The organism is Pseudomonas gessardii (assembly GCF_001983165.1).
Taxonomy (GTDB): domain Bacteria; phylum Pseudomonadota; class Gammaproteobacteria; order Pseudomonadales; family Pseudomonadaceae; genus Aquipseudomonas; species Aquipseudomonas gessardii.
The window spans coordinates 1-56,797 of the sequence record NZ_MNPU01000014.1 but is presented as its reverse complement, the minus strand read 5'-3'; the positions used below and the strand labels follow the sequence as shown (position 1 = coordinate 56,797).

General features: G+C 60.6%; 51 protein-coding genes and 1 pseudogene. 30 read left to right on the top strand and 22 right to left on the bottom strand.

From position 1 onward, the window contains the following. Positions 1–226: 226 nt before the first annotated feature. Positions 227–1,513, bottom strand: a complete 1,287-nt coding sequence (locus tag BLL38_RS12145) for a serine/threonine transporter (protein ID WP_076962799.1) — start codon at positions 1,511–1,513, stop codon at positions 227–229. 59 nt (positions 1,514–1,572) lie between these two features. Beyond that, the gene (locus tag BLL38_RS12140; RefSeq protein WP_076962798.1) at positions 1,573–2,949 is read right to left on the bottom strand and encodes an L-serine ammonia-lyase; all 1,377 of its coding nucleotides are present in this window, start codon (positions 2,947–2,949) and stop codon (positions 1,573–1,575) included. A 137-nt stretch (positions 2,950–3,086) separates the two neighbouring features. Between BLL38_RS12140 and BLL38_RS12135 the strand changes: the two genes are divergently transcribed. Both BLL38_RS12135 and BLL38_RS12130 read left to right on the top strand, forming a co-directional pair. Then, positions 3,087–4,034 (top strand): LysR substrate-binding domain-containing protein, encoded by a 948-nt coding sequence (locus BLL38_RS12135; protein WP_076962797.1) that lies wholly within the window; start codon positions 3,087–3,089, stop codon positions 4,032–4,034. Between the two features lie 212 nt (positions 4,035–4,246). Then, the gene (locus BLL38_RS12130) at positions 4,247–4,654 is read left to right on the top strand and encodes an HPF/RaiA family ribosome-associated protein (protein ID WP_076962796.1); all 408 of its coding nucleotides are present in this window, start codon (positions 4,247–4,249) and stop codon (positions 4,652–4,654) included. 122 nt (positions 4,655–4,776) lie between these two features. Here the strand turns inward: BLL38_RS12130 and fecA are convergent, their stop codons facing one another. The 3 genes from fecA to BLL38_RS12115 form a co-directional block, all read right to left on the bottom strand. Beyond that, positions 4,777–7,122 (bottom strand): TonB-dependent Fe(3+) dicitrate receptor FecA, encoded by a 2,346-nt coding sequence (fecA, locus tag BLL38_RS12125; RefSeq protein ID WP_076962795.1) that lies wholly within the window; start codon positions 7,120–7,122, stop codon positions 4,777–4,779. Between the two features lie 91 nt (positions 7,123–7,213). Next, the gene (locus tag BLL38_RS12120) at positions 7,214–8,158 is read right to left on the bottom strand and encodes a FecR domain-containing protein (protein ID WP_076962794.1); all 945 of its coding nucleotides are present in this window, start codon (positions 8,156–8,158) and stop codon (positions 7,214–7,216) included. Then, positions 8,155–8,643, bottom strand: a complete 489-nt coding sequence (locus BLL38_RS12115; RefSeq protein ID WP_076962793.1) for a sigma-70 family RNA polymerase sigma factor — start codon at positions 8,641–8,643, stop codon at positions 8,155–8,157. The genes BLL38_RS12120 and BLL38_RS12115 overlap by 4 nt, the downstream gene beginning before the upstream one ends. Before the next feature lie 249 nt (positions 8,644–8,892). Between BLL38_RS12115 and BLL38_RS12110 the strand changes: the two genes are divergently transcribed. From BLL38_RS12110 to dacB, 4 genes are all read left to right on the top strand, one after another. Continuing rightward, on the top strand, positions 8,893–9,195 hold the full coding sequence (locus tag BLL38_RS12110) for a DUF3649 domain-containing protein (RefSeq protein WP_076962792.1): 303 nt from the start codon (positions 8,893–8,895) through the stop codon (positions 9,193–9,195). Then, positions 9,192–10,766, top strand: coding sequence for a PepSY-associated TM helix domain-containing protein (locus tag BLL38_RS12105; RefSeq protein ID WP_076962791.1), 1,575 nt, complete (start codon positions 9,192–9,194; stop codon positions 10,764–10,766). The genes BLL38_RS12110 and BLL38_RS12105 overlap by 4 nt, the downstream gene beginning before the upstream one ends. Next, positions 10,766–11,092 carry a DUF3325 domain-containing protein gene (locus BLL38_RS12100; protein ID WP_076962790.1) on the top strand — a complete coding sequence of 109 codons (327 nt, stop codon included), beginning with the start codon at positions 10,766–10,768 and terminating at the stop codon, positions 11,090–11,092. Before BLL38_RS12105 ends, BLL38_RS12100 begins: the two co-directional genes overlap by 1 nt. 146 nt (positions 11,093–11,238) lie before the next feature. Continuing rightward, positions 11,239–12,693, top strand: a complete 1,455-nt coding sequence (gene dacB / locus BLL38_RS12095) for a D-alanyl-D-alanine carboxypeptidase/D-alanyl-D-alanine endopeptidase (RefSeq protein WP_076962789.1) — start codon at positions 11,239–11,241, stop codon at positions 12,691–12,693. A 139-nt stretch (positions 12,694–12,832) separates the two neighbouring features. On the opposite strand, the gene BLL38_RS12090 is transcribed toward dacB, so the two are convergent. After that, positions 12,833–13,708, bottom strand: coding sequence for a helix-turn-helix domain-containing protein (locus BLL38_RS12090; protein ID WP_076962788.1), 876 nt, complete (start codon positions 13,706–13,708; stop codon positions 12,833–12,835). A 137-nt stretch (positions 13,709–13,845) separates the two neighbouring features. Here BLL38_RS12090 and BLL38_RS12085 point away from each other — a divergent pair, with 137 nt between their 5' ends. Then, positions 13,846–14,757, top strand: coding sequence for a DMT family transporter (locus BLL38_RS12085; RefSeq protein ID WP_076962787.1), 912 nt, complete (start codon positions 13,846–13,848; stop codon positions 14,755–14,757). A 118-nt stretch (positions 14,758–14,875) separates the two neighbouring features. On the opposite strand, the gene norR is transcribed toward BLL38_RS12085, so the two are convergent. Then, positions 14,876–16,417 (bottom strand): nitric oxide reductase transcriptional regulator NorR, encoded by a 1,542-nt coding sequence (norR, locus tag BLL38_RS12080; RefSeq protein ID WP_076962786.1) that lies wholly within the window; start codon positions 16,415–16,417, stop codon positions 14,876–14,878. A gap of 155 nt (positions 16,418–16,572) precedes the next feature. On the opposite strand from norR, the gene hmpA reads away from it, so the two are divergent. Next, entirely contained in the window at positions 16,573–17,754 is a 1,182-nt protein-coding gene (gene hmpA / locus BLL38_RS12075) for an NO-inducible flavohemoprotein (protein ID WP_076962785.1), read from the top strand. Between the two features lie 232 nt (positions 17,755–17,986). Further along, positions 17,987–18,493, top strand: a complete 507-nt coding sequence (locus tag BLL38_RS12070) for a disulfide bond formation protein B (RefSeq protein ID WP_076962784.1) — start codon at positions 17,987–17,989, stop codon at positions 18,491–18,493. A 553-nt stretch (positions 18,494–19,046) separates the two neighbouring features. Here BLL38_RS12070 and BLL38_RS31740 read toward each other — a convergent pair. Beyond that, positions 19,047–19,261, bottom strand: a pseudogene (locus tag BLL38_RS31740) (hypothetical protein). A gap of 27 nt (positions 19,262–19,288) precedes the next feature. Between BLL38_RS31740 and cyoA the strand changes: the two are divergent. Genes cyoA through cyoE form a run of 5 tightly spaced genes read left to right on the top strand, consistent with a single transcriptional unit; the run spans position 19,289 to position 24,110 of the window. After that, on the top strand, positions 19,289–20,227 hold the full coding sequence (cyoA, locus tag BLL38_RS12060; protein WP_076962783.1) for a ubiquinol oxidase subunit II: 939 nt from the start codon (positions 19,289–19,291) through the stop codon (positions 20,225–20,227). Between the two features lie 3 nt (positions 20,228–20,230). Continuing rightward, positions 20,231–22,249 carry a cytochrome o ubiquinol oxidase subunit I gene (cyoB, locus tag BLL38_RS12055; protein ID WP_076962782.1) on the top strand — a complete coding sequence of 673 codons (2,019 nt, stop codon included), beginning with the start codon at positions 20,231–20,233 and terminating at the stop codon, positions 22,247–22,249. Between the two features lie 3 nt (positions 22,250–22,252). Beyond that, complete coding sequence (gene cyoC, locus BLL38_RS12050; RefSeq protein WP_076962781.1) at positions 22,253–22,876, top strand: cytochrome o ubiquinol oxidase subunit III; 624 nt, start codon at positions 22,253–22,255, stop codon at positions 22,874–22,876. Further along, a complete protein-coding gene (cyoD, locus tag BLL38_RS12045) occupies positions 22,876–23,211 on the top strand; it encodes a cytochrome o ubiquinol oxidase subunit IV (RefSeq protein WP_076962780.1) in 336 nt (111 codons plus the stop codon). Before cyoC ends, cyoD begins: the two co-directional genes overlap by 1 nt. A gap of 11 nt (positions 23,212–23,222) precedes the next feature. Beyond that, complete coding sequence (gene cyoE / locus BLL38_RS12040; protein WP_029300217.1) at positions 23,223–24,110, top strand: heme o synthase; 888 nt, start codon at positions 23,223–23,225, stop codon at positions 24,108–24,110. Between the two features lie 186 nt (positions 24,111–24,296). Here cyoE and BLL38_RS12035 read toward each other — a convergent pair whose 3' ends face one another. From BLL38_RS12035 to BLL38_RS12000, 8 genes are all read right to left on the bottom strand, one after another. Further along, the gene (locus BLL38_RS12035) at positions 24,297–25,001 is read right to left on the bottom strand and encodes a hypothetical protein (RefSeq protein ID WP_076962779.1); all 705 of its coding nucleotides are present in this window, start codon (positions 24,999–25,001) and stop codon (positions 24,297–24,299) included. A gap of 108 nt (positions 25,002–25,109) precedes the next feature. Next, positions 25,110–26,027, bottom strand: coding sequence for a CobW family GTP-binding protein (locus BLL38_RS12030; RefSeq protein ID WP_076962778.1), 918 nt, complete (start codon positions 26,025–26,027; stop codon positions 25,110–25,112). Continuing rightward, entirely contained in the window at positions 26,024–27,760 is a 1,737-nt protein-coding gene (locus BLL38_RS12025; protein WP_076962777.1) for an amidohydrolase, read from the bottom strand. Before BLL38_RS12025 ends, BLL38_RS12030 begins: the two co-directional genes overlap by 4 nt. An 87-nt stretch (positions 27,761–27,847) precedes the next feature. Next, complete coding sequence (locus BLL38_RS12020; protein WP_076962776.1) at positions 27,848–29,029, bottom strand: pyridoxal phosphate-dependent aminotransferase; 1,182 nt, start codon at positions 29,027–29,029, stop codon at positions 27,848–27,850. Between the two features lie 21 nt (positions 29,030–29,050). Beyond that, positions 29,051–29,740 carry an ABC transporter permease gene (locus tag BLL38_RS12015; protein WP_076962775.1) on the bottom strand — a complete coding sequence of 230 codons (690 nt, stop codon included), beginning with the start codon at positions 29,738–29,740 and terminating at the stop codon, positions 29,051–29,053. A gap of 12 nt (positions 29,741–29,752) precedes the next feature. Then, entirely contained in the window at positions 29,753–30,466 is a 714-nt protein-coding gene (locus BLL38_RS12010; RefSeq protein WP_057437878.1) for an ABC transporter permease, read from the bottom strand. 18 nt (positions 30,467–30,484) lie between these two features. After that, a complete protein-coding gene (locus tag BLL38_RS12005) occupies positions 30,485–31,258 on the bottom strand; it encodes a transporter substrate-binding domain-containing protein (RefSeq protein ID WP_076962774.1) in 774 nt (257 codons plus the stop codon). 47 nt (positions 31,259–31,305) lie between these two features. Further along, positions 31,306–32,088: an ABC transporter ATP-binding protein gene (locus BLL38_RS12000; RefSeq protein ID WP_076962773.1), complete on the bottom strand. Its 783-nt coding sequence runs from the start codon at positions 32,086–32,088 to the stop codon at positions 31,306–31,308. A 234-nt stretch (positions 32,089–32,322) separates the two neighbouring features. Here BLL38_RS12000 and BLL38_RS11995 point away from each other — a divergent pair, with 234 nt between their 5' ends. The 3 genes from BLL38_RS11995 to BLL38_RS11985 all read left to right on the top strand — a co-directional run bounded on the left by BLL38_RS11995 (position 32,323) and on the right by BLL38_RS11985 (position 37,133). Then, positions 32,323–33,207 (top strand): LysR substrate-binding domain-containing protein, encoded by an 885-nt coding sequence (locus BLL38_RS11995; RefSeq protein ID WP_032857614.1) that lies wholly within the window; start codon positions 32,323–32,325, stop codon positions 33,205–33,207. Positions 33,208–33,325: 118 nt separating this feature from the next. Then, positions 33,326–34,933, top strand: a complete 1,608-nt coding sequence (locus BLL38_RS11990) for a 5-guanidino-2-oxopentanoate decarboxylase (protein WP_076962772.1) — start codon at positions 33,326–33,328, stop codon at positions 34,931–34,933. Between the two features lie 166 nt (positions 34,934–35,099). Further along, positions 35,100–37,133, top strand: a complete 2,034-nt coding sequence (locus BLL38_RS11985; RefSeq protein ID WP_076962771.1) for a c-type cytochrome — start codon at positions 35,100–35,102, stop codon at positions 37,131–37,133. Between the two features lie 248 nt (positions 37,134–37,381). Here BLL38_RS11985 and BLL38_RS11980 read toward each other — a convergent pair whose 3' ends face one another. From BLL38_RS11980 to BLL38_RS11955, 6 genes are all read right to left on the bottom strand, one after another. Further along, entirely contained in the window at positions 37,382–37,816 is a 435-nt protein-coding gene (locus BLL38_RS11980; protein WP_083743060.1) for a helix-turn-helix domain-containing protein, read from the bottom strand. A 233-nt stretch (positions 37,817–38,049) separates the two neighbouring features. Continuing rightward, positions 38,050–39,063, bottom strand: a complete 1,014-nt coding sequence (locus BLL38_RS11975) for a sensor domain-containing diguanylate cyclase (RefSeq protein ID WP_076962770.1) — start codon at positions 39,061–39,063, stop codon at positions 38,050–38,052. A gap of 133 nt (positions 39,064–39,196) precedes the next feature. Beyond that, on the bottom strand, positions 39,197–41,134 hold the full coding sequence (locus BLL38_RS11970; RefSeq protein ID WP_076962769.1) for an alkaline phosphatase D family protein: 1,938 nt from the start codon (positions 41,132–41,134) through the stop codon (positions 39,197–39,199). Positions 41,135–41,300: 166 nt separating this feature from the next. Next, complete coding sequence (locus BLL38_RS11965) at positions 41,301–43,541, bottom strand: ATP-binding protein (RefSeq protein WP_076962768.1); 2,241 nt, start codon at positions 43,539–43,541, stop codon at positions 41,301–41,303. Continuing rightward, positions 43,538–44,149 carry a biliverdin-producing heme oxygenase gene (locus BLL38_RS11960; protein WP_076962767.1) on the bottom strand — a complete coding sequence of 204 codons (612 nt, stop codon included), beginning with the start codon at positions 44,147–44,149 and terminating at the stop codon, positions 43,538–43,540. Before BLL38_RS11960 ends, BLL38_RS11965 begins: the two co-directional genes overlap by 4 nt. A 202-nt stretch (positions 44,150–44,351) precedes the next feature. Beyond that, positions 44,352–44,729, bottom strand: a complete 378-nt coding sequence (locus BLL38_RS11955) for a response regulator (protein WP_076962766.1) — start codon at positions 44,727–44,729, stop codon at positions 44,352–44,354. 191 nt (positions 44,730–44,920) lie between these two features. Between BLL38_RS11955 and BLL38_RS11950 the strand changes: the two genes are divergently transcribed. From BLL38_RS11950 to BLL38_RS11890, 13 genes are all read left to right on the top strand, one after another. Then, positions 44,921–45,853, top strand: a complete 933-nt coding sequence (locus BLL38_RS11950) for a hypothetical protein (protein ID WP_090412801.1) — start codon at positions 44,921–44,923, stop codon at positions 45,851–45,853. A gap of 204 nt (positions 45,854–46,057) precedes the next feature. Next, positions 46,058–46,618 (top strand): hypothetical protein, encoded by a 561-nt coding sequence (locus tag BLL38_RS11945; RefSeq protein ID WP_083743059.1) that lies wholly within the window; start codon positions 46,058–46,060, stop codon positions 46,616–46,618. Positions 46,619–46,658: 40 nt separating this feature from the next. Beyond that, positions 46,659–47,042 (top strand): c-type cytochrome, encoded by a 384-nt coding sequence (locus BLL38_RS11940; protein ID WP_076962764.1) that lies wholly within the window; start codon positions 46,659–46,661, stop codon positions 47,040–47,042. A gap of 396 nt (positions 47,043–47,438) precedes the next feature. Further along, positions 47,439–48,158, top strand: coding sequence for a helix-turn-helix transcriptional regulator (locus BLL38_RS11935; protein ID WP_076962763.1), 720 nt, complete (start codon positions 47,439–47,441; stop codon positions 48,156–48,158). Positions 48,159–48,313: 155 nt separating this feature from the next. Then, positions 48,314–48,916, top strand: coding sequence for an acyl-homoserine-lactone synthase (locus BLL38_RS11930; RefSeq protein ID WP_090412796.1), 603 nt, complete (start codon positions 48,314–48,316; stop codon positions 48,914–48,916). Between the two features lie 180 nt (positions 48,917–49,096). After that, on the top strand, positions 49,097–49,717 hold the full coding sequence (gene ribA / locus BLL38_RS11925; RefSeq protein ID WP_076962761.1) for a GTP cyclohydrolase II RibA: 621 nt from the start codon (positions 49,097–49,099) through the stop codon (positions 49,715–49,717). Beyond that, on the top strand, positions 49,714–51,396 hold the full coding sequence (locus BLL38_RS11920; protein WP_083743058.1) for a WD40 repeat domain-containing protein: 1,683 nt from the start codon (positions 49,714–49,716) through the stop codon (positions 51,394–51,396). Before ribA ends, BLL38_RS11920 begins: the two co-directional genes overlap by 4 nt. 149 nt (positions 51,397–51,545) lie before the next feature. Beyond that, positions 51,546–52,430: a formylglycine-generating enzyme family protein gene (locus BLL38_RS11915; protein ID WP_076962760.1), complete on the top strand. Its 885-nt coding sequence runs from the start codon at positions 51,546–51,548 to the stop codon at positions 52,428–52,430. Continuing rightward, positions 52,427–53,791, top strand: a complete 1,365-nt coding sequence (locus tag BLL38_RS11910) for an MATE family efflux transporter (protein WP_130898220.1) — start codon at positions 52,427–52,429, stop codon at positions 53,789–53,791. Before BLL38_RS11915 ends, BLL38_RS11910 begins: the two co-directional genes overlap by 4 nt. A 21-nt stretch (positions 53,792–53,812) precedes the next feature. After that, the gene (locus BLL38_RS11905; RefSeq protein WP_076962758.1) at positions 53,813–54,361 is read left to right on the top strand and encodes an NAD(P)H-dependent oxidoreductase; all 549 of its coding nucleotides are present in this window, start codon (positions 53,813–53,815) and stop codon (positions 54,359–54,361) included. Positions 54,362–54,382: 21 nt separating this feature from the next. After that, positions 54,383–55,330 (top strand): class I SAM-dependent methyltransferase, encoded by a 948-nt coding sequence (locus BLL38_RS11900; RefSeq protein WP_083743055.1) that lies wholly within the window; start codon positions 54,383–54,385, stop codon positions 55,328–55,330. Further along, entirely contained in the window at positions 55,327–55,983 is a 657-nt protein-coding gene (locus BLL38_RS11895) for a LicD family protein (protein ID WP_076962756.1), read from the top strand. Before BLL38_RS11900 ends, BLL38_RS11895 begins: the two co-directional genes overlap by 4 nt. 96 nt (positions 55,984–56,079) lie before the next feature. Further along, on the top strand, positions 56,080–56,691 hold the full coding sequence (locus BLL38_RS11890; RefSeq protein WP_076962755.1) for a phosphocholine cytidylyltransferase family protein: 612 nt from the start codon (positions 56,080–56,082) through the stop codon (positions 56,689–56,691). Positions 56,692–56,797 lie beyond the last annotated feature (106 nt).

The window sequence follows — 56,797 nt, the reverse complement described above, 5'->3', positions numbered from 1 at the left end:
TAGGGCGATTGGTTCGTGTTGCCTGACCACCGGTCACAAGCTCCGTTTTCCTTCAGAGGGTGTACAGCAAGGGGCGTGCCGTACAGGAATCTTTCAGACGACGAGCTACCCCTGTGGGAGCGGGCTTGCCCGCGATTGCGGTGGGTCAGTCAAATACTTATCAACTGACCCACTGCTATCGCGGGCAAGCCCGCTCCCACATTTGATCACCGCTGTGTGCGACGTTTCAGGGCACCAGCGAGAAAATGACCGCAGACAGCGCAATCAGCCCCACCAACACCACAAACACATTCGACACCTGGCCCGAATACTGGCGCAACGCGGGGACGCGGCGGATGGCGTACATCGGCATCAGGAACAGCAGGCACGCGATGATCGGCCCGCCGAGGGTTTCGATCATGCCCAGGATGCTGGGGTTGAACGTGGCGACGGCCCAGCAACTGAGGATCATGAATACGGCGGTGCAACGTTCCAGCCAGCGCGCCGACAGGGTGCGGTTGCGCCCGCGCAGGGACTTGACGAGCAGGCCCTGGAAGCCTTCGCTGGCGCCGATGTAGTGGCCGAGGAAGGATTTGGTGATGGCCACCAGCGCGATCAATGGCGCGGCATAGGCGATGACCGGGGTTTGGAAGTGGTTGGCCAGGTAGGACAGGATCGAGATGTTCTGTGCCTTGGCGGCGGCAAGGTCGGCGGGTGACAGCGCCAGTACGCAACTGAAGCAGAAGAACATCACGGTGAGCACCATCATGCCGTGGGCCATGGCCAGGATGCCGCTGCTCTTGCGTTCGGCTTGGGCGCCGTACACCCGTTTCTGGTCCACCGCAAAGGCCGAGATGATCGGCGAGTGGTTAAACGAAAACACCATCACCGGAATCGCCAGCCACAGGGTGTTGAAGAACACCGGCAGGGGCATGCCCTCGCTCGCCGAGGCGAAGAACGCGCCGTTCCAGTTGGGGATCAGGCTTAGCGCCAGTAACAGCAAGGCGGCGACGAAGGGGTAGACCAGCACGCTCATGGCCTTGACGATCACGCCCTGGCCGCACCGCACAATGGCCATCAGGCCGAGGATCAGCACCAGGGACAGGATCGCCCGTGGCGGTGGGGTCATGTGCAGTTGGTGTTCCATAAAGCTGCCGAGGGTGTTGGTCAGCGCGACGCTGTACACCAGCAGGATCGGGAAAATGGCGAAGAAGTACAGCAGGGTGATCAGCTTGCCGGCGCCGACGCCGAAATGTTCTTCCACCACGTCAGTGATGTCGCCGGATTTGCCCGACAGCACAAAGCGCGTCAGCCCACGGTGGGCGAAGAAGGTCATGGGGAAGGCCAGCAGCGCCAGCACGATCAGCGGCCAGAAGCCACCGACTCCGGCGTTGATCGGCAGGAACAGGGTGCCGGCACCGATGGCGGTGCCGTACAGGCCCAGCATCCAGGTGGTGTCGTGTTTGCTCCAGCCCGTTGTCACGGTGTGTTCTACAACAGGGTTTTCGGCAGCAGGTGTACGTACATCGGTCATCGTTATTGCCTCGTTATTATTTTTGCGCGGGCTCACGTAGGGGCCGGTAGCAGTGCTCCTCAGCACTCCACCCAGCTGACCGCCAGGCCGCCCCGTGAAGTTTCTTTGTATTTGTCATGCATATCGGCGCCGGTATCGCGCATGGTGCGGATCACCCGGTCGAGGGAGATAAAGTGCTTGCCGTCGCCGCGCAGGGCCATTTGCGTGGCGTTGATGGCTTTGACGGCGGCGATCGCGTTGCGCTCGATACAGGGCACCTGGACCAGGCCGCCGACCGGGTCGCAGGTCAGGCCGAGGTTATGTTCCAGGCCGATTTCGGCGGCGTTTTCCAGTTGCTCGGGGGTGGCGCCGAGGATATCCGCCAGGCCTGCGGCGGCCATGGCGCAGGCCGAACCGACTTCGCCCTGGCAGCCGACTTCGGCACCGGAGATCGAGGCGTTTTTCTTGCACAGGATGCCGACGGCGGCAGCCGCTAGGAAGAAATTCACCACATCATCATCAGACGCGTCGGCGTTGAATTTCATGTAGTAGTGCAACACCGCCGGGATGATCCCGGCCGCGCCGTTGGTGGGGGCGGTGACCATGCGCCCACCGGCGGCGTTTTCTTCGTTGACGGCCAGGGCGAACAGGTTGACCCATTCCATGGCCGACAGGGTCGAGGTGATCACATTCGGCTTGCCGATTTCCAGCAGGCTGCGGTGCAGCTTGGCGGCGCGGCGCGGCACATCCAAACCGCCGGGCAAGATGCCTTCATCGCGCAGGCCTTGTTCGACGCACTCGCGCATTACCGACCAGATATGCAGCAGGCCGCTGCGGATTTCTGCATCACTGCGCCAGGCGCGTTCGTTGGCCATCATCAGTTCGGAGACTCGCAGGCCATGCGTGTTGCACAGGGCCAGCAGTTCGACGGCGCTGGAAAAGTCGTAGGGCAGTTTTACATCGCTGGTGGGAGCAATACCCGACTCGGCTTCCGCAGCCTCGATAATGAAACCGCCGCCCACCGAGTAGTAGGTCTGTTCGCTGAGCAGGCCGTTTGCCCCGTAGGCATGCAGGGACATGGCGTTGGGGTGGTAGGGCAGGCTTTCCTCCAGCAGCAGGAGATCGTGCTGCCAGTTGAAGGAAATTTCTTGGGTGCCGCCAAGCAACAAGCGGCCTGATTCGCGCAACTGTTGGATGCGCGGGCCAATGGAGGTGGGGTCAACCCGATCTGGCCATTCGCCCATCAACCCCATCACACAGGCACGGTCGGTGGCATGGCCCACGCCGGTGGCGGACAGGGAACCGTACAGGCGCACTTCCACGCGCTGGGTTTGCGCGAGCAATTGTTGGTCGGCGAGGGCCTGGGCGAAGGTTGCCGCTGCCCGCATGGGGCCGACGGTATGGGAGCTGGACGGGCCGATGCCCACCTTGAATAGATCAAAAACGCTGATAGCCATGCTAAAGCCTTACAAGCAATGGAGTAGGAATCGCTGCCATGTTTTGTAGGACAAGCGGAGGTGGCGCGATACTGAGCCTCTGGATCGGCACTGACCAACGAATTATCCTAAGACACCCTTTAGCAGGACTAAACGCTATGGCTCGCCCGCTTCATGCCCAGACTTATGTCTGGCTGCACGTCTTTGCCTGCGCCGCACGGCATTTATCCTTCACCCGTTGCGCCGAAGAACTGCACATCACGCCGGGGGCGGTCAGCCAGCAGATTCGCCAATTGGAAGAGCGCCTGGGCTTTCGCCTGTTTCATCGTCGGGCACGTGGCGTGGAACTGAGCGCCGAGGGGCAGCGGCTGGCGATCACGGTGAGCGAGGCCTACGGCAGCATTGATGCCGAGCTGCAGCGCCTGGATGCGGGGATGATCAGCGGCACCTTGCGCCTGCGCTCGATTCCGTCATTCCTCGGCAAATGGCTGACGCCGCGCCTGCCGCGCTTGCAGCAGCGTTTCCCGGATATCCAACTGCGCCTAGTGGCGGAAGACAGCAGCATGGCCTTGCACGAAGGCGACTTTGACCTGGCCATCGACCTCAACGACGGCAGCTATCCGGGTTTGTTATCTACAGCCTTGCTCGATGAGCAGATATTCCCGGTGTGCGCGCCGAGCCTGTTGCGCGGGCGCCCGCCGTTGCACGGGCCGGCCGACCTGGCCCATTTCCCGTTGTTGCACGACATCACCGCCTGGCGTGGGAGTTATGAATACGCCGAGTGGGAGTTTTACCTGAATGCTATCGGCTACCACGACGCCGATGTGCGGCGTGGGCACACCTTCAACCGCAACCACCTGACCATCGAGGCCGCCATTGCTGGTATGGGCGTGGCGATTGCCCGGCGCACCCTGCTCAATGATGAGTTGGAGCGTGGCACGCTGATCGTGCCCTTTGGCCTCGCGGTGCCGAACCACAAGCGCTATGTGCTGCTGTATGCGCCAGGCGCGCTGAACCATCCCGGTGTGCGTGCGGTGCATGATTGGCTGGTGGAAGAGGCGGGGATTTTTCGCGGGTTGCACCCCTTGGGCGAGGGGCAATTGTGAGGATTTTCGCCGGTGCGCGGGGGCACCCAACTCCCGACCATAACAGTGCTTTGGGCGGTTGTCAGACTTAATTTGTAATGTGGGATTTATCTTTGCATAGGGGTTGAATTGTTCCGTCAGGTGCTCAATTGTGTAGTCAAGAGGTCATGGTTTCACCGCATCGGTGTTGCAGTTGTGACCTCTGGCGAGCTAGCTGAAATAAGGGAAACACTATGCAAATCCTAGTCAACAGCGATAACCATATTGAAAGCAGCATCCGACTGGAGGAGTGGGTACGTACTACCATTGAGAGCACGCTCGAACGTTATGAAGAAGACTTGACCCGCATTGAAGTCTTTTTGAAGGATGAGAACGGCGACAAGCCGGGCCCCCACGATTTAAGTTGCCGCCTGGAAGCGCGGCCAAAGGGTCATCAACCGATTTCGGTCATCCATAAAGCCGACACCCTGGAACAAGCGATCGACGGGGCGGCCACCAAGCTGGATAACGCGCTGGAGCATCTGTTCGGCAGGCTGCAAGGCAAACCGCGTGCAGAGAAACGCACGCCCAACAACCAAGTCGATGATGCCGGGCTTGAAGAGGAATTCCTGGAAAACGAACAGGCTGCGCTTAACAGCTGATTGCTGAGTGTTTTTCAACCCCAGACAAAACGGGCCTGCAGATGCAGGCCCGTTTTTTTGTGGCTGATAGGTATCAAATGTCGGAGCTGGCCAGCAGTGTATTCAGGATCTTTGCCGGCCCGTCAGAACGCGACCGACGTCTGCACATACACCGTCCGCGGCTCACCCACGTATTTGCCCTTGTTGTTATCGTCAAACGAGCGGGTGAAGTACTGGGTATTGAAGATGTTCTTCACCCCCACCGCCACATTCAAATCCGACAACTGCGGGCCGAAGTCGTAGGCGGCGCGGCTGCTGAACAGCATGTAGCCGGGGATGCGCCCGGTGCTGCCATCGGCGCTTTCGGCCTGGGTGTTGGCGTTGTCGGCGAACTGGCTGCTCTGGTAGGTGCTGTCCAGGTTCAACTTCCATTGGCCTTCGGTGTAGCCCACGCCCAGGGTGCCTTTGTGCTTGGACGAGAAGGGGACGCGGTTGCCTTTGTTCGGGCCGTCTTCGCGGATGGTTGCATCGACATAGGCGTAGCTGGCGTACACATCAAAGCCGGCCAGCGCCGGGCTCAAGCCGTCGAGGGCGTAGTTGAGGCTGGATTCGATACCCTGGTGCCGGGTTTCGCCCCGAGCAATCACCGAGTCGTTGGTCTGGTTGCTTTCGTACTGGTTGTCGAAGTTGATCAGGAACGCGCCGATTTCAGCACGCAGCGCGCCATTGTCGTAGCGCGTGCCGACTTCCCAGGTGCGGGCCTTTTCCGGCTTGACTGCGCCGCTGCTCACGCGGTTGGGCATCTGGCTGTACTGCACGCTGCCAAAGGAGCCTTCGGTGTTGGCGTACAGGTTCCACTCGTCGGTCAGGTGATAGAGCACGTTCAACGCCGGCAAGGCGGTGTTGTAGTCGCCCTTGTATTTGACGTTGGTCAGGTTGTTGGTCTGCTGGGACTTGATCATCTCGTAGCGGATGCCCGGGGTCACGGTCCATTTGCCGATATCGATCCGGTCATCGATAAAGAACGCATTGGCTTCGGTGCCGCCCCGGGTGTCGCGGTCGTTGCGGCTGTCGGTGTTGGGCAGTTGCTGGTTGGCGCTGATCGGCGTGCGGTAGCGCAATTCGTGCCCGGCCTCGTTGATGTAGCGGTAGCCTACGCCGACCTCGTGGCTGCTCGGGCCGAGGTCGAAGCCCTGGGCCAGGCGGGTTTCCAGGCCGCGTACCCAATACTCGCGCGGCGACAGCGAAAGGAAGCTGCCCTGGTCCAGATAGCCGCTGCGCAAGGTCTTGGTGAAGAAGCTGTTGACGGTGAATTCCCGACGATCTTCCTGGTAGCGATAGCCCACGTTAAACATCGTACGGCGGCCCCAGAATTTGTCGTAGGGACGGGTGGACTGATACGGGTCGGCCTTGTAGGCCGCCGTGCTCAAGCCTCCGGGCATATCGGCCTGACCTTCGTAGTACTGGGCCATGGCATTGAAGCTGTTGGCCTCATCCAGTTGGTAGTGGCCCTTGAGGATCAGGTCGTCGATTTGGCTGTCGCTGTGTTCGCGCCAGTCGCCGCCGCGGGTGCCGGAATACAGCAGCGCGCCACCCAGGCCATTGTCGGCGGTGCCGCCGGCCAGCAGGTTGCCGGTGGTCTTGAAGCCATCGTGGCTGGAGGATGGGCTGGTCTCGGTCTGCAGGCCGCCCTTGACCGTCGGCGCGTCGGGAATGGCCCGGGTCACGAAGTTGACCACGCCGCCGACGTTCTGCGGGCCGTAACGTACCGCGCCACCACCGCGCACCACGTCCACCGCATCCATGTTGCCCATGCTGACCGGCGCGAACGACAGTTGCGGCTGGCCATACGGCGCGAAAGGCACCGGAATGCCGTCCATCAAGACTGTCGAGCGCGCCGCCAGGCGCGGGTTGAGCCCGCGAATGCCGAAGTTCAGCGCCATGTCGTGGCTGCCGGTGCCGTTGTTTTCCGGCGCATTGACCCCGGGAATGCGGTTGAGCACATCACGGGCCTGGGTCGCGCCCTGGCGCTCGAACTCTTCGCGACGGATCACATCGCGGGCGCCGGGGTGCTCGAAGACATTGGTCTGCGCCGCATCGCCGAGCCAGTCGCCCACCACGGTGGAGGTGCCCAGTTCCAGGGAACTCGGGGCATTCAGCGGTTGCAGGCTGTAGGCATTGTGACCTTCGGCGCGGGCTTGCAGGCCGGTGCCCTTGAGCAGTGCGTCCAGGCCTTGCTCGGTGGTGTAGTTACCTGTCAGGCCCTGGCTTTGTGCGCCGGCGGTCACTTGCGAGCCAAAGGAAATCAGCACGCCGGCTTCACGGCCAAATTGATTCAGCGCGGCTTCCAGGGAGGCTGGGGCGATGTGATAAGGCTTGGCCTCGGCCGCCAAGGCGTAGGGCAGGGCGCTGAAACTGAGGCTGGCGCCCAGCAGCAAGTGGCGCAGCGTGCGGGCAAGTGGCGTCAGGCGAGTCGGGTGCTGGGGCATGAAGAATGTTCCTCAGAGGTGGGAAACTGGCTGGCTTTCCCTCTCTGTCACGCGAGGTACGGAAAACGGCTCACGGGTGCCTGAAAATAATTCAGGCGCGGGCTTCGACGCTGACCCAATAGCGGGTAAACCGCCGTACTTTGACCGGCAGGCTGATGGGCAGCAGGTCCAGGATGCGTTCGCTGTCGTCCAGCGGGTAGCTGCCGGAGATCAGCAGGTTGGCCACCTGCGGATCACACTGCAATTGGCCCCGGCGATAACGGCTCACTTCGGCGAGGAAATCTGCCAGGCGCATGTGCGAGGCCACCAGCATGCCGTCGGCCCAGGCAGCGCTGTTGGCATCGGTAGGGCGCGGGGTATCCCAGCCTTTGCGCGTGAGGTTGACTTGGTGGGATTTTTCCAGGGGTAGGGGCAGGCCGCTGTAGGACCTGGGTGTAATCTCGACCTGGCCATCCAGCACGGCAACCTGAGTGTGGTCGTTGAACTGGCGCACATTCACCTGCGCCGCCTGGGTGGTGACAAGGCCCTGGCCGGTGATGATCTGCAACGGCGTGTTGGCGCGCAGCAATATTTCGCCTTCGAGCAGGCGGACCAGGCGTCGCGGGCCGTCAAATTGCACATCCACCGCACTGGCGGTATTGAGTTGCAGTTGGCTGCCATCGGCCAGTTGCATTTTGCGCCGCTGGCCGAAGGGGCTGCGGTAGTCGGCGGTCAACGGCGGGATCAAGTGTTGCTGGCGCAAGCCCCAGGTGGCCGCCGAGCCGGCGCCGAGGACCAGCAGCAGTTTCAGGGCCTGGCGCCGGCTGTTCGATTGCGCTGCGTTCAACGCGGCATGGGCCAGGGGCGAGGGCATGCCGCGCAGGCGCTGGTTGACCCGCTGAATATGCTCCCACGCCCGTTGATGTTCGCTGTGGGCCTGTAGCCAGTGCTGCCAGTTGGCCTGCTGGCGCGGGTTGAGCGGGCCTTGCTGCATTTGCATCAGCCACTGTACCGCCTGCTCGGCGACCTGGGGCGAGACGTTCGCGGCGGGGTTCATAGGGCGAAATAGCAGCGCATGGCGGCTTTACTCAGATGACGTTTGACGGTGGCGATGGAAATCCCCAGTTCGACGGCGATTTGTGCGTAGGTCAGGCCGTCGAGCTGGGCCAGCAGGAAGGCGCGCTTGACCGGCACGGGCAAGCCATCGAGCAACTGGTCCAGCTCCATCAGGGTTTGCAGGATAATGGCCCGCTCTTCTTCCGATGGGGCGGCGAACTCGGGCATTTGCGCCAGGGCATTGAGGTAGGCGCGCTCCAGGTCCTGGCGGCGGTAGTGGTTGAACAGCACGCGCTTGGCGATGGTGGTGAGGAAGGCGCGGGGTTCGATCAGCGTCGGGGTTTCGCGGGCGATCAATACCCGGATAAACGTGTCCTGGGCCAGGTCGGCGGCGCTGTGCGGGCAGCCGAGCTTGCGTCGCAACCAGCCGGTCAGCCAGTGGTGATGGTCGTGATACAGGACTTCGACAGGATTGGACGGCCGCAACGCGAGCACTCCGGCAGCATCTGCATGCGTTAGATAACGAGAATTGTTCGCATTGTAGGGTGGCGGGTGGCATTCGGCAATCTGCATAAGACCGATAGCCGCTTTTATCGTCGCCACAGAACCTTGTGGGCTGGCTTGTGTGGGAGCTGGCCCCACATTTGATTGTGGTGCCCGCTTCATCCGTTCTCTTTTGCTTATAAGAATAATTATCATTAAACTCCAGCCCCTGATAAACCAGGTGCCACTGGCATGAAAAGCAAAGCATCCCTTCCTCTTTCCTATCGGCTCGGTGTGACGTCGCGGCTGCTGGCGGCTGTTGTCGGCGGTTATGGGCTGGCGTCCCTGGCCAGCGTGTGCCTGACCTTGTGGCTGCCCATCGCCCGTGTCGATGCCGTGGTCAGCGGCATGCTCAGTTCCTTTGTGTTCTACCTGCTGGCGGTGATCTGGTGCTTTGCCTGCCGCAGTGCGGCCCGCGCCTGGTTTGGCGTGCTGGTGCCCTGCGCGATACTGGCCACCCTGGCTGGCCTGGCCTACTGGATGGCACAGCCATGAAAGAGGGTTTCCGTCAGGCCATGGCCTGGTTGCACACCTGGACCGGGTTGATCTTCGGCTGGTTGCTGTTCGCGATTTTCCTCACCGGCACCCTGGCTTACTTCAAGGGCGAAATCACCCACTGGATGCAACCGGAAGTGCCAGCGCATACGGTGGACGATGGGCGCAGCGTGGCCGTGGCGCAACGCTACCTGGAACAGCACGCCCCGACGGCGGCGCGGTGGTTTATCGGCCTGCCCAACAGCCGCGACCCCGGTTTGTCGGTGATGTGGCAAGACCAGGTCGACCCCGGCCGGCGCGGCAATTTCATCGAGAAAATGCTCGACCCGGTCTCCGGCGAACAACTCCAGGCCCGGGAAACCATGGGCGGCGAGTTCTTCTACCGGTTCCACTTCCAGTTGCAGATGCCCCACCCCTGGGGCCGCTGGTTGTCGACCATCGCGGCGATGGTGATGTTGGTCGCGCTGATTACCGGGATCATCACCCACAAGAAAATCTTCAAGGATTTTTTCACCTTCCGCCCGCGCAAGGGCCAGCGCTCCTGGCTCGATGGGCACAATGCAGTCGGCGTGCTGGTGTTGCCGTTCCACCTGATGATCACCTACAGCAGCCTGGTGATCTTCATGACCATGGTCATGCCCGCCAGCATCCTTGCGTCCTATGACGGCGGCACCCGCGCCTTCTTCAATGAACTGTTCCCGGCCACCAACAACGCGCCAGCCCTTGGCCAGCCGGGCAAACTGCTGCCCCTGGCGCCGCTGGTGGAACAGGCGCGGGCGCAGTGGGACGGTGGGCATGTGGGGCGGCTGGCGGTGAACAACCCTGGCGATGTGAATGCCTCGGTCAATGTCTCCCGCGCCGGCTCCGACCGGGTGGTGCATGATTTCGGCAGCACCGTGTCCTTTAATGGCACCACCGGCCAATTGCTGCGGGTGAGTGCCGAACAGTCGCTGCCAATGGCGATCAGCGGCAGCTTCTATGGCCTGCACATGGGCCATTTCGCTGGCCCGGTGTTGCGTTGGTTGTACTTTATCTGCGGCCTGGCGGGCACGGCGATGATTGGTACTGGCCTGGTGATCTGGCTGGGCAAGCGTCAGCTCAAGCATGTAAAAACTGGAGTGATGCCGTTTGAGTTGCGCCTGGTGGAAGTGCTGAACATTGCCAGCATGTCCGGGCTGGTCATCGCCATCGCCGTGTTTTTCTGGGCCAATCGCCTGCTGCCGGCGACCTTCGCCGAGCGCTCGGACTGGGAAGTGCAGAGCTTCTTTATCGCCTGGGGCCTGACCCTGCTCCACGCCATGCTGCGTCGTGGCCGCCGGGCCTGGGTCGAGCAACTGGGCCTGGGCGCCGTGCTGTTTATCGGCGTGCCGCTGCTCAACGCGTTGACCACGTCCGAGCACCTGGGCGTATCGCTGGCCAAGGGCGACTGGGCCATGGCCGGCTTTGACCTGACCTGCCTGGGCAGCGGTGTGTTCCTGGCCTGGGCCGCGTGGAAGATGCAGCTGCGCAGCGCCCCTCAACCCCGGGCCGAGCGCACCCGCCCACTGGCCCTTAAAGGCGAGGTGCACTGATGTTGCTGGCCTTGTTGCTGTGCTACGCAGGCTTTGTTGCGCTGTGCCTGTCCCTGGACCGTCACCACGGCGAGTTGCTGCACAGCAAGCCCTCGCCACCGCGGCGCCTGGGGTTGCGCGTGGCTGGGTGGTTGCTGTTGGGGCTGTCGATCTGGCCGGCGGTGCACTTGGCCGGCTGGAGCCGGGGCCTGGTGGACTGGTGCGCGGTATTGATGCTCAGTGGGCTGTTGCTGGTGTTGCTGTTGCCGTATCGGCCAAGGCTGGCCTTGATCCTGGCGGGCGTGGGGTTGCTGGCCAGCCCCGTTGCGGCTTTGGCGACCCTCTGAACCCCGTTGATGATCACCACGCCGCCTGAATCCCAGGATCACCCACGCGCAGAATCGTCGGACGGGCTGCCGGGCTATTGCAGGCGATGACGCTGGCGGCCTGAGCTGCTAGCGTTGCGCTCTTTGATGATGGCCGGGACGTGTTGATGCAGTGGGGACGATGGATACATACCAGTGCAATGCTGGTGGGCGTGAGCCTGTTATTGGGTGGCTGTGCCACGCCTTCAAACACCCGCGAGCAGGCGCTGGACCAATTGCTGGCCGACCCGGCCCTGGCCGGTGCCAGCGTTTCATTGATGGTGCGTGATGCCCGCAGTGGCAGCACGCTGTACCAGCACAACCCGCGCACGCGGCTGGTGCCGGCCTCCAGCCTGAAACTGCTGACCACGGCGGCGGCCATGGATGTGCTGGGCCCGCAGTATCGGTTTTCTACGCAATTGTTGAGCAATGGCCGCCAACAGGGCGCGCGCCTGCTGGGCAACCTGTACCTGCGGGGCCTGGGCGACCCGACGATCCAGTGGGCGGACTACCAGGCCCTGGCGGCGAGCCTGGCCGCGCAGGGGATCCGGCAGATCGAGGGCGACCTGGTGTTCGATGACAGTTGGTTCGACGCCGAGCGCCTGGGGGTGGATTGGGCCCACGATGACGAAGACAAGTATTACGGCGCACAGATTTCCGCGCTGACCGTGTCGCCCAATGCCGATTTTGATGCGGGCACCTTGATCGTCACGGCCAGGGCACCCGCGACGGTCGGCCAGCCGCTGGGCGTCACCCTCAGCCCACCTACCGATTATGTGCAGCTGAGTAACCTGGCGGTCAGCGGCCCGGGCAACAGCTATGGGCTCAATCGCCAGCATGGCAGCAACTTGCTGCGCCTCAGTGGCGCCTTGAAACCGGGGACGCAAAGTCGTCAGTGGGTCAGCGTGTGGGAGCCGACGCAACTGGTGGCCAATCTGTTTGAGCGGGCTTTGGCAGAGCAGGGCATCACGGTGCAGGGGCGGCGGGTGATCGGCGGCGTGAGTCCGGCGACGGCAACCGTGCTGGCCGTGCACGAATCGGCACCCTTGCAGGCATTGATCAGGCCCTTGCTCAAACTGTCCAACAACAGCATGGCCGAAGCATTGCTCAAGGCCATGGGGCGCCAGCAGGCGAATGCCGGTACGGCGGCAGCCGGGGTTGCGGCGGTGGCCGGCTTTCTCAAGCGCCAGGGCCTGGACCCGGCAACGTTGAACCAGGTGGATGGCTCGGGGTTGTCGCGACGTAACCTGATGTCGGCGCAGCACTTCACCGATCTGTTGCTGGCCATGGGCAAACAGCCGTGGTTCAACGCCTGGTACGCCGCGCTGCCCATCGCCGGCAACCCGGATCGCCTGGACGGCGGCAGCCTGCGTTACCGCCTGCGTGGGACAGCGGCGCAAAACAACCTGCGGGCCAAGACGGGGTCGATGGGTGGGGTGTCTTCGTTGACGGGTTACATCACTGATGCGGATGGGCGGCGGTTGGTGTTTTCGATGTTGACCAATAACTATGTGGTGGAGGGCAGTCGGATCAAGGCGTTGGAAGATCGACTGGCCGTGGTCCTGGCGCAACGCCTGGATTGAAACCCGATCAAAAAATGTGGGAGCGGGCTTGCTCGCGATGGCGGTAGGTCTGCCAATGCATCGGGTGACTGGCACACCGCTATCGCGAGCAAGCCCGCTCCCACACAAGTATCTCCCACATTGGTTTTGTGTCGGGCCTCTAGGGTTGGAACGCCTGCCGATACTCCCCCGGTGTCGCCCCCATCGCCTGGCGAAACCGGTTGGTAAAGTGGCTGGCGCTGGAGAACCCGCACGCCAGGGCAATCTCCCCCAGGGCCAATGAGCCGCTGCGCAACAGGGCCTGGGCCCGCGCCAGGCGGCGGGCCAGGACATATTGATGGGGCGGCAGGCCGAAGCTTTCGCGAAACATCCGCGCAAAGTGGTATTGCGACAAGGCGCACAGCCCCGCCAGTTGCCCCAGGCTGATCGGCTCGGCCAGTTGCTGCTCGATATAGTCCACCAACTGCCGGCGCTGGTGCGCTGCCAGCCCGCCCTTGACCCGCAACCCTTCACGCAGGCCAACCTGGCTGAGCAAGGCGTGGTTGAGCATTTCAAAGGCCAGGCTACTGGTCAGTAGGCGTTCGGCCGGCTCCTGCCAATTGAGACGGATCAACTGGTGAAAGCGCCGCGCTTGCTGCGGGTCTTCGAGGAAGGTGCTTTCACGCAGTTGCAGGGCACGGGGTTCGCGGTCCAGCAGGGTGATACAACCGAGGGCGAATTGCTCCGGGCTGAAATACACATGGGCCAGGCGGATTTCGCCGTTGATCACCCACGCCGACTGATGTTCGGCGGGCAGGATGCACAATTTGTCGGGGCCACCCTTGGTGCCGGGCTGGCCACGGCGGAACGTCCCGGTGCCACCGCCCACATAGCAGGACAACGTGTGATGGCTGGGGGCCTGGTAATCCTGGGCGTCGTGGTGGTTGCTCCATAAAGCGGCGGACAAGCCATCGCCGAGCTCGGCGCACAGCTCCAGGCGAGCGTTGGGCGAGCTGTTCAGGGCTTTGAAGACTTGCAGGTTTTCCAGTGCAGACATGGGGGCTCTCTCCGACGCCTTGCATCCTACTCCCGGCGGCCGGCGCTGTGAGCCCCCGGCCCGACAAAAGCGCAAGAATCTGCAAGTGCCCGGCAGCAAGGCGGGGCGACACTGTGGCTCAACCACCGGAGTGCGCCATGAACCTATCCTTGTACTTACTGACCGTGCTGATCTGGGGCACTACCTGGATTGCCCTCAAGTGGCAATTGGGCGTGGTGGAAATTCCGGTCTCGATTGTCTATCGCTTCGGCCTGGCGGCGCTGGTGCTGTTTGGGTTGCTGCTGCTCAGTCGCAAACTGCAGGTGATGAACCGCCGTGGGCACCTGATCTGCCTGGCCCAGGGCCTGTGCCTGTTTTGTGTGAATTTCATGTGCTTTCTCACGGCCAGCCAGTGGATCCCCAGTGGCCTGGTGGCCGTGGTGTTCTCCACCGCGACACTGTGGAATGCGTTGAATGCCCGGGTGTTCTTCGGCCAGAAAGTTGCGCGCAATGTCTTGCTGGGCGGTGGTCTCGGGCTGCTGGGCCTGGGCTTGCTGTTCTGGCCGGAACTGGCCGGGCACACCGCCAGCCCCGAGACACTGCTGGGCCTGGGCCTGGCCCTGTTGGGCACCCTGTGCTTCTCGGCGGGCAATATGCTGTCGAGCCTGCAACAGAAAGCCGGGCTCAGGCCGTTGACCACCAACGCCTGGGGTATGGCCTATGGTGCGTCGATGCTGGCGCTGTACTGCGTAGTGCAGGGCATTCCATTTGAGATGGAGTGGAACACCCGCTACATCGGCTCGTTGCTGTACCTGGTGATCCCCGGTTCGGTGATCGGCTTTACCGCGTACCTGACCCTGGTCGGCCGCATGGGCCCGGAGCGGGCGGCGTATTGCACGGTGCTGTTCCCGGTGGTGGCACTGAACGTCTCGGCGCTGTTCGAGGGCTACCAATGGACCGCCCCGGCGCTGGCCGGGTTGGTGTTGGTGATGCTGGGGAATGTGTTGGTGTTTCGTAAGCCGCGGGTAGCGGCGCCTGTGAATACGTGTTTGGAAGCGAAACAGATCTAATGTGGGAGCGGGCTTGCTCGCGATAGCGGTGCGTCAGGCAACACATGTATTGGCTGATCCAACGCTATCGCGAGCAAGCCCGCTCCCACATAAGTCCGCGTTTACAGGGTGATCCGCGTTACTTCAGGCCCAGGCGCTTGGCCATGCGCCCCAGGTTGGCACGGTCCAGGCCCAGTTCGCGGGCGGCGCTGGCCCAGTTGTGCTGGTGGCGTTCCAGGCAGGCGCCGATGACTTGCCGTTGGTAGTGCTCGGTCGCCTGGCGCAGATCGCCGGTCACCACCGCGATCTCGGCGGGCTCTTCTATCAAGGGCGCAGACTCATTGGGCAAGTCCAGGTCCTTGGCACTGAGGCTGAGGATCTTCGGCCGCTCCCGACAATTGCCCAGGGCCTTCAACGCGCTGCGGCCAATCAAGTGTTCCAGCTCCCGCACATTCCCGGGCCAGCCATAAGCCAGCAACGCCGCCTGGGCATCGCTGGTCAGGCGCAGGCTGCCCAGGCCCATGCGTGAGCGGTTCTGCTCAAGGAAAAACCCCGCCAGTAGCAGCACATCGCGCCCGCGTTCACGCAAGGCCGGGACTTGCAGGGGGTATACGCTCAAACGGTGATAGAAGTCGGCGCGGTAGCGGCCGTTGCGCACCTCTTCGGCCAGGTCGCGGTTGGTGGCGGCGATCAGGCGCACGTCCACTTGATGCTCCTTATCCGAACCCAACCGCTGCAACTGCCCGCTTTGCAACACCCGCAACAGCTTGGCCTGGACCGTCAGCGACAACTCACCCACTTCATCGAGGAACAAGGTGCCGCCGTTGGCCAGCTCGAACTTGCCCCGGCGCTCGTTCAGCGCGCCGGTAAAGGCGCCGCGCACATGGCCGAACAGCTCGCTTTCCACCAGGGTTTCCGGGAGCGCGGCGCAGTTGAGGCTGATCAGCGGTTTTTCAGAACGGGGCGAGGCCGCATGAATGGCCTGGGCCACCAGTTCCTTGCCCACCCCGGTCTCGCCGGTGATTAACACGGTCAGGTCGCTGCCGCCCACCAGCTTGATTTCGTCCACCAGGCGCTTGTGGGTCTTGCTCTGGCCGATCATTTCCTTGTGCTGCTGGCCGCTGGCCTGGCGATAGATTTCGGCGCGCTGGTGTTCGTCCTCGGCGCGCAGGGCCAGGTGTTCCATGCGTTCGGCCACATTGACCGTGGCGGCGGCGAGGCTGGCAAAGGCCTGCAAGGCGTCCAGCTCCACGCGCTCGAAACGTTCGATGTCCAGGGCATCCAGGGTCAGCAGGCCCCAGGGTCGGTCGTCGACAAACAGCGGGCAGCCCATGCAGTCGTGGACCTCCAGGTGCCCGTGCAGGCCATCGACCAGGCCGTCGTAGGGGTCGGGCAGTTCGCTGTCGCTGTCGAAACGGGTCGGGCCGGGGCTGCTCAACAGCACCTCAAAGCGCGGATGTTCGCTGATCTTGAAGCGTCGGCCCAGGGTGTCCGGGCTCAGGCCGTCCACGGCCAGCGGCACCAGCCATTCGCCGTCCAGGCGCAACAGCGCGGCGGCATCGCACGGCAGCAGGGTGCGCATGGCTTGCAGCAGGCGTCGGTAGCGCTCGCCTTCCGGCAGTTCGCGGGACAGGTCGGCCACCAGTGGCAGTAGGGTCGTGAGCAGGGAGTGTGCAGTCATAATGACTCCTTGTAGTCCTAATGACTATAAGGTGTAGGAAGTCATATTGACTACTTTTAAATTAACCTATTGATAAATAACGAATTATTAGTTGGCATGAATACTGAGTATCACAAGGCAGTCAGTCAGAAGCCTCAAAGGCTCAGGAGTCTCCCATGCTTAGCGTTCAAGACCGTGCCATCGTCAAGTCCACTGTGCCACTGCTCGAAAGCGGTGGCGAAGCCCTGATCACCCACTTCTACCGCATGATGCTGTCCGAGTACCCCGAAGTACGCCCGCTGTTCAACCAGGCCCACCAGGCCAGCGGCGACCAGCCCCGGGCCCTGGCTAATGGCGTGCTGATGTACGCCCGGCATATCGACCAACTGGATCAGTTGGGCGACCTGGTGGCCAAGATCATCAACAAGCACGTGGCCCTGCAAATCCTCCCGGAGCATTACCCGATTGTCGGCAGCTGCCTGCTGCGGGCGATTTCCGAGGTGCTGGGCGACGAAATCGCCACCCCTGAAGTGATGAGCGCGTGGGGCGCGGCCTATGGTCAGTTGGCCGATATCCTGATCGGTGCAGAAAGCGCCATCTACGACGAAAAAGCCCAGGCCGTTGGCGGCTGGCGCGGGGCGCGCCCGTTTTTGCTGGTCAAACGCGTGGAGGAGAGCAGTGAAATCATCTCCCTGTACTTTGCCCCGGTGGACAACGGCCCGATCCTCGCCGCCGAGCCCGGCCAGTACATTGGCTTGAAGCTGCTGATCGATGGCGAAGAAGTGCGCCGCAACTATTCATTGTCGGCGCGCACCGATGCCGGCCTGTACCGCATCAGCATCAAGCGCGAAGCGGGCGGGCGTGTGTCCAATTACCTGCATGACCAGATGCATGTGGGCGCGACTATCGACCTGTTCCCGCCGTCGGGGGAGTTTACCCTGGTGCCCAGCGACAAACCCCTGGTGCTGATCAGCGGCGGCGTGGGCATCACCCCCACCTTGCCGATGCTGGAAGCGGCTTTGGCCACCGAGCGCCCGGTGCATTTTATCCACTGCGCGCGTAATGGCAGTGTGCATGCGTTCCGTGACTGGGTTGATGCCCTGGCTGCACGTCATCCGCAATTGCAGCGCTTCTACTGCTATGCCGAAGACGACGGCGTCAGCCCGGCGGCGGACAAAATCGGCATGCTGACCCAGGAACAACTGGCGGCCTGGCTACCCGAGGAGCGTGATGTGGATGCCTACTTCCTGGGGCCCAAGGGCTTTATGAGTGCGGTCAAGCGTCACCTCAAGGCCCTGGGCGTGCCGGAGAAGCAGAGCCGGTATGAGTTCTTCGGGCCGGCGGCGGCGCTGGAATAAGCCGCAGGTCTTTAAACCGCCATCGCGGGCAAGCCCGCTCCCACAATTTGACTTGTGAATACATTCAAATGTGGGAGCGGGCTTGCCCGCGATGGCGTCCGAAAGACCATCCCATTAATGTGTCGTTAACCCGCCCCTGTCTAAGATCCCGCTGCCTACTGCTAAATTTTCACCTCCTGCGTGTAAACTTGCGGCCATTGGCACAACCATCATTAGGCAAAGGGAAACGGGGATGATTGACGAAATGCGGTTGGGGCGCGAGCGGCGCTTCCTGGTGTTGCTGGGGATCATCTGCCTGGCGCTGATCGGTGGCGCGCTCTATATGCAGATAGTGCTGGGCGAAGCGCCATGCCCACTGTGCATCCTGCAGCGCTATGCCTTGTTGCTGATTGCGCTCTTTGCCTTTATCGGCGCGGCCATGCGCACCCAGCGCAGTGTCACGGTCTTTGAAGTGCTGGTGGTGCTCAGCGCCCTTGGGGGCGTCGCGGCCGCCGGGCATCATGTGTATACCCAGTTCTATCCGGCCATCAGCTGTGGCATCGACGTGCTGCAGCCGATTGTCGATGACCTGCCCCTGGCCAAGATCTTCCCCCTGGGCTTCCAGGTCGATGGTTTCTGCAGCACGCCCTACCCGCCGGTGCTGGGCTTGTCCCTGGCCCAGTGGGCGCTGGTGGCGTTCGTATTGACGGTGATCCTGGTGCCGCTGGGCATTTACCGCAATCGCAAGCACAACGCTTAAATCGTTCGACAAGACGCCCCGGCCCTGCGGATGCAGGCCGGGGCGTTTTTGTGTGTGGGCATTTTATAAAGCGGCCGTGACGCTGGACAAGAATGGTTACGCGCAACGTGCGACACGTTGTCACACTGAAGGTGCCGCAGGACGTTTCCCACCTCGCGCCACGACGCTTAATCGACCAGTGGCCAGGCACTTTTAGCTGTCACTTTCCACCCTGGTCGACCCCGCAGACGGCGTGCCCTACAGAACATCCAGTGATCTGTGAATGCCTTGTTTTCAGTGGGCTTGCCTGGGGTTTGGCGACCCTGGCGAGGGCCCCCGGGTGCGACATAATGGGCAATAACACGGCATTTTTTGTGGTTTTTGTTGAGAATCAAACGCGATACGATCCCGAACCTTTGCAACAATGGCGCAGGATTATTGCTGGAATCGATAAAAATTATTTCTTTATAAGTCATGGTTTATACATCGCTAGCTAACTACAATCGCCCGCACTGAGTGTCCGGTGCTGCTCAACCCTGAGCAAATAGGGCGGTCGAGAGGCGGAAACATTGCTTCATGCGACCCCAGGTGCCGGCAGCCTTTCAACTATCCGCACCAAATGGAATTGGTCTGTAACAAGGCCTTTGACCAACGAAATCGAATAAGAATTCACCGCCAGACCTGGACGTGTCGATCAGCGCATGAAGCGCCGGGCAGGCCCTTATTCAATCGAAGAGAAATGCCAACCCTTGGCAGGGTGAAGTGTTGGCGATCAAAACCCAACTGCATTGCGCAAGCTGCTTTAGAGGTCGTGAGATGAGTAAAAACAGGTACACCCGATTACTAGGCATAGTGCCGCTTTTCGGCATGTTATTGCTGGGAGGCTGCAACTGGACGCTGCTCGACCCTGTGGGTCAGGTCGGCGTGGAGCAACGTAACCTGATCATCACCGCTACTTTGCTGATGCTGTTGGTCGTGGTGCCGGTGATCGTGATGACCTTCGCGTTCGCCTGGAAATACCGCGCGTCCAACACCAAGGCGACCTACGCGCCGAAGTGGTCGCACTCCACCAAGATCGAGATCGCGGTGTGGCTGGTCCCTGTACTCATCATCATCGCCCTGGGTTACATCACCTATAAGTCGACCCACGAGCTGGACCCTTACCGTCCGCTGGAATCCGACGTGGCGCCTATCACTATCGAAGTGGTCGCGCTGGACTGGAAGTGGCTGTTCATCTATCCCGAGCAAGGGATCGCCACCGTCAACAAGATCGTGTTCCCGGCCAACACCCCGATCAACTTCAAAGTGACCTCGGACGCGGTGATGAACTCGTTCTTCATCCCGGGCCTGGGTGGCCAGATCTACGCGATGGCGGGCATGCAGACCAAGCTGCACCTGATTGCCAACCAGAACGCCGAGCTCGACGGTATCTCCGCCAACTACAGTGGCGCGGGCTTTACCGGCATGAAATTCAAAGCAATCGCCACCACCCAGGAAGACTTCAACGCCTGGGTACAAGAAGCCAAGAGCTCACCAAAACAGCTTGAAAAAGCTGAATACGAAGCCCTTGCCAAGCCAAGCCAGAACAACCCTGTAGAGCTGTACTCCTCGTACACGCCGGACCTGTTTCAGAAAATCATCGATAAGTATGAAGGGATGAAGCCAGGCAAGCCGGTCAAGCACGAGAAGAAAGAAGTGGCTGCTGTGGAAGGGACGGACGCAAATTCGCATTCAGCTGCCGGGGCAGAGGAGTAAACGATGTTTGGTAAATTAAGTTGGGACGCGGTCCCATTCCACGAGCCGATCGTGATGGTGACCATCGCCATGATCGCGCTGGGTGGTCTGGCACTGTTTGCGGCAATCACCTACTTCAAGAAGTGGACCTACTTGTGGACCGAGTGGCTGACGTCGGTCGACCACAAGAAAATCGGCGTGATGTACATCATCGTCGCCATGGTCATGCTGCTGCGTGGTTTTGCCGACGCCATCATGATGCGGACCCAGTTGGCCATGGCCACCGAGGGTTCGCCTGGCTACCTGCCACCTGAACACTATGACCAGATCTTCACCGCCCACGGTGTGATCATGATCATCTTCATGGCGATGCCTTTCTTCACCGGCCTGATGAACCTGGCAGTGCCGCTGCAGATCGGTGCGCGTGACGTTGCGTTCCCGTTCCTCAACTCCCTGAGCTTCTGGCTGCTGGTTTCCGGCGTGGTGCTGATCAACCTGTCCCTGGGCGTCGGCGAATTCGCCAAGACCGGTTGGGTGGCCTATCCGCCGTTGTCGGGGCTGCAATACAGTCCGGGCGTGGGGATGGATTACTACATCTGGGCGCTACAGCTATCCGGGCTGGGTACGACGCTGACGGGGGTCAACTTCCTGGCCACCGTGCTGAAAATGCGTACCCCAGGCATGAAACTGATGGACATGCCGATCTTCACCTGGACCTGCACCTGGGCCAACGTCCTGATCGTGGCTTCGTTCCCGATCCTGACCGCGACCCTGGCCCTGCTGACGCTTGACCGTTACATGGATTTCCACATTTTCACCAATGAACTTGGTGGCAATCCAATGATGTACGTGAACCTGTTCTGGGCATGGGGTCACCCTGAGGTGTACATCCTGATCCTGCCAGCGTTCGGTATCTTCTCCGAAGTGATCTCGACCTTTACCGGCAAGCGCCTGTTCGGTCACCACTCGATGGTCTACGCCTCGGGCGCGATCTCCGTACTGGGCTTCATGGTCTGGTTGCACCACTTCTTCACCATGGGTTCGGGGGCCAGCGTCAACGCCTTCTTCGGCCTGGCGACGATGCTGATTTCGATCCCGACGGGGGTGAAGCTATTCAACTGGCTGTTCACCATCTACCACGGCCGCCTGCGCTTCACCAGCCAGGTTCTGTGGACCCTGGGCTTTATGGTGACCTTCGCCATCGGCGGCATGACCGGCGTACTGCTGGCCATCCCGGGTGCTGACTTCGTGCTGCACAACAGCCTGTTCGTGATCGCGCACTTCCATAACGTGATCATCGGTGGTGCGGTATTCGGCTACATCGCCGGCTTCAGCTTCTACTTCCCGAAAGCGTTCGGCTTCAAGCTGCACGAAGGCTGGGGCAAGGCGGCATTCTGGTTCTGGATCACCGGCTTCTTCGTCGCGTTCATGCCGCTCTATGCACTGGGCTTCATGGGCATGACCCGTCGTCTGAACGCCACCACCAACCCTGAGTGGGTGCCGTACCTGTACGTCGCCATGTTCGGTGCGGTGATGATCGCGTTCGGTATCGCCTGCCAGTTGATCCAGCTATACGTGAGTATCCGTGACCGCAAGCAAAACGCCTGCGACTCCGGCGACCCATGGAATGCGCACACCCTGGAATGGTCGACCTCGTCGCCACCACCGTTCTACAACTTCGCCGTGCTGCCGAAGGCCGAGACCATCGACCCGTTCACCGAAGCCAAGGAAAACGGTACGGCGTACCAGCGTCCTGTGCGCTACTCGCCGATCCACATGCCGAACAACACCGCCACTGGCGTGGTGATGGGCGCGCTGTTGACGGTCTTCGGTTTCGCGATGATCTGGCACATCTGGTGGCTGGCCATCGCTAGCCTGGCGGGCACCGTGATCTATTTCGTGATCCACGCGGCGCGGGATGATCAGGGCTACATGGTGCCGGTCGACGTGATCGAGCGCATCGAAGCCGAGCAGCACGCTCGCCTGGTAGCCGAGAAGAAGATTCCGGCCAACCGTGTTGAAACCTCGTTGGAACAGGCTTAAACCATGTCGAACTTAGTGACCAATGCTGGACACGCCCATGTCGATGACCATGGGCACGATGACCACCACGACGCGGGCGAGATGACCGTATACGGTTTCTGGCTCTACCTGATGACCGACTGCATCCTGTTTGCGTCGATCTTCGCGGTGTACGCGGTACTGGTAAACAACGTAGCGGGTGGCCCGTCGGGCCACGACATCTTCGAGCTGAATTACGTGCTGGGCGAAACCGCCTTGCTGCTGTTCAGTTCGATCACCTACGGCTTCGCCATGCTGGCGTTCTTCCGTGGCAACAAGGCGGGCGTGCTCAAGTGGCTGGGCCTGACCTTCCTGCTCGGCCTTGGCTTTATCGCCATGGAGATCAACGAGTTCCACGTGCTGATCTCCGAAGGCTACGGGCCTAGCCGCAGCGGCTTCCTGTCGGCGTTCTTCACCCTGGTCGGCACCCACGGCCTGCACGTCACCGCCGGTCTGATCTGGATGGCGATCATGATGTACCAGGTCAACAAGCATGGCCTGACGTCGACCAACAAGACCCGCCTGAGCTGCCTGAGCCTGTTCTGGCACTTCCTGGACGTGGTCTGGATCTGCGTCTTCACCGTTGTCTACTTGATGGGGACTCTGTAATGGCTAATGCACACTCCCATGACAGCCATGATGCAAGCCATGGCAGCGTAAAGTCTTACGCGATCGGCTTCATCCTGTCGGTGATCCTGACGGTCATCCCGTTCGGCCTGGTGATGTACCCCACCCTGCCGAAGGCCACCACATTGGCCATCGTGCTGTTGTTCGCGGTGATCCAGGTGGTTGTCCACCTGTATTACTTCCTGCACCTGGACCGCTCCCAGGCCCAGCGTAACAACGTGGTGGCGTTTGTGTTCACGGCCATTGTGATCCTGCTGCTGGTCGGCCTGTCGTTGTGGATCATGTTCAGCATCCACACCTACATGATGGCGAAGTGAGGTAAGACCCGATGTCGCTTAAGCACTTTATCCAAATCACCAAACCGGGGATCATTTTCGGTAACGTGCTTTCTGTGGCAGGCGGTTTCTTCCTGGCCTCCAAGGGGCATGTCGATCTGGCCATCTTCCTGGCGGCAATGATCGGCACTTCCCTGGTGGTGGCATCCGGTTGCGTGTTCAACAACTGCATTGACCGTGACATCGATATCAAGATGGAGCGCACCAAGAACCGCGTGCTGGTCCAGGGCCTTATCTCCCTGAAACTGGCGCTGATCTTTGCGACCGTCCTCGGTGTTGCCGGCGTGGCGTTGCTGTACACGGTGGCCAATCCGCTGGCGGCGTTGTTTGCCGTGATCGGCTTTGTCATCTACGTCGGCCTCTACAGCCTGTACCTCAAGCGCAAGTCGGTGCACGGCACGCTGGTGGGCAGCCTGTCGGGGGCGATGCCGCCGGTGATTGGTTATGTGGCGGTGACCAATAGCTTCGACATGGCGGCGCTGGTGCTGCTGGTGATGTTCAGCCTGTGGCAGATGCCGCACTCCTATGCCATCGCGATCTTCCGTTTCAACGACTACCTGGCGGCTTCGATTCCGGTATTGCCGGTCAAGCGCGGCATCCAGGTGGCGAAGAAACACATCCTGCTCTACATCCTGGCCTTCCTCGTGGCGACCTTGATGTTGACCTTCAGTGGCTATGCCGGCATGAGCTACCTTGCCGTCGCCGCCGCCATGGGCATGTACTGGTTGTACATGGCCTGGACCGGCTACAAGGCGGTGGATGACACCGTCTGGGCGCGCAAGTTGTTCGTCTTCTCGATCTTCACCATCACCGCCTTGAGCGTGATGATGTCCCTGGATTTCCAGGTGCCGAAAGAGTTGTTGCTGACTTACGCCCACTGAGTTGGGATGCAATAAAAAGCCCCGCCTTCGAGAGAAGAGCGGGGCTTTTTTGTGCGGCCTCAAAACACCACAGCCCCCCATGTGGGAGCGGGCTTGCCCGCGATAGCAATGAATCAGTCGATACATGTGTTGGCTGACCCACCGCTATCGCGGGCAAGCCCGCTCCCACACTTTTGGGGGTAAGGCTTATTGCTGGGCGATGCTGTAACCGTCAAACGCCGTCTGCTGTTGCAGTGCGGTCACGATGCTCTTGCGGGTCAGTGGCTGCTCGGCACCGGAGTTATCCACAAAGCTCTCGCTCTCAAGCTCTGCCTCATCCCCTTCACCCACAAAGCTGAAACCGAGGAACTCCAGCGCCTCGCGGTCAACATTGAGTTTGGAGCGCGGTGTGCGCAATGGCAGGGTGACGCTGATGCCATCCTTGCTGATCACAAACACTTCCGCTTCCTTCTTCGCCCGCGCAGCCTTGCCCTTGCCGGCACTTGGGTTGCTGATGGCCTGGTGGGTCTGGTTCAGCACCTTGAGCGCCAGGCCGTAGACCAGCTCCTGGAACTCTGGGTCGTCCTTGAAGCTGGAAAGGATACGGTTGATCGAGAACTTGCTGCTCAGGTCTTCGAGGGCGGCGTTGTCGGCGGCTTCGGCGTCCTTGAGCTGCTTGAGCTGGCCCATCAGTTCATAGGCCTGGTCATCGTCGAAGGCGTCGTGGGCCTGGCGGATGGCCACGCGCAATTGGCGGATCTGCTCGCTTTCCTTGGAGGAATGGAATGCGTCCAGCACCATTTCACTGATGTTCTTGGCCGCTGGCACATGCTGTGAAAGATTGATGGCGTTTTCGTATTCAGCTTTGGATTGCAAGGTGACTACGGATTCTTCGGTACGGGAATCGGACATTGAAATTTCACTACTTCTGTAAGCGGGGAGACGGGAAAAGCGTCGGGCATTTTCAAGGGCCAGGGTAGCAAGGTCAAGGCGGCACTCTGCCTTCATCGTCATCCGCGGCTACAGGCCCTGCATCTCCTGCAATTGCGTTTCCAGCCGTTCCCGCAGGCCACTGCCACGTCGGGCGATAAACACCAGTTGCGCGCAATCTTGCGCATGCTCGCCGCCGGCCAAGGTGAACTGGCTGCGGTTGCCCACATGTTGCAGCCAGAAAGGCTGGTCGTTGCCCTGCAAATGCACCAGGCCTTTAAGGCGGAACAAATCCTTGGGCAGTTGCCCCAACCAATCGCGCAGGGCCTTGGCCGGCAGGGCCTGGGTGCCTTGCCAGGTCCAGCTTTCAAACAGTTCGTGGTGCGGCGCCGGCACTGGCGTCAGGCCGTTGCGCGCGCTGCGTTCGCCCAGCAACAGCGCGTCGGGGATCTGCGCCTGGACGGTGCTGATCACCCGGGTACGCGCCCCGATCTCGGCGCGCAGGCTGTGCAGTTCGGCGGCGCTGACCAGGTCGGCCTTGTTCAGCAGCACCAGGTCGGCACACGCCACCTGGGCGCGGGACAGGCGTGCGAATTCACCCTCCAGCCCCCGGTAACCGCTGGCGTCCACCAGGGTGATCACCGTATCCAGGTGCAGGTGCGCCTTGAGCTGTGGATAACCCAGGGTCTGCACAATGCGCTGCGGGTCCGACACGCCGCTGCACTCGATGACGATGCGGTCCAGGCGTGGGCGCATCTGGCTCAGGCTCACCAGTTGCGCCAGCAGGTCCTCTTGCACCGTGCAGCAGATGCAACCGTTCTGCAGGCTGAACACCGCGTCGGTGACTTCGGCGATGATCGCCGCATCGATATTCAGCTCGCCAAAGTCATTGACGATCACCGCCATGCGCCCATGTTGCGGCTGCTGGGCGATGCGGTTGAGCAGGGTGGTCTTGCCGGCGCCGAGAAAGCCCGAGACCACCGTGACCGCAATGCTATCGTTATTCATTCGATCACCGGCGGCAGGCCCTGCCACACAGCTTGCAATGCCGTGTCTGCAAACGCGTTGAGACGGTCATAGACCGGGCGGCCATCGACAAAGGTCAGCAGCACCTGGGTCTGGTGGATGTAATTGCGCGCCGGCTGGGCGAACAGGTCGCGGTCGATCACGATCAGGTCGGCGCACTTGCCCACTTCCAGGCTGCCGGTGGAATGCTCCAGGCCCATGGCGTGGGCACCGTTGAGGGTGGCCACTTGCAGCGCCTGCTCCAGGGTGATCGGTTCGCCGAAGCAGTCCGGTTCCTGGTTCCATGGGTTTTGCCGGGTGACCATGGTTTCCAGGGCCAACCACGGGTCAATCGAGGCCACCGGCCAGTCGGTGCCCATCACCGCCAGGCCGCCCTCGGCCAGCACGCCTTTGAAGTCGTAGATACGCTTGAGGCGTTCGGCGCCATAACCTGCGCGGGCGCCACTGGCAAACGGCGTCGGGTACCAGGCCGCCGGGGAGAACTCGGCGATCACGTTCAGGGCCTTGAAGCGCTTGAGGTTGCCCGGGTGCAGCAGGGTGCTGTGGGCGCATTGATGACGAATGCCGCTGTCGCCATTGACCCGCCGCGCCTCGGCCACGGCATCGAGGAACACATCGGACGCGCCGTCGCCGGTGCAATGGGCGATCACCCGCAGGCCGCGACGGTCCATGTCCACCACCATGTCGGTGATATGTTCCGGGGTCAGGTTGAGCTTGCCGCGCCAGGTGGAGTCGGCGGCCCAGGGCGTCATCAGGTACGAAGACTTGGGCTCCACAGTGCCGTCGAAGTGAAACTTCACCGCATTGGCATTGAGCCGCGCACTGCGATAGTAGTGACGCTCGCCGCCGAGCAATTCCCAGCGCCGGCGCACCGGGAAGATATCGTCCTGCCAACTGATCGCCGCTTCCACACGCACGCTCAGCTCGCCAGCGTCGTCCAGCTCCTTGAGGGCGTCCAGGCGCCGCTCGCAGACATGCACGTACTTGGTCGCGGTAACGCCACGCGAGCTCTGGAAGTGCACGCCGTCGCGATAGGCCCGGCGCAGCACTGCCACCGGGGTCGGCGGCATGGCGGCGTGGATCAGCGCGTAGGCGCCGTCGATCATCAGGCCGTTGGGCTCGCCGCTGAGTTCGTCGCGCTCCATATAGCCGTTGCGCGGGTCGGCGGTGTGGTGGTCGATGCCGGCCAGTTTCAAGGCGCAGGAGTTGACCATCATGGTCCCCCACATGCGGTCCAGCAGCGCCACCGGGCGGTCCGGCATGATGCTGTCGAGCCATTCGCGCCCCGGGGTCAGCCCGGCTTCGCGGAAGGTGTAGCGCACCCAGTACTGGCCGTAGATCCAGCCATCGCCTGGGTGGGCATCGGCGTAGGCGTGGATCGCCGCCGCCAGTTGTTCGGGGGTGGGGTCTTCGATGCCCACGTCCAGGTTATCGCTGTAGCGTGGCGCCAGGGCGAGGTCGGGGTGGGTGTGCATATCGTGCAGGCCAGGCATGCAGAAAGCGCCCAGCAGGTCATGTTGGCGGGTTTGCGGGCCGATCAGGTGTTGCAGGTCGGCAAGTGTGCCCACCGCGATAAAACGTCCCCCGCGAATCGCCACCGCATCGGCCCACGGCTGGGCCGGGTCGAGGGTGTAGAAGCGGCCGTGGTGCAGCACCAGGTCAGCGTGCTCGCCGACAACGGAGTGGGTGGAAGTGAATTGGTCGGAAGCGGTCACGGGGGAAACCTCAATATTCAAGACGAGCAAAGATCAAATGTGGGAGCTGGCTTGCCTGCTCCCACATCAATCCCAGTGTTCACATAATCAGCGGTTGGCGCGCAGGCCCTCGACAAACCCGGCAATCCGCTGGCAGGCGTCTTTGAGGGTGTCGTCGGCGACAGTAAAGGAGATGCGCACAAAGCCTTCGGCACTGGCGCCAAACGCCTGGGCATCGAGCACCGACACCCCGGTGGCGCGGAACAGCTGCCAGGCAAAGTCCATGCTCGACAGCCCGGTGCGGCGCACGTCCACCAGCATAAACATGCCGGCCTGGGGCACGCGGCAATCGAGGTCGGCAATGCCGCCCAGGCCGGCCACCACCAGGTCACGCCGGCGGCGATACACCGTGCGCGCGTCGCTCACCACCTCGTCATCCAGCTCCAGGGCCTTGATCGCCGCTTCCTGGATAAACCCGGGCAAGCCATAGAGCATGCACAGCAGCAGGTTATCCAGGTGGCCCACCAATGCGGTTGGCGCCACCACCCAGCCCACGCGCCAGCCGGTCATGGCGTGGGTTTTCGACAGGCTGTTGAGCACCACGGTGCGCTCGGCCATGCCTGGCAGAGAGGCGATGCTCAGGTGTGGCTGGTCATACGTGATTTGCCCGTAGACCTCATCGGAAATCACCCACAGGTTGTGCTCACGGGCGACTTCGGCCACCAGCTCCAGCTCTTCCCGGCTGTAGACATTGCCGGTGGGGTTGCACGGCGTGGCCAGGGCAATGCCCCGGGTCTTGGCGCTAATGGCTTTTTCCAGGGCCGCGCGGGTCAGACGAAAGCCGTTGGCCGCCGGTTGCTCGATGGTCGCGATGCGCGCACCGGAGGCGTGAATGCACGCCTCGTAGGTCAGGTACATCGGCTCCGGCACCAGCACTTCGTCACCCTGGCTGAACAGGCACAGCGAGGTGGCGAACAGGCCGTTTTGCGCGCCGGCCACCAGGGCCACGTTATCGGCGTGTACGGCAATGCCTTGCAGGCGGCTTTGCTTGGCGGCAATCGCCTCGCGCAGGGCCGGTCGGCCGAGGACGTGGGTGTAGTGGGTGTCGCCGGCGCGCAGGGCGTCGACGGCGGTTTCGCAAATGGCACTGGCTGTGGCGAAGTCGGGGTCGCCGACGCTCAACACAATCACATCTTCGCCACGGCCACGGGCTTCGACGGCGGCGTAGTGAATATCCCAGGCGCTGACGGACTCGCCACTAATGCGCTCGACAAACGGTGAATAACGCATCCTTGTTCTCCTAAAATTGATTCAAGCCTGGCGCTGCGGGACTTTGCCCCAGCGCGAGAAAGCGTGTTCGATCACGAACGCCAGGACAATGTAGATCACCGCCACCGCCAACAGGGGTTCGTACACCCGCAGCGTCTGCGCCCGCACCAGGTTGGCGGCGCCGAGCAGGTCGGTGACGGCCACGGTGGAGGCCAGCGCAGTCGCCTTGAGCAGCAGCACGGTTTCGCCCACCAGCGTCGGCTTGACCAACTCCAGGGCCCGTGGCAACCAGACCCGGCGCAGCACCATCAGGCGCTTCATGCCAAACGCCCGCGCCGCTTCCAGTTCTCCCCGTGGCACGGCGCGCAGGGCACCGCGCAACACTTCGCCGACATAGGCGCCGACACACAAAACCAGCGCCAGGGCCACGTACCAGAAACCTTCACGCAAGTACGGCCAGAGGAAGCTGCCGCGAATCAGCGGGTAGCTGGCAAACACGCTGCCCACGCCGTAATACAGGATGTAGATCTGCACCAGCAGCGGCGTGCCCCGGAATACTGCGGTATAGGCGCGCAACGGCCCGCTGATCAGTGGGTTGGACGACAGGCGCCCCAACGCCACCAGCACCGCCAGCAAGAAGCCAAACACCCCGGACAAGGCCAGCAACTTCAGGGTGATACCCAGGCCGTGCAGCAGTTCGTTGGCAAAACTGTTGATCCATGAAAAGTCCATCGGCTGCGCTCCTTAGTGCTGCGGCATCCAGCGGTTGATCCGTCGCTCGAACACCCGGAAGGCGCCGTTGGAAATCAGGGTGATGATGAAATACACCGCCGCCACCGCCAGGTAGAACACCAGGTAATGCTTGGTGGAGCCGGCCGCCTGTTTGCCCACCGAGAGCAACTCGCTGTAGCCGACGATGCTGATCAGCGCGCTGTCCTTGACCAGCACCAGCCACAGGTTCGACAGGCCGGCCATGGCAAACGGCAGCATGCTGGGCAGCAACACCCGGCGTACCAGCAGCCAGCGCTCGATGCCAAAGGCCCGCGCCGCTTCCAGTTGGCCCACGGGAATGGCCTGGATCGCGCCGCGAATGATCTCTGCCGAATACGCGCCCTGGACGATACCCAGCACCAGCACGGCGGCGATAAAACCGTTGACCGTCACGCTGTCGCGGCCCATGGCGGCCATCGCCATGTTCAGCAGGTCGGTGCCGGCGTAATACAGCAGCAAAATCAGCAGCAGCTCCGGCACCGCGCGGTACAGCGTGGTGTAGAGGTTGGCCAGGCGCACCATCCAGCGGGGGCCCTTGAGCTTGATCATAGCCACCAGCAGGCCGATGCCCAGGCCCAGCACAAAGGCCCCGGCGGAAATCTGCAAGGTCACCACCGCGCCCTGGAGCAGGGCGTTGAGCCAGCCGTCGGCGACGAACAACTGGGTGAGTTCGGACAAAGAAATCATGGCGCGTTCCGTTGGACGTTATTGCGCGGAAATATCGACGCTGAAATAGCGGCTGCGAATGGTGTCGTAGGTGCCATCGGCCTTGATCGCCGCCAGCGCGGTGTTGAGCCGCTCGCGTAGCGGGGTGTCACCCTTGCGCACGGCGGCACCGATGCCGGAGCCGAACAGCGGGTCTTTGGGCGCCAGGCCCTTGTCGGCCAGGCCACTGCCGGCAGCGGACTTGAGCATCGGCTCGATGGTCAGGGCGTCGGCGAGCATCACGTCGATGCGCCCGCTTTGCAGGTCGGCGGTCATGTCGTCCTGGGTGTTGTAGTAGCGCAGGGTCGAGCCCTTGGCGTAGTAGGCCTTGAGGTAGGTGGCGTTGGAGGTCGAGCCCTGCACGCCGATCAGCTTGCCCTTGAGGCCTTCGGGGGTGGTGACCAGCTCCAGGCTCTTGTCGGCGACCCACATGGCCGGGGTCTGGTAGTAGGGCGCGGTGAAGTCGATGACCTTTTCCCGTTCTTCGGTGATGCTCAGGGAGTTGAGGATCACGTCGATCTGGCTCGATTGCAGCGCCGGGATCAAGCCGTCCCAGGACACTTCCTTGAGCGGGCATTGGGCTTGCAGGCGCTCGCACAGGGCCTTGATCAGGTCCGGCTCGAACCCGCTCCAGGCGCCATTGCCGGCTTTTTCGGAAAACGGTGGGTAGGGTTCCAGGGCGATGCCGAACACGATTTTGTCGGTGGCAACCGCACTGTGGGACAGCACGGCGAGCACGCAGCCGGCGGCGAGGGATTTCAGAGAGTTGTGCATGGCTTGACCCTTTCGAAGTTATTGTTTTGAAGGATGGAAGCGGCAGTTCAGACGCGATTGTCCTGGGCCATGACGAACTGGCGGCAACGCTCGCTGGTGGGGTTGTGGAAGACTTGTTGGGGCGTGCCTTCTTCTTCAACCAACCCTTGGTGCAAAAACATGACCTTGCTCGATACATCGCGGGCAAACGCCATTTCGTGGGTGACGAGGATCATGGTGCGGCCTTCTTCGGCGATACCCTGGATCACCTTCAGCACTTCGCCGACCAGCTCCGGGTCGAGGGCCGAGGTGGGTTCATCCATCAGCAAGACGCGCGGGCGCATGGCCAGGGCGCGGGCGATGGCCACGCGCTGTTGCTGGCCACCGGACAGGAAGGCCGGGAAGGTATCGCGCTTGCTGGCCAGGCCGACTTTTTCCAGCAGGTGCTCGGCGTGGGCGATGGCGTCCTTGCGGTCTTCACCCAGCACATACACCGGTGCTTCGATGACATTTTCCAGCACGGTGCGGTGGGGCCACAGGTTGAAGCTCTGGAACACCATGCCCAGTTGCGTGCGCAGGCGTGCCACCTGGTCAGGATCGGCGATCAGCGGGTTGCCGGCGCGGTCCTTTTTCAGGCGCACTTCCTCGCCGTTGATGCGCAGGCTGCCGCTGCACGGGATTTCCAACAGGTTGATGCAACGCAGCAGGGTGCTTTTGCCCGAGCCGCTGGAGCCGATCAGCGACACCACATCGCCTTCGTTGGCGCGCAGGGAAATGCCTTTGAGAACATGGTGCGCGGCATAGCTCTTGTGCAGAGCATCGATGGCGACCACCGGGGTGACTGGGTTCAAGGGTTATCCCTCTTTATTTTTGTAGATTAGGCAGTTTTCTGCAGGAGCCGGCTCCTGCGCAAAGCTGCACAGGCATGCAGTGATGAGGATCGAGAATAGCCACTGGCCACTTGAGGTCAATCGAGCATTTTTCGCTCGATATTGAAATTTAATTCAACTGTCCCGTTCGCCAGCGGCTATGTCTGCGGCGCGATTGCGGCTATGGTGCGGGTATCTTTGAGCAGGTGAACCTCCATGCGTTACCCCTCCATGACCGCCTTGCGGGCGCTGGACGCGGTGGCCCGGCTGGGCAGCGTGTCCGAGGCGGCCACCGAGCTGAACCTCACCCCCAGCGCCATCAGCCACCAGATCAAGAGCCTGGAACAGACCCTGGGTTTTGCCCTGACCGAGCGCACCGGGCGCAATATCCGCATCACCTGGCAAGGCGAACGCTATGCCCGCGATATCCATGGGCTGCTGGCCAATATCCTTGAGGCCGGGCAGCGCTTCGATGGCCAGCAGGTCAGCGGGCGCCTGTGCATCAGCAGCCCGGCGGGGTTTGCCACCTATTGGCTGTGCACCCATATCGCCGACTTCCAGGCCCTTTATCCACAGGTCGAATTGCACCTGATTTCGCCGCGCACCCCGGATGACACCAGCGACCATGGCGCCGACCTGTTTATCGCCTATGGCATGGGCGACTGGCCCAACCAGCATGTGCAGAAGATCGTTTCGCTGCGCTACTTCCCGGTGTGCAGCCCGCGCCTGGTCAACACCATGGGCGGCCTGAAGACCCCGGAACACCTGGCCGGCGCGCCGTTGCTGCACATGATCGACTACTCCGACTGGCGCGTATGGCTGGCCGCCGCCGGGGCGCCGAATGTGGATGTGCAGCGCGGCATCGTGTTTGCCGATGCGCACTTTGTGCAGTCGGCGTGCATCGCCAGCCAGGGCATCGCCATGGGCGACAACCTGATCAGCGGCGAGGCCCTGGCCAGGGGCTTGCTGGTGCGGCCGTTCGAGACCGAGATCGAATCCAACCGTGGCTATTACCTGGTGGCCGACCACCAGAAAGTCGAGCGCCCGGTGGTACAGGCATTTGGCGAGTGGGTGAAATCGCAGCTGGGTGGCGGGCTTTGACGCGCGGCAATCCGTGAATTTTTTTTGCCAATGGCCGGTAAATTTTTTGCTTGTCCGCCCTCGGAGCGCACCCTAAGGTCTGGCCAATCGACACAGAACAATAAGAAGGAAATGAGCAATGACCACCTGTGCCCAGTCCCTGGTTCGCCTGCTGGAAGGTTATGGGGTCGACACCGTGTTCGGCATCCCCGGCGTGCACACCGTCGAGCTCTACCGCGGCCTGCATGGCAGCCGCCTGCGCCATGTCAGCCCGCGCCATGAGCAGGGCGCCGGCTTTATGGCCGACGGCTACGCCCGCGCCAGCGGCAAGCCGGGGGTGTGTTTCATCATCACCGGCCCCGGCATGACCAATATTCTGACCGCCATGGGCCAGGCCTATGCCGACTCGGTGCCGATGCTGGTGATTTCCACCACCAACCGCCGCGAACACCTGCGCCTGGGCCACGGGCATCTGCACGAGCTACCCGATCAGCGCGCGATGGTCGCTGGTGTGTGTGCGTTCAGCCATACCCTGCAAGCGCCGGAGCAATTGCCGGAGCTGCTGGCCCGCGCCTTCGCCGTGTTCAAGTGCGCGCGCCCACGTCCGGTGCATCTGGAAATCCCCCTGGATGTGCTGGACATGCCCGCCGTGGACCTCAACCTGATGCCCCGCAGCCTGCCAGGCGCCCCGGCCCCGGCGCCGGCCTCGCTGCGGGCGGCGTTGAGCCTGCTCAATGAGGCGCGGCGGCCGCTGATCCTCGCTGGCGGCGGCGCCCGTGATTGCGCCGAAGTCTTGCAGCAACTGGCCGAACGCCTGCAAGCGCCGGTGGCCTTGACCACCAATGCCCGTGGCTTGCTGCCCATGGGCCACCCGTTGTTGCTGGACGGCGTGCAGTCCTCCAAACATGGCCGTTCGTTGTTTGACGAGGCCGATGTGATCCTCGCCGTGGGCACGGAGCTGGGGGAAACCGACTACGATTTCTTCGGCCTTGGCCCACTGAAATTCAAGGCACCGCTGATCCGCCTGGATATCGACCCGATGCAAGTCATGGGCGTGCAGCGCGCCCATGTCGGGCTGGTGGGCGATGCCCGCGAAGGCTTGCAGGCGCTGCTGGCGGCGGTCCGCCCGCCAGCCCCGAGCGGGCGTTGGGCGCAGGACAGCGTGCAGCGCGTCAACCGCCAGGAGCGCGCGAGCTGGAACGCCAAGCAACAGGGGCTGCAAGGCTTGCTGGACCTGCTGCGCGACAGCCTGGTCGACCCGTTGATCGTCGGCGATTCGACCCAGCCGGTGTACCAGGGCGCGGTGGGCTACCAGGCGCCGGCGGCCAACAGTTGGTTCAACGCCGGCACCGGCTACGGCACCCTCGGCTATGGCTTGCCGGCGGCGATCGGCGCCAAGCTGGCCAAGCCCGAGCGACCGGTGGTGGCGCTGGTCGGCGATGGTGGCTTGCAGTTTGCCAGCAACGAACTGATCGCGGCCCGTGAGGCGGGCATCGGCGTGATCCTGGTGGTGTGGAACAACCAGTGCTACGGCGAGATCCGGGACTATATGCAGGCCCGGGAAATCACGCCGTTGGGGGTGGATATCCTGACCCCGGACTTTGCCGCGATGGCCCGCAGCTGCCACGTTGCCCACCATACGGCCGACACGCCGCAGGCCTTGCACGGGTTGTTGCAAAGCCTGGTCGACACCCGTCAACCGGTGATGATCGAACTCGACGCCACGCACTACCTGCAAAACGCCTGAACCGCCCTCGGCCCTGATCCATATCAACGGGCCATTATCGAAAATCCGCTACAACACAACCGGGGCTTACAAAGCCCCGGTTGTCCGCCTGATGACCTCATAAAAACGCAGACAAACCTGTACCCAGGGGCCAACCCCCAGGCCAGGTTATTAAAGGAATAATGCGATGGCCCTTTCTCTGTCACGTTTGGCCTTGATGGGGGCGACGCTGTGTCTTGCGCTTCCCCTGCACGCCAACGAACCTGCCAAACCCGATACCGAACTGATCGCCCAGGGCAAATACGTGGCCCAACTGGGGGACTGCATTGCCTGCCACACCTCCAAGCAAGGTCCCGAGATGGCGGGTGGCCTGGAGCTGAACACGCCCATGGGCACCATCTACTCCAGCAATATCACCCCGGACCGTGAGACCGGCATCGGTCACTACAGCTTTGAACAGTTCGACCGGGTGATGCGCGAAGGTGTCACGCCGGCCGGTATGAACCTGTACCCGGCCATGCCGTATCCGTCCTACGCGAAGATGAGCGAAGAGGACATGCGCGCCTTGTTCGCCTACCTGATGCACGAGGTCAAGCCGGTGAACCAGGCCAACCTCGAAGCTGATATGGGCTTCCCGTTCAACCAGCGTTGGGGCCTGGCGTTGTGGAATTTCATGTTCCTCGACAAACAACCGTTCCAGCCCGACCCGGCCCGGGATGCCGTGCTCAACCGGGGCGCCTACCTGGTCCAGGGCCTGGGCCACTGCGGCTCGTGCCATACCCCGCGGGGGATCGCCTTCCAGGAAAAAGCCATGAGCGACGCCGGCAGCAGCGGCGAGCACTACCTGGGCGGGGAAACCGTCGAACATTGGCGCGCCTTGAGCCTGCGCAACCTGTGGACGGTGCAAGACACCGTGCAACTGCTCAAGACCGGGCAGAACCGCTTTGCCACGGTATCCGGCAACATGGTGGACGTGATCCGGCACAGCACCCAGCACTTCACGGATGCCGACCTGACGGCCATTGCCACCTATCTGAAATCCCTGCCACCGGGCAAGGACGACCTGCCGATGCCGGCCGTGGCCAAAGGCCCCGTCGAACTGCCCAAGGACTTGTTCACCAGCCGGGGCGGCCTGGGCTATATGCAGTTCTGCAGCGATTGCCACCGCAGCGACGGCGCGGGTGTGAAGGGCCTGTTCCCGGCACTGGCCGGCAACGCCAGCGTGGTGGCCAGCAACCCCACCTCGCTGCTGCACATTACCCTCACCGGTTGGGAAACCGCCGAGACCGCCGCCCATCCCCGGGTCTACACCATGCCGGGCTTTGCGCGCCTGGGGAATAACGAAGTGGCGGAAATCCTCACCTTTGTGCGCACGCGCTGGGGCAATGAAGGCACGCCGATCAGCACTGCCCAGGTGAAGAAAATGCGTGACCAGCTCAACCCGGTCAGCACCGACTCCTCGGCGTTCGAGACGCCGCGCCTGGCCAACCTGTTGGCGGCGACGAATGCCGACCAGGTGGTACGCGGCATGCGCCTGCACCTGCAAACCAAGGAACTGTTGCCCGAGAATGTCGGCAACTCACTGAACTGCACCAGTTGCCATCTCAACGCCGGCACCGTGGCTGACGGTTCGCCGTTCGTGGGCGTGTCAGCGTTCTTCCCCAGCTACGCCCCGCGTGCTGGCAAGGTGGTGAGCCTGGAAGAGCGCATCAACGGCTGCTTCCGCCGCTCGATGAACGGCAAGCCAATACCGCCCCAATCGGCGGATATGCAGGCGATGGTGGCGTACTTCGACTGGATGAAAAACAACACCAAGCCCGAGGATAAAGTCCCCGGCCGTGGTGTCGGCAAGATCGACCCGGCCATCAAGCCCGACCTGGCCCATGGCGAGCAGGTCTACGCCAAGCAATGCGCGGTGTGCCACGGCAACGACGGCGAAGGCCTGGCCCGGGCCGACGGCAGCCTGGTGTACCCGCCGTTGTGGGGCGAACAGTCCTTCAACATCGGTGCCGGCATGGCTCGCACCTACACCGCCGCCGCGTTCGTCAAACGCAATATGCCGATCGGCTTCCACGAGAAATTCCCGTTGGGCCAGGGCGGTTTGTCGGACCAGGAAGCGGTGGACGTTGCCGCCTACTTCTCGCAAAAACCACGCCCGGACTTCCCGGACAAAGTGAAGGACTGGCCGAACGGCGGTAAGCCGGTGGACGCGCGTTACTGACCTCAACCCTGTGGGGGCCGGCTTGTCGGCTCCTACAGCGCCAGCCTGAATGCCTCGATCATTGAGAGGCACCCTGAAATAGCCTGCCACCGAACGCGCCAGCTCCAGATCCTGGGCGTTGGTCATCTCGTTTGAAGCGCAAGGCATCATGGACGCCCAGCAGGTAGTCCGATTCCAGGAGGCGGGTATGAGGTGTTACCCGTGTTGCTCGCTTGTCGCGATCCAGTCGGCGTACACGGCAATCCGGGTCATGGTTTGGAGGTCTTGTTGACAGGGTTCACGATTAACCCGGAAAGTTTAGAGGCCGCTGAGGCTGGCTCGTGAGGTTGGATGTAGGGAGGCGAGTCTGGCGCGGCGACGATGCCGTAGGATGATTTAGGTGTCCTGCGTGTTTTGTTCAGCAGCAGCGAGTCTTGTAGATGCCGGCCCAATTCGTCGGTTTCGGCGATACGGGCCAGGTCCTGCTCCAAGCCCAGTACCTGCAGAACGGACAGGTAGGCGCCGATGGTGACACCCGCAGCACCTCGCTCCAGAGCCCGCAGGGTCATTTGCGACATACCGGCACGCTCCGCCACTTGCTTGGCGGTAAGCTTGCGTCGCAAGCGAGCCAGACGCAGGCGCTCGCCCAGGTCCACCAGTAATTGCTGGGTCATTGGAAGGAGCGGAGCAGTTTTATTGGCCATGGATGCAATTATTCCAGCGCTTCAAGCATAAAGATGAAGGAATACTAGCATCCGCATATAAGTGCAATTATTTTAGTGTTTTAAAGTTTAATATCGCCATAATAATTGCATATTTATGTTTTTGAGCTGACCTAGGCGCATTTCGTAGAAAATACAGCACAAAGTTCACTGGCCCTATCGCCGGCAAGCCGGCTCCAAGCGGGTGCATTGCGCAATTTTTGCGCCAGTGCGCGTTATTGCGAAACCCGGTCCTTGCCCGCGGCCTTGGACCGGTACAGCGCCTGGTCTGCCCGGGCCATCAGGTTGGCGGGCGATTCGCCATCGAGGCGCTGTACCACGCCCAGGCTCAAGGTCACCTTGAAGTCGCCCACGCTGGGCACGTCGAGGATGGCCAGGCGGATGCGCTCGGCCAGCATCCTGGCCACGTCCACAGTGCTTTTGGGCAGGATCACCATAAACTCATCGCCGCCCCAACGCGCCAGCAGGTCACCCTGGCGGACACAGTGTTCCAGGCGCTCGACCACCTGCAACAGGGTGGTATCGCCCACGGCGTGCCCGTGCTGGTCGTTGATCGACTTGAAGTCATCGACATCCATGGCAATCACGGACAATGGCAAGCGAAACCGCTGTGCGCGCTCGCACTCTTCCAGCAGGGCTTTTTCCAGGCGATAGCGGTTGGCGATCCGGGTCAGGGTATCGCGTTCGGCCAGGGAGCGGTTTTCGTCCAGTTGCAACTGCAGTTGCTGGTTGACCCGCGACAGTTCGCGGGTCCGTTCGGCCACCAGCGCCTCAAGGGATTGGTTGCGCCGCTCAAGCTGTTCCAGGGAGCGTTTGCGTTCATGGATGCTGCGGTGGGCACCGACCATACGCCACACCGAGCCATCGGTATTGCGGGCGATGATGTAGCCGCGGTCTTCGATCCACAGCCAGGTGCCGTCTTTTTTGCGACAGCGGTATTGGGCTTGATAGTGGGGCGTGCGGCTGTTGACGTAGTCGTCGAAGACTTTCATCACATGGGAGTAATCGTCGGGGTGGATCACGTTTTCCCAGGTGAAGACCGTGTTTTCCAGGGAGTGATGATCGTAGCCCAGCATTTCGTACCAGCCGGGGTTGCGATAGACAAACCCGGTATCGGCATTCCAGTACCAAATCCCATCGCTGACCAACTCCATGATGGCATGGACCAGGTCGGTATTACTGTCGAAAAGCTCACTTTTCAACGGATCCATATCGGATATATCGCCCATCTGCGCGCTCCCTGCGAGGATGCTGGCCCACTCTGGCCAGTCAGGTGTTAACGCCGATACTCCGTGGCTGGGCGTACTGTACAACGAGGTTTGACCGCAGAGAAAGAGGGCGAAAATTTGTGGCTAAACGCCATTATTCGCGGCGTCCAGGCGATTGCGGTTCCACCATGCGCGTGGGGGGCGTGCCATTGGCGTTGTGCTGGTAAATCGCCTCGGGTTGCCCCTGTTCGTTGAAAAATACCTGGCCGATTCCCGCACTGTTCCACAGCCGTTCGCCGGCTTCGGCCTGTGCCGGGATATACGGCACCACCTGCATGCGGCGGCGCCGGGTCAGCCAGTTCAGGGGTGAGCGTGGCGAGTAGAGCCAGCGGTTGATGCGGTCGAACCATTCCAGCAGGCGGGGCGGGAATTGGTTCTTGATGCCGCTGCTGGTGATCTGCCAGATATGCGGCCCGGCATTGCGATGGCGGATCAGCACTTCGTAGACGAACGAGTAATGCACATCCCCCGATAGAATCACGTAGTTACCCGGGGTGCGCGAATGGCGGAAGATATTCAGGATCACCTGGGCGGCGCCACGGTGGGCCATCCAGTTTTCCGCATCGACCAGCAGCGGATAACCGCACCAACTGAAGACTTTCTGCACCGTCTCGATCAGCTTGACGCCAAAGATCGGTGCGGGTGAAACGATGATCGCCGATGGGTGGTCGAGCAGCTCCTGTTGCAGCTCGCTCAAGGCTTCCCAGTCCAGCAGGCCGGACGGTTGCTTGAGGGTGAACTCACTGCGCCAGCGCCGCGTGCGGGTGTCGATCACCACCAGCGCCGGGGTGGTGGGCAGCACGTAGTGCCACTGCTGGAACGTCAACAGTTCTTCGAGCAACTGGTCCTGGGCGGGGGCGGGCAGATGATTGCCGTGGTGCTGGGCCGTTGCGCTCAGGGCCAGGGTTTTGTCCACAAGCTGGGTGAAGGCATCAGGGTTGTTGCCCCAGCCCTGGCAGAGCATATAGGCGAGCAAGGCATTGCCGATGATGCGCTTGGAGAACGGGTGGCCATAGGCGGTCTGTTCCCATTGGGCGCTGAGGTTCCAGTCATCGGTGATGTCGTGATCATCGAAGATCATCAGGCACGGTATATGGGCGAACACCCGGGCCACCCCGGCCAGGCCATCGCGAAACTTATCCACAGGGACCTGTTCGCGGGCGTAGCGTGCCTGGTCTTCAGGCGTTAACCGGGCGGGAGGTTGCGGGGCGATCAGGGTCCAGGGGGTTGGCGACCAGACCAGCAGGTACATCGCCATCACTTCGGCGAAGGTCACCAGGTGGTTGTCGGCGCTGCTGCTGGTGAAGATCGGTTTTTTCACCCCGCCAAAAAAGCGTTCGCGCAGGGTCTCGTTGCTCTCCAGGGCCGGCAACAGGTCGGCGCGATGGTAGTAGCTGGCGGGGTGGCCGTAGAGCCTGGTGCTGTCGTCCACCACGGCGCCATCGAGGTGTTCATCGAACAGGCCCAGGCGCGCAATCAGCCCATGAATGGCACGCAGCATCGGCCCGGCCACATCGTCGGCATACACCTGGTCGCCACTCATCATCAACAGGGCCGGGCGCTGGGCCAGGCTGCGGTCCTCGGCCAGCAGGCGATCGGCGCACAGCAGGCCTTCATCGGCGTAATGGTGGGGTTTGCGGCAAGAGCCGTGCAGCAACTGGTGGATACGGCTGTGCAGGATAAAATCCGGGGCCTGGGCATTGGCGTACAGCAGGTGCGGTGCCCATTGGGCGATACCGGTTCCATCCTTGAGCAGCAGGTCATAGTGGATGGGCACGTCCTGGGGCAGCGGCGTGGCCAGCGACACATCGATCAGGTGGATAAACGCTGCGCGGCCTACGGCAATGACCTGGCACTGTGTGGCGTCGAGGGCGATATCCAGGGACTGTGGCTGCCCGTCCTGGCTGAACTGCAACCGCAAGGTCAATGCCAGCGCGCGACTGCCCACCAGCCACAACACCAGACGGCCCGGCTCCAGGCGGCGCAACAAGGGGCCGGCGAGGACGGCGGGCAAAGTGTCGGGTTGCAGCATGGAAACACGGCTCTGTTCGGGGGTGGACTGAATAGCTTAACGCAGTGGATGTCGGTGTTTTGTCAAAGTAACAAACGGCTCGCCGCCCCATCTGTAGGCGTCGGCTTGCCGACGGAAATCGTCAATGATAATGCGGGGGCCTGCTGCCCCGGCGTACACCGCCAGGTCAGCGTGGAGGCTGCACCACCTTGGGCACGGTAAAGCGAAATTCACTGCCACGCCCCAGCTCGCTTTCGGCCTCGATCCGCCCGCCGTGGGCCTTGACGATGCCCTGGGTGATGTACAGCCCAAGGCCGCTGCCCGTGGGGTTGTTTTCGGCCAGGGTCCAATAGCGATCAAACACATGGGGCAGTTGATCAGGGGCAATGCCTTCGCCGGAGTCGCGCACCGCAAACACAATTTCTTCGCCATTGCTCATCGCCGAAATCCCGATCTTGCCCAGGCGCGGGGTGAACTTGATGGCGTTGCCGATCAGGTTCGACAGCACCTGGAACAAACGCTCCGGGTCGGCATTGATTTGCAGGCCGGGCTCGGCGTTGAACGACAGGTCTACCCCCTTTTCCAGGGCCAGGGGCGCCAGCAGCGAATAGGCCTCTTCAAAGATCTGGCTGACATCCAGCGGCACCGGCCTGACGGTGTAGCGGCCGGCTTCGATCTTGGAGGTGTCGAGCAAATCCTCCAGCAACACATTCATGCGCCCGGCGGCTTGCTGCATGGTGTCGATGGCCGAGGAAATCCGCCGCGAAGTGTGGGTGCCGTCAGAGCTGAACGCCTTTTGCATCATGCCGCACAGCATCGAGATCACGGTCATCGGGTTGCGCAGGTCGTGGGACACCACCGCCACCAGTTCATCCCGGGCGCGCACGGCCTGTTGTTCGCGCAGGACCTGGCGGGCCAGGTCGTTTTCCAGGGCCGAGCGGCGCAGGTCGTTGGCGGCAAAACGGTCGCCGGGGCTCCACTTGCTGGCGATGCCGGCCATTTCCACCTTCCAGATTTCAAACGAGGTGCGTGGGCGAAGGCGCAGGCCAGCGTCGGAGTTTTCCAGGGCCAGCGGTTTCTTCGGGTCGCCGCTCCACTGGATGCTCTCTTTGACTTCCGGGCGGAACCACAGCACACCGTTGTCCACCGGCTTGGGCAAGCTTATGGCCAGGACGCCGCTGGCCACTGCCGGGTAGTGTGCAGCGGGCGGGTAGACCGCCGCCAGGTGGTGGCTGGCAAATACCGGCTGCGCGGTTTCCTGCAGCCATTTATGCAAGGCGCGGATCTGCGAAGGCTCCGGGCAGTTGCCGTAGCGTTGCAGTTGCTGGCCTTCAATGATCGCCACGCCACTGGCCTGCACCAAGTCCATCAGTACTTGCGGGCATTGGGCCAGGCCGTCGAATACCGTGTCCGATGATGCGTCCATCGCCTGGTTGAGCACGCTCAGGGCCTCGACTTTTTCCTCGCGCTGGCGGCTGATATCCAGGGCCTCCATGGCACTGATCTGCAAGGACAGCACCTGGCCGATGGTCTGGCAGGTGGTGCGCAGTTCGTTGGGCACATGCAGCGGCTCGCGGTTGCCGCAACTGATCAGGCCCCACAGGGTGTCGCCCTTCATCAGCGAGATGCTCATGGACGACAGCACCCCCATGTTTTTCATGTACTGGCAGTGGATCGGCGACACGCTGCGCAGGGTGGCGAAGCTCAGATCCAGCGGCTGCCCGGTGTCCGGGCGCAGTTTGGGCAGCAGGGGCACCGGCTCGTAGTCGGCATTGGGGATGATCCGCAGCCAATTGGTGCGGTACAACTCGCGGGCTTGTTCCGGGATGTCGGACGCGGGGAAGAACAGGCCGTTGAACAGCTCCATGGATGGCGCGGACGCTTCGGCGATGACCTGGCCGTGGCCTTCCTCTTCAAAGCGGTAAATCAACACCCGGTCATAGCCGGTCATGGCCTGGATTTCGTTCACGCTGATTTCGTACAGCGCTTGCAGGGTTTTCGCCGACTGCAAGCGTTGCAACATCTTGCCCAGATTACTGGTGCGACCCTGCACGGGTTTGGGCTGGAAATGCTTGGCGCGTGGCTCGAACTCCAGCACCAGCACACCTTGATGGCGATGCAACAGGCCTTCAAACTCGCCACCGTTGAGGGTGACGTGCAGCGGCGGAGTGTCGATAACGCTGGGTTGGCTGGCCATCTGCCGCACAGCGTGGGTGTTTTCTGCGCCCAGCAGCGTATCCAGTGGCTGGCCGAGCAAGGTCTCGGGCAGGTGATTGAACAGGCTGGCGACGTTGGCGCTGACTTGCATGATCAGCAGGTCCGGTTCGCGCAAGGTCAGCAGCACGCCGTGGGGCTGGATCGCGCCGGGAAAGCGGATGGGCTCGTCGGCACAGTTGGCCAGCAGTTCTTCAAAATCCTCGGGTTTCATAGCAGTACCTCCCGGCTGTCGAGCCATTGCTCAAAACAGCTGAATGTCGAGCAGGCCGCGTCCACCGCCTGGCGACGGCCTATGTCGTCCAGCGGGATGCGGCCCAGGTAGTCGAGAAAGTCTTTCCAGCGCCGACCGGTCTCGGCGCCGTATACATTGAGAAAGGCGCCGCCATTGCTGGCATCCAGCGCCAGGCGCCGGGCCATCTCCCGGCGCAATACCTGGCCGCCGAGGGTGGCGCCTTCCAGCACATACAACGCACCCAGGCAGGCGGCTGGGGTGTCGAGGCGTGGCAGGCAAGGGCTGAGGGGCAAGGCGCCAAGCGCCTGGTTGGACAGGCCCAGGGCCGTCAGGTCGGTGTACAAGGTTGGCGTTTTCACACGTAGAGCCTGATCGAATCCGACTGGAATCAAGGCGCTGTCGTAGAGCCGGGTTTCCATTGGCCGGTAGAAACCATAGTAAGCCTCAAGCAAGCGGCGATACCTGTCGGCATTCAGCTGCGCAGAAAAAAACGGCAAGCGTTTTTCCAGGGCCACATGGAGCAGGGCTGTGCCCGAGCGCAAGGCTTCAAGCAGAGAGGGCACCTCGACGTCATGGGCCTGATGCATGCAATAACTCGGACTGGTCGACCAGGGCGGGCCATGGCTGACACGTGGGTGAAGGGTGGGTAACGATTCTATACACCCTGCCGTCTGTATCTGAGAAGTTATGATGAAAAATCTGACGTTGTTGTCAGAAAAATTACCAGTTACTCAAAAACAGACCTCCCACGCTGTCGCGAAGTTCGATTGCTGCGATGTTGCGACGCGATCAGTGTAGGGCGGGGCCCTGCACCAACGCGGCCTGCACACAGTCAAGCAGGCGCTCGGTGCTCCAGGGCTTGGGCAAAAATTTCACGGTGCAGCCCAATTGTGCGGCCATGACCGTATTGCCCGAGGTCAGTACCACCGGCAAGGATGGCCAGCGGTGGGCCACGACCCTGCTCAGGTCATACCCGTTGAGCAGGCCGGGCATCTGGATATCGCTGACGATCAGGTCCACCGGATCACTGGTTCTCTCCAGAAAAATCATCCCTTCATCGGCCGAGGGGAATGAGGTCACCCGCGCGCCGAACTCCTCCAGTACATCCACCATCAGCGAGCGAATGATCTCGTCGTCTTCCAATACCAATATCGATGGCTGAGCCATGATCCTTACTCCACCATCTGGGTTGAGTAAGGTGGAGTGGCCCGCCGGGGGATAGGTTCGACTGGATGTTTTTTATTCGATGGGTGGTCATTTGATTACATGACGGCGTGGGTAAACCGCCGTGGCTTGCAGACTGCGCGGGGGATCAGCCAGGATGTGCACCGCGCACATTCACAGCAAGGGATGCCAGTGTGAAAGAAATGATCGGGGCGTTGATCGTCGTTGCCACCGTGGTGTTTGGCTGCACCGGGGTGTTGGCCGCCGTCGCGCTGGCCACCAAGAAAAGCCGCCTGGAAATACTCCAGACCTTGAGCGGCATGAGTCTGGGTCGCGATCGGTTTATCGGGATCGCCCGGTTGTGGGCCAACCTCTTCCTGCGCGTGTTCGGGCAAACGTACCTGGCCAGGCGCCAGTTGATCAGCATCCCGCTGTACACCTTGCTGGTGTCGCTGGTGTTTTTTGCGGTGTGGCTGCTGGACCTCTACTTGTTTAAAAATCCCGAGCACGTGTTCAATGTGCTGCCGCCGCCCAACGTGCTGCAGGCCATCAAGGACTTCTATGGCAAGGGCCTGCTGGTGGCGATTGTGATCGACTGCGTGACCATCCAGTTGACCAAATGGAGCATCAACGTGGGGACGCGCCGCGGGTTTGGTTCGTGGCGGTTCCTGGGGTGCTTTTCGGCGACGATTGCCTTGGCCTACCTGCTGTTCAGCGTGGCGGTCTACTGGTTTCGCTGGTCGGATGCGAACGAGCTGTATGCCTTGTTGCCCGCCGACGAAGTGCGACCGACGATTGCGTTCAACCCGCTGCGTAATGTGCTGTATTCCATAGCGCTGTTTCAGCCCGTGACGTTTATCTACGCCACGTCCGAAGGCCTTATCTCCAGTTACTTCATGCCCGAGCCGATCCTGTTCTACTGCGCGGTTACCGGAACCCTCTCACTGGTGACCATCAGCGTGGCCTATCAATTTGCTCGAGGTGCTGACCTGCTACGACGGTTGTGCATGGGCTTTGTCAGCCACGTCGGCACGCCCCGGACCAACGCCATGAGTGTGGTGGTGTTGATGCTGCTGGGGCTGGTGTTGGTGCCGTTGTGCCTGATGGCGCTCTATCTGGCTGTCTGAAGATTCGGCCTGAGCAGGTACTGGCACCGACCACCATGGTTCTCATCGAGCTGTCGGACAGTGCGCATGCAAATAGAGGTCGGGGATGATGGCAATTAAATGGCTGTGCCCCAGTGTTGTGCGGGGGCAGGGCGCGATTTTTCTTCGGTTGATTTAGAATGATGGCTCTTTGCTATTTACCTGGTCGACATTTAAGGAAGAAAAATGAAACGGATCGAGCGCGACTTCATCACCCTGTTCAATTGCCTGTGGTATCAGGATTTTCCGGTGGAGGTCGATGCCGTCACCAACCGTGCCGGCTGGACCATTCATGTGGGGCTGGTGATGCGCCAATGCGCCAAGTTGCTCGGTGCACGTGCTTATTTTGAACAGGGCGGGCGCACGGATGCGGTCCTGAAATACCCAGACAAGAGCATTCTGTCCAACGTCGAATGGGAATGGGTCCAGTCCCACAACGACAAAGTGGATGAAATCAGCAAACTGTTTAAAAGCCATGAAAAGGCGGCGTTCTCCACGTTTGTGTCCTACAGCACCAAAGGCCATTTGCCCGAAGCTATCGAAAAGGCTTCCAAACTCTGGGCCAAGGCCAGCACGCCGTTGATTTTCTTTGTCGTGACCTTTGAGTCGGTCGGGCGCGACCGGCACTTCCTGGAACTGCAAACGCACGTTTTCAGCCGTGGCAAACACAAAAAAATCCGCTCGCAGCCCGCCCTGCCTTGGCAGATCAACCGCGCACGCTTCAACAACGTGGACGAGGATCAGTAAACAACAGGCATAATCGCGCTTTTGCTGCCTGGAGCCCGCGATGAAGCTCGCTGCCTTGCTGACCCTTTTATTCACTGCCATGTGCTTCAACACTTCGGCGGCGGCAGCAGGCGATGCCGAGGCCGGCGCCAGGCTGTTCACCAAGACCTGTGGCGGTTGCCACAGTGTTGGGCTCAACGCGCGCGGCGGTTTCGGGCCACAGCTCAACGGGGTGATCGGGCGGCTGGCGGGGAGCACGGCGGACTATCAGTATTCCGACGCGATGAAAAATTCGGGCGTGGTGTGGACGCGGGAAACCCTCGCGGCCTATATCGAGAACCCGAAGAAAGTGGTGAGCGGCACCCGCATGATTTTCTGGGGGATCAGCGATCAGGAGAAGATCGAGAATCTGCTGGCATACCTTCAGACGTTCTCGGCGCAATAACCCCCCATCCCACGCCCCCCCCAAAACATCCAATCCGGCCTATCCGTCACCGGCAAGGTCACTTGGTTCATATGTATCGTTGAATCCTCAGGTGGCGCTGAAAAGTCCAGCGGTAACCGTCGATTGCCTGGGTGCTTGCGAAGGTCGTATACCTCAGCTAGCTTGCTCATCGTCGGTTCGCAATGATCAGGCTATATCAGGAGCTGTGAGTGTGCATGGATGCCAAGTGTTTCGTAGAAGTACATATATCACAAGGTACTTATCTGCATTGCCTATGGCAGGGCTGATCCATCGGTGCTATTGGCCATAAGTTAAAGTCGTATTTATAGCCATCATTATTAGGAATCCACCAGTAATTGGTCGGGTAATTACTACAATACCTAAGGTGATCATCAAATGGACTTTATTGATGAGCTTGCGCGATTGAATAAATTGGAAACCCAGGAACAGTGGTTTTCAGCTATTGAAAAAATGAACGACAAGTACGGGTTTTCCCGAGTCCTGATCGGGTTGTTGCCAAAATATGATGCCGAGTTGAGTACGGCGATGATTGTCAGCAACTATCCCATGGCCTGGCGAAGTCAATATGATCAATTGCGCTATGCCACGATTGATCCGGTGGTGATTTATTCGTTTCAAAACGTCCGGCCCGTTGTCTGGGATGAGTCGTTGTATTGCACCCCGCGTCAACGTGAGTTTCGGGAAGAGGCCAGCGCTTATGGACTTTCCCGGGGGGTTACATTTCCCCTGCATGGGCCGCAGGGGCAGTTCGGTACTTTCAGCCTGGCGGTTGATGCCCAGGATATTGCGGGCACAACTCGGCATATCAATGCCATGATTCCGAAGCTGTCTATTCTTAAAGACGTGATTTTGCAAAGTGCTTTGGACAATGCGGGCAAGTTGAATGGTGCCAAGGTGATTTCCCTGACAAGTCGTGAGAAAGAGATTCTCAAGTGGTGTGCCGTCGGGAAAAGCTCGTGGGATATTTCCAGGATCTGTGGTTGTTCGGAGGCCAATATCAATTATCACTTTGCGAGCATCAACACCAAGTTTGGCGTTGCGTCCCGCCGAGCGGCTGCGGTCAAGGCGGTTTCGCTCGGGCTGATCAGCCTCTAGCGCCCCCAGAGCCCTCCAGGCGGTGGGTTCACGGGGCGGGGTAACCGGCCATCATGCATTGGATCCAAAACCAGCGCAACTGGTTACCCTGCTAGTGTGACAGTCCGGTGAAGGTGGATAGATTGAGGTTTAAGTAATCGCAGGGAGGGAATCCAGTGCATTTCACAATCGGCCGGCGGCATGAAATAGACAGTGAGCAACTGTGCGCCATGCATAGGTTGCGCGCAGATGTTTTTAAAAAGCGTAAGGGCTGGGATGTCGCGATCATTGCCGATATGGAAATTGATGGCTATGACGCACTGGAACCTCTCTACATGCTGATCCAGGATGTTGGAGGCAGTGAGATCAAAGGATGCTGGCGTATCTTGCCAACGACAGGCCCGTATATGCTCAGGGACACTTTCTCCGAACTGCTGGAAGGACGGCCTGCGCCGGTTTCGTCCCAGGTATGGGAGCTCAGTCGATTTGCCGTGACACCTCGATACCCTGGTAACAAGGGGTTTTCCGATTTTACCCTGGAGGCTGTAAAGGCCATCGTTGCCTATGGCATCGAGCAACATATCCAGCGTTATGTGACGGTGACAACCGTTGCGGTAGAGCGGATGTTGATCCGGGCAGGCCTGGTCATCACCCGGCTGGGTCCGGTGCGGGCCATTGGCAAGGAAAAAGCGATTGCCCTTGAAATTGACTTGGGCGCGGTGACTCAACGTGCGCTGTTTGGCGTACCCAAGAATTGTTGTGGCGCTACGCTGCAGTAGTTAAGGGGCCGCAGCGTGGCGGCCATAACAATCTGTCGGTATCGGTATCCAGAGTACGAAACTTCAAGTCATTAGAAGTGCTGTGCCCGGCTTGGTTTGTCTGCGTGTATGTACTCTTCCTATAAAAAGCTGCAGGGCGAATCGCCTTGCCGAATAACTGTCGTCCAGGGAAACAATAAAATGGCTACGATTATTAAGGAAGTCGATATACCACTCATGTTGGACAGTGAAGTGGTTGCCACTTTCATTTCATTCGATGAATTGAAAGATCCTGTTGAACATATTGCTATTCGGTTGGGTGGGTTCAAGGCGGGCGGTCATAAATTACCGTTGGTTCGGTTGCATTCCGAGTGTTTGACCGGCGATATCTTTCACTCCATGAAGTGCGACTGTGGCGATCAACTTTCCGAGTCGCTGCGCCTGATTAACGAAGTGGGTGGGTATTTGATTTACCTGCGCCAGGAAGGGCGAGGCATCGGTTTATATAAAAAGCTCGAAGCCTATGCATTGCAGCAGCATTCAGGTGTGGACACCTACGAAGCCAATAATATGCTCGGCTTCGCCGATGATTTGCGCGATTACTTTGATGCGGCACAGATGCTCAAGGCATTGGGCTGCCCGAAGATAATCCTGTTGACGAATAACCCGGAAAAAGAACTGCAGTTGAGAAACCTGGGTATTGAAATTACCGAGGTCAAGTCTACGTCCATGCATATTGGCAAACATAATGCGGGATATATAAAAGCAAAAATAGAAGTCACCCATCACCAGTTCACTGCACAGGCGGAGGTTTCTCAATGATTCAGCATCAGGCACCTATCAGCGGTCTCTCATTGTTTGGGCAGCAGTACATTGCAACGGCAGGCTACGATAACCAGATTATTTTGTGGAATGCCCAAACACGCCAACCCTTGCAGCGCGGCTGGCATGATCACTTGGCCAACTATTGCGACTTTTCCCCGGACGGCAGCCTGTTGGTGACGGCCAGCAGTGATGGGTCGACCCGTCTATGGAGCGTGCCTGAGTTCAAGTTGCAATGTGTCATGACCAGCCACAGCGATGACGTCATGCAGGCCAAGTTCTCGCCGGATGGTGAAAAAATAGCCAGTTGCTCTTACGACAGCAGTTTGTCGGTGCACCATAAAAACGGCAACTTCATCTGCAAGATGCAGGGGCATAGCGGCCTGGTAGAGAGTTTCGACTGGACAGCCGACAGCCAGCAGCTATTGTCCTGCGGCACCGATGGAACCATTCGTGCCTGGGATGCGGCCACAGGGGAGTGCCTGGCGATCAAGGAGACCGAAGGTCACGATATGGATGCCCTGGTGACCCTCTCGGCCGGGGTTTTTATCGTTGGCAATAACGACGGCGAACTCCAGGTCATCAGTGGCAATACGGTGTTAAGTACCTACAAGGGGCACCGTTCCAGCGTCAAGAAGCTGGTGAAGTCAAAGTTCGACAATAGCCTGCTGAGCCTGGGGTATGACGGGGTCGCGGTGTTGTGGTCGATCGAAGGCCACACCTTGGTGGAGTGGAAGCGTTCGGAGTATCCGAAGGAAATCTGGGCGCGCTCGGCGGAGTTTCAGAGCCGCGACAAAATCTATTTCGCAACGTTTGGCTCGACGTTCGCCATTTGGGATATCGCCCGCAACCATTGGGACCTCGAGGGTTTTGTGCCCTCGGCCAGCTTGAACTCGGTGTATGCGGCAGACGGGGTTGTCTACAGTATTGGCGATGCCGGTCTGTTGAAGGCCGATGGCAAAGACATGGGCGGGCCGCAATCGCTGTGCAACTTTGTGCTGAAAAGCGGACCGGTCCTGGTGTGCGGCGGGCAGACCGGACAAGTGTTCGATGTCCTGAAAAACCGAGTTGCCTATGCCCACCACGCGCCCCTCAACTGTGGGGTGAACTTTGAGCTCGACGGTGAACAACGCCTGGCTGTGGGCAGTTATTCCGGCGATATCATCATCTTCAAGATCAATGACCGACACCTGGAGTTTGTGTCCTGCCACAAGATTCATGAAAACGCGATCAAGGGTATTTCGCTGCATGGCAACTGCCTGTACACCGGGTGTGCCGATGGTGAGATCGGGGTCACGGATATCCGCACTTACGAGGTGGTCAACAAGATCACCCATGCCCATGAAGGCATCTTGAATGACCTCTGCTCTTATGCGCACGGGGTTGCCACGGTGTCCCGGGACCTGACCCTGAAGTTATGGGGGGAGCCGAGGGCGACGATTCCCAGCCGGCATACCCACTCTATCAAGTGCATTGCGTCCAACAGCGACGGCAACTTTATCGCCACCGGCAGTTATGGCGGCACCGTCGATATTTATGACTGCACGGCCCGGCAATGGCTGGGCAATGTGCGCAAAGTCAGTGCGGCGGGTATTTCTTCCCTGACCTGGGATGACGCCAAACAGCGCTTCCTGGCGTCGTCCTATGACGGTCGTATTTATGCCGTCGAGCTTGGCTGACCTTCAACTTTCAGCGTGGACTTACAACCATGAATGCACGAGAAAAAGTAGTTGTCGCAGAAAAGTGTACGGTGACCTCGCCACTCGATCCCTGTGAGCAACCTGCGGCTTATCAACCTCAAACCGGATTGCTCGAAACGTTGGCGCGGATGAGCCGTTTTTGCGAAACGCCAGAGGCGGCGGCGTTACTGCGCAGCTTTGAGGCAGCGACAGACTTGTCCCGGCGCTTGCAATTGGGCATGGAGCTAGCGATCAAGGGCGACCCGAGGATCGTCGGTGGTGCGCTGAACCATTTGGTGGCGATTCCCGCAGGCGAGGCCCGTATTGGTATCGACGAATCGCAAATCGATGCCGTGGTGCGTGAATATGCCGATGTGGGGGTTATTCGCGACTGGATTCTCAAGGAAGTACCCCGGCATACGGTGTCCCTGGCGGGCTTCAATATTTCCAAGTATCCGGTGACCAACCTGGAATACCTGGCGTTTTTACAGGATTGCCCCCATGCCGAAGTGCCTACGTCCTGGCCTTTGCGGGCATTTCCTCTGCACTACGCCAACCATCCGGTGTATTCGGTCAGCGCGAGCGCGGCGGATGCGTTCTGCACCTGGCTGTCGGCCAGGACTGGCCGGACCGTGCGCCTGCCTGACGAGGCGCAATGGGAATACGTCGCCGGTGCCGGGAAGTTTGAATACCCGTGGGGCAATGAGGCCCGGACCGAAAACGCCAATACCGCCGAGCTTGGGTTGTTGGCCACCACGCCGGTCGGCGTTTTCCCACAGGGTGCATCGCCGTTCGGCCTGATGGACATGGGGGGGAACGTCGAGGAGTACACGTCGAATGATTATGACGCGTACCCCAATGGTCCTTTTGTCATGGACGATTTGATCTCTGAGAACCGGCCGACCTATCGAATCACCCGGGGCGGTTGCTTTGGGCGTTTTGCCGATCTTTGCCGGGTGTCCAGGCGGCACGGGCTGAGCATTACCCCCTATGCCTCGCTGTATGCCGTGGGCTTCCGGGTGGTTGCAGAGTGAGACAGCCAGCGTCCATGCCCCAGGACTGGTGGCGGTTGAGCAAAGAGATCAACAGCCAGGCCATGCACACCATGTTGTCGTTCAGTGCCCTGATGGTCGCGAACGCAATCGACATGGTGTTCATTGCCCACCTCGGTCATGAACCACTGACGGCAGCGAGTCTGGCTAGCCCTTTTATGTGGCTGATGAACACGATTGCCATGGGCATTGCCCTGGCGATCAGTGTGCATGTGTCCAAAGGGCAGGAAAGGGGCGGGGGCAACACGGTCATCGATGTGTTGCTGCCGGGCCTGCTGATGGGCGCCGCGGTCTATGGCGTGGTGCTGGTGGGCGTCGGCCTGAACCTTGAGGCCGTACTGGGTGCGATGGGGGCGGCGGCACCGGTTTATGAGCAAAGTGAGGGTTATTTAAGGACGTGGCTGTACGGCTTCATCATTACCCTCACGTTTGCCATTTCCACGGCGTATTTGCGGGGGCTGTCGTTATTCAAGACTCAGGCCGTGGTGGTCGCGGTGGTATGCCTGATGAACATCGTGCTCGATCCCCTGCTGATGTTTGGCGTGGGCGGTTTTGCCGGCTTCGGCCTGGTGGGTTCGGTGTATGCCGCCTGGCTGGCACAGGCCGGTGGGGCGCTGGTGTGCATCTACTTTGGCGTCAGGCATACCCGGGTCAGCGGCCCCGGCAAGCTGCGGGTGGGCCAGATGCTCAAGGCGGCGGGGAACATTTCCCGACTGGCCTGGGTAACCAGTTCCACGGCAACCTTCTGGCCAATCTCTGGAATCGTGGCCACTTATCTGATCTCGAAACTGGGGGATGCAGAAGTGGCAACCATGGGGGTTATTTCCAAGCTGCAGCCGTTGATCATGATTCCCGTCTGGGGGGTGTCTGCGGTTACCACCGTGTTGTTGAGCAAGGCATTTGTTCAACAGCGCCATGACCAGGTGGGGATGATTTTCAAGTCCGGCTATGCCCTGGTGTTGATGTGGCAAACCGTCGTGGCCCTGCCGTTCATTGTCTTTGCCCAGCCGGTGGCGCGCTTTATGTTGGGTGGCTATGACGACGCGCTGCCCTTTGTGGTGACGTACTTGATGATCATCCCGATCACGGTATTCGGCCGGGGCATGCTGTACCTGGCTGTCCATGGGTTGCCAGCGATTGAAAGAGCCCGGACCGCCATGGCGGTTGACGCGCTGTACGTCCTGGTGCTCCACACCGGCTGCTATTGGCTGGGCTATCTGTTTAACGATTTCAATCTGGCGCTGCTGATGTTGCTGGCCTTGAACCTGCTGGGAGGCGTACTGGCTGTGTGGGTGTCCCAGCGCGCCCGGCGCACGCAACAGTGGCCACTGGAAACTATTTGATATTTACCGACGGGGGCAACTATGGAAGTGCTGATTATTGCGGGCAGCCCAAGAATGGATTCGCAAAGTTTAAGGGTCAGTAGAATCCTGGAAAACTATCTGCGGGACTATTCGGTATTGACACCGACCGTCCTGAACCTGGCAGCACAGCCCACCGGCCCGCAGCGTGATGAACTTGCCGGCCGGGCCGAGGCTTTCATTGTTGTAGTACCGGAACATTCGGGTATGGCCCCACCGGTATTGAAGGAGTTCTTTGTTTCCAGCGAGTACCCGGTATTGGCACACAAGCCGGCCTTGATTGTTTCAATCTCCAGCGGCATGGGGGGGAGTTACCCGGTACTGGATCTACGGGCGACGACTTATAAAAACACCAAGATCTGCTACATGCCGGATCACCTCATTATTCGCGAGGTTGAGGACTTTGGCCCGGATATGAGCAGCCGTGCCTATGCCGGCCTGGGCAAGCGTATCAGTGCCTGTGTCCACATGCTGGAGTTATACGCACGCCAACTGTCGGCTGTTCGTGCCGACCTGTTGGGGGTGGGGGCGGCGATCACTTACGGCATGTAATCCTTATTGGGCGGGGCGACGATGAAACCACAAGAACTTCACCAGTTAGTGTTTAACTTCAGGGCGGCACGTGCCGTCATGTTTGCGGTACAGGCTGGCCTGTTCGAGGAACTGTGCCAGGAAGATCTGACGCTGGATGAACTGGTTGGCCGGCTGGAACTGCATCGTGTCTCTACAACGATCCTTGTGGAAACACTGGTGCAACTCAATGTCCTGAACAAACAAGGCCTGCGCTATCGCGTCGCGCAGGACCTTCGGGCCACGCTGCGTCGGGATACCGAGGGGTCGATCGCCAATTTGCTGTTGCTGGACGCCAATCATTGGTCGAACTGGTCGGTGGCAGAGGATTTCTTCCGTCCAGGGCAGGACACGGCGTTTGCCTATGACCGCCAGAGCAACTTTGCGGCGGCCATGCAACAGGGGGTCGGCGATATGAATGTGCGCTTGGCCCAAGTACTGCTCGCCCACGAACCGCGGCATATCGTGGATGTGGGCAGCGGCCCGGGGTTGTTGATTGAGCAGTTACTGGCAACCGCGACAGATCTCAAATACACGCTGGTGGATTTTGCGAACACCCTGGAAATCGCCAAGGGCAACCTGAGTGACTACAAACACTTCGATGTGAACTTCCTGGCCCATGACATTGTGCTCGGCAAGTTGGAGGTGGAGGCTGACTGTATTGTCACTTCGCGCCTGTTGATGGGGTTTGACGAGCCCGAGGCGAAACAGATTCTGGCGAATATGTGCCATGGCCTGGCACGTGATGGCGTGCTGGTGATCAATGAGTTCGATACCCAGACGAAAGTGGGAGCATTGATGTCGCTGGACATGCTGGTTAATTGCGGCGCGAGAGTTTATGGCCGGGAACAACTTGCACAATGCCTGGATGAATTGGGTTTTGAAATAGTTTCAGAGCAAGCCACTACGGTCTTCACCCGCGCATTGTCTGCCAAAAGGAAAGGGATATGAGTCAAGCGAAACTTGGAAAGACCCCCCAGGCGTTTGTCGATCAAATCTATGAGGGGCTTGAAGTCATCGACGAAGTGTTCAGCGCCAATGGGCTCGAATATTGCCTGGCGGCGGGTACTTTGTTGGGGGCCGTGCGGCATACCGGCTTGATCCCTTGGGATGATGACGCGGATCTCTATATTCTTGAGGCCGACACCGAAAAGTTCTTTGCTCTGGCGCCGCAATTTGCAGAGCGGGGTTATCGCCTCAGTCAACAACCCTGGGAACTGTGGGGCGGGTACAAGGTGTTTTCGACGGCGGGTATCTCCATGCCGCAAGAGAATAATCGCGATTACTTATATCCCTCGGTGGATATCTTTCCATTGTCCGAACTGGATGGGCAACTTCGTTATACCAGCCCCCTGGCCTTGGCAAATTGGCCCCGTGAGTACCTGAGCGTGGAAGATTGGCACTCCCGAGGTGTTACACGGTTTGGACACCTCGACTTGCCAGCTCCTGAAGCGCTGGCCTCCAGGCGTTACTTGGAGCGGGCGTATGGAAGTGAATGGAATAGCCATGCGGCCAAAGGGTTTGATCATCGGTATGAAGTGGACCTGGATGCCGAGAAAGTGACCCTGAGTGACTTCCGGTGTGCGGTAAAAACCCGGGCCTGAATCCAGGCTATCTTTGTTGATAGTCCTGACCGTAGTTTGCTTGCAGGATGTCAACAGTTCAGTACTTCGCTTTTGCTCTGCAATAGGTGAACTATCATGAAAAAAGCTATTGTCCTTGCCGCAGGCATGGGGTCTCGTCTTGGACGGGCCTCTGACTCTATTCCCAAGCCACTGACCGAAGTCAATGGTCTTAGTATCCTGGCTAATGCGCTCAATATTCTTGTTGAAGCGGGTTATCAGGAAGTTGTTGTAGTGATCGGTTATAAAGGCATAAAGATACAAGCCAGTGTCGCAGCGCTGGAACTACCGGTGACGGTGCGATTTATCGAAAACACGCAATGGGCCACGACCAATAACCTGTATTCGTTGTTTCTGGCCTCCCATGAACTGGCAGGCGAAGAGGGGGTCACGTTGCTGGAGGGTGATATCTTCTTTCGGCCTTCGGTGATCACGGCATTGGACGCACACAGCGCTCGCGAATGCCTGGCGGTGGTGTCACCGCTCACGCCCCTGATGGAAGGCACCTTTGCCGAAGTGGATGCCCATGGGTTGATCCGCCAGTTTGGCAGCAGCAAAAGTGATGATCATCTGACCGCCGACAGGCCACTTAAGACGGCCAATCTCTATTATTTGTCGGCCGACTTTTGCAAAAACTATTTAATCGGCGAACTTGCCCGAAATGTAAAAAATGGGGCTCTTCGCATTTAAGGGTGTAGCTGATTTCTAAACCCTCCTGACTTCAGCAAGCACCTGGCTATGTAATTGGTTAAATTTCTAAAGCCCAAGGCGGTACCTCGTAAGTGCTCAAGTCGCC

What these genes read in the sequence shown, in the direction of transcription:
- BLL38_RS12145 (WP_076962799.1), bottom strand. Translation starts at nt 1,513, where the DNA reads ATGACCGATGTACGTACACCTGCTGCCGAAAACCCTGTTGTAGAACAC.
- BLL38_RS12140 (WP_076962798.1), bottom strand. Translation starts at nt 2,949, where the DNA reads ATGGCTATCAGCGTTTTTGATCTATTCAAGGTGGGCATCGGCCCGTCC.
- BLL38_RS12135 (WP_076962797.1), top strand. Translation starts at nt 3,087, where the DNA reads ATGGCTCGCCCGCTTCATGCCCAGACTTATGTCTGGCTGCACGTCTTT.
- BLL38_RS12130 (WP_076962796.1), top strand. Translation starts at nt 4,247, where the DNA reads ATGCAAATCCTAGTCAACAGCGATAACCATATTGAAAGCAGCATCCGA.
- fecA (WP_076962795.1), bottom strand. Translation starts at nt 7,122, where the DNA reads ATGCCCCAGCACCCGACTCGCCTGACGCCACTTGCCCGCACGCTGCGC.
- BLL38_RS12120 (WP_076962794.1), bottom strand. Translation starts at nt 8,158, where the DNA reads ATGAACCCCGCCGCGAACGTCTCGCCCCAGGTCGCCGAGCAGGCGGTA.
- BLL38_RS12110 (WP_076962792.1), top strand. Translation starts at nt 8,893, where the DNA reads ATGAAAAGCAAAGCATCCCTTCCTCTTTCCTATCGGCTCGGTGTGACG.
- BLL38_RS12105 (WP_076962791.1), top strand. Translation starts at nt 9,192, where the DNA reads ATGAAAGAGGGTTTCCGTCAGGCCATGGCCTGGTTGCACACCTGGACC.
- BLL38_RS12100 (WP_076962790.1), top strand. Translation starts at nt 10,766, where the DNA reads ATGTTGCTGGCCTTGTTGCTGTGCTACGCAGGCTTTGTTGCGCTGTGC.
- dacB (WP_076962789.1), top strand. Translation starts at nt 11,239, where the DNA reads ATGCAGTGGGGACGATGGATACATACCAGTGCAATGCTGGTGGGCGTG.
- BLL38_RS12090 (WP_076962788.1), bottom strand. Translation starts at nt 13,708, where the DNA reads ATGTCTGCACTGGAAAACCTGCAAGTCTTCAAAGCCCTGAACAGCTCG.
- BLL38_RS12085 (WP_076962787.1), top strand. Translation starts at nt 13,846, where the DNA reads ATGAACCTATCCTTGTACTTACTGACCGTGCTGATCTGGGGCACTACC.
- norR (WP_076962786.1), bottom strand. Translation starts at nt 16,417, where the DNA reads ATGACTGCACACTCCCTGCTCACGACCCTACTGCCACTGGTGGCCGAC.
- hmpA (WP_076962785.1), top strand. Translation starts at nt 16,573, where the DNA reads ATGCTTAGCGTTCAAGACCGTGCCATCGTCAAGTCCACTGTGCCACTG.
- BLL38_RS12070 (WP_076962784.1), top strand. Translation starts at nt 17,987, where the DNA reads ATGATTGACGAAATGCGGTTGGGGCGCGAGCGGCGCTTCCTGGTGTTG.
- cyoA (WP_076962783.1), top strand. Translation starts at nt 19,289, where the DNA reads ATGAGTAAAAACAGGTACACCCGATTACTAGGCATAGTGCCGCTTTTC.
- cyoB (WP_076962782.1), top strand. Translation starts at nt 20,231, where the DNA reads ATGTTTGGTAAATTAAGTTGGGACGCGGTCCCATTCCACGAGCCGATC.
- cyoC (WP_076962781.1), top strand. Translation starts at nt 22,253, where the DNA reads ATGTCGAACTTAGTGACCAATGCTGGACACGCCCATGTCGATGACCAT.
- cyoD (WP_076962780.1), top strand. Translation starts at nt 22,876, where the DNA reads ATGGCTAATGCACACTCCCATGACAGCCATGATGCAAGCCATGGCAGC.
- cyoE (WP_029300217.1), top strand. Translation starts at nt 23,223, where the DNA reads ATGTCGCTTAAGCACTTTATCCAAATCACCAAACCGGGGATCATTTTC.
- BLL38_RS12035 (WP_076962779.1), bottom strand. Translation starts at nt 25,001, where the DNA reads ATGTCCGATTCCCGTACCGAAGAATCCGTAGTCACCTTGCAATCCAAA.
- BLL38_RS12030 (WP_076962778.1), bottom strand. Translation starts at nt 26,027, where the DNA reads ATGAATAACGATAGCATTGCGGTCACGGTGGTCTCGGGCTTTCTCGGC.
- BLL38_RS12020 (WP_076962776.1), bottom strand. Translation starts at nt 29,029, where the DNA reads ATGCGTTATTCACCGTTTGTCGAGCGCATTAGTGGCGAGTCCGTCAGC.
- BLL38_RS12015 (WP_076962775.1), bottom strand. Translation starts at nt 29,740, where the DNA reads ATGGACTTTTCATGGATCAACAGTTTTGCCAACGAACTGCTGCACGGC.
- BLL38_RS12010 (WP_057437878.1), bottom strand. Translation starts at nt 30,466, where the DNA reads ATGATTTCTTTGTCCGAACTCACCCAGTTGTTCGTCGCCGACGGCTGG.
- BLL38_RS12005 (WP_076962774.1), bottom strand. Translation starts at nt 31,258, where the DNA reads ATGCACAACTCTCTGAAATCCCTCGCCGCCGGCTGCGTGCTCGCCGTG.
- BLL38_RS11995 (WP_032857614.1), top strand. Translation starts at nt 32,323, where the DNA reads ATGCGTTACCCCTCCATGACCGCCTTGCGGGCGCTGGACGCGGTGGCC.
- BLL38_RS11990 (WP_076962772.1), top strand. Translation starts at nt 33,326, where the DNA reads ATGACCACCTGTGCCCAGTCCCTGGTTCGCCTGCTGGAAGGTTATGGG.
- BLL38_RS11985 (WP_076962771.1), top strand. Translation starts at nt 35,100, where the DNA reads ATGGCCCTTTCTCTGTCACGTTTGGCCTTGATGGGGGCGACGCTGTGT.
- BLL38_RS11980 (WP_083743060.1), bottom strand. Translation starts at nt 37,816, where the DNA reads ATGGCCAATAAAACTGCTCCGCTCCTTCCAATGACCCAGCAATTACTG.
- BLL38_RS11975 (WP_076962770.1), bottom strand. Translation starts at nt 39,063, where the DNA reads ATGGGCGATATATCCGATATGGATCCGTTGAAAAGTGAGCTTTTCGAC.
- BLL38_RS11970 (WP_076962769.1), bottom strand. Translation starts at nt 41,134, where the DNA reads ATGCTGCAACCCGACACTTTGCCCGCCGTCCTCGCCGGCCCCTTGTTG.
- BLL38_RS11965 (WP_076962768.1), bottom strand. Translation starts at nt 43,541, where the DNA reads ATGAAACCCGAGGATTTTGAAGAACTGCTGGCCAACTGTGCCGACGAG.
- BLL38_RS11960 (WP_076962767.1), bottom strand. Translation starts at nt 44,149, where the DNA reads ATGCATCAGGCCCATGACGTCGAGGTGCCCTCTCTGCTTGAAGCCTTG.
- BLL38_RS11955 (WP_076962766.1), bottom strand. Translation starts at nt 44,729, where the DNA reads ATGGCTCAGCCATCGATATTGGTATTGGAAGACGACGAGATCATTCGC.
- BLL38_RS11945 (WP_083743059.1), top strand. Translation starts at nt 46,058, where the DNA reads ATGAAACGGATCGAGCGCGACTTCATCACCCTGTTCAATTGCCTGTGG.
- BLL38_RS11940 (WP_076962764.1), top strand. Translation starts at nt 46,659, where the DNA reads ATGAAGCTCGCTGCCTTGCTGACCCTTTTATTCACTGCCATGTGCTTC.
- BLL38_RS11935 (WP_076962763.1), top strand. Translation starts at nt 47,439, where the DNA reads ATGGACTTTATTGATGAGCTTGCGCGATTGAATAAATTGGAAACCCAG.
- ribA (WP_076962761.1), top strand. Translation starts at nt 49,097, where the DNA reads ATGGCTACGATTATTAAGGAAGTCGATATACCACTCATGTTGGACAGT.
- BLL38_RS11920 (WP_083743058.1), top strand. Translation starts at nt 49,714, where the DNA reads ATGATTCAGCATCAGGCACCTATCAGCGGTCTCTCATTGTTTGGGCAG.
- BLL38_RS11915 (WP_076962760.1), top strand. Translation starts at nt 51,546, where the DNA reads ATGAGCCGTTTTTGCGAAACGCCAGAGGCGGCGGCGTTACTGCGCAGC.
- BLL38_RS11905 (WP_076962758.1), top strand. Translation starts at nt 53,813, where the DNA reads ATGGAAGTGCTGATTATTGCGGGCAGCCCAAGAATGGATTCGCAAAGT.
- BLL38_RS11900 (WP_083743055.1), top strand. Translation starts at nt 54,383, where the DNA reads ATGAAACCACAAGAACTTCACCAGTTAGTGTTTAACTTCAGGGCGGCA.
- BLL38_RS11895 (WP_076962756.1), top strand. Translation starts at nt 55,327, where the DNA reads ATGAGTCAAGCGAAACTTGGAAAGACCCCCCAGGCGTTTGTCGATCAA.
- BLL38_RS11890 (WP_076962755.1), top strand. Translation starts at nt 56,080, where the DNA reads ATGAAAAAAGCTATTGTCCTTGCCGCAGGCATGGGGTCTCGTCTTGGA.